The organism is Methylobacterium sp. DB0501, assembly GCF_011043735.1.
GTDB classification, from domain to species: Bacteria; Pseudomonadota; Alphaproteobacteria; order Rhizobiales; family Beijerinckiaceae; genus Methylobacterium; species Methylobacterium alsaeris.
Genome location: NZ_JAAKGV010000030.1, coordinates 1 through 54,965, shown reverse-complemented (window position 1 = coordinate 54,965; position 54,965 = coordinate 1). Strand labels below are relative to the sequence as shown.

Genomic DNA, 54,965 nt, shown 5'->3' with positions numbered 1-54,965 from the left:
CCGGCGCGCTCGGCTCGCCACCCTGCCCCGCAGAGTGGAGAGGGTTGCCGTGCGGATCACGCCCCCTTCAGCGCCCGACCGACCGCCTCGAGGCTCTGCAGTTTCTTGATCGGCCCGATCGCCGCGATCGTCGGCGCGCCGGCGATCAGCGCGCGGCCTGCGGCGCGCACGTCGTCCGGGGTGACGGCGTCGACCTTGGCGATCACCTCGGCGGCGGGGATCACCCGGCCCCAGGCGAGGAGCTGGCGCGCCGCGCGCTCGATGCGCCCGCCCGGCGTTTCCAGCGCCGAGAGCAGGGCCACCTTGAGCTGGGCCTTGGCCCGGGCCAGCTCGGCTGCGTCGACGGTCTCGGCGGCGTCGCGCAGGCAGGCGAGCGTGACCTCGACGAGGCCCGGCAGGTCGGCGCCCGCGGTGCCGGCACCGATGCCGAACAGGCCGCAATCGCTGAACGGCCAGTGGAAGGCATGAATCTCGTAGGCCAGGCCGCGGGTCTCGCGGACCTCGTGCCAGAGCCGCGAGGTCAGCCCGCCGCCGAGCACCTGCGCGAAGAGATGCGCGGCGTAGTAGGAGTCGTCGCGGAACGAGAGGCCCGGCAGGCCCAGCACCAGGTTGGCCTGTTCGAGCTTGCGCGGCATCCGGCGCTCGCCGCCGCGATACTGGCCGGGCACGGCCTCCGGCGTCTCGACCGCGGGCATCGCCCCGAAATGCCGCTCGGCCGCCGCCACGATGGCCTCGTGCTCGACCGCGCCGGCGGCGGCCAGCACCATCCGGCCGGGCGTGTATTCGCGGGCGAGGTAGGCCTCGATCGCCGCGCGGTCGAAGCTCTGGATCGTCTCCGGACGCCCGAGGATCGGCCGGCCGAGGGGCTGGTCGGGGAAGGCCGCCTCGGTGAAGGCGTCGTACACCACGTCGTCCGGCGTATCCTCGACGGCGGCGTATTCCTGGAGGATCACCCCCTTCTCGCGGGCGAGCTCGCCGGCCTCGAAGGTCGAACGGGTCAGGATGTCGCCGAGCACGTCGAGGGCGACCCCGGCATCCTCGCCGAGGACCCGGGCGGTGTAGCTCGTCTGCTCGACGCTGGTGGCGGCGTTGATCTCGCCGCCGACATTCTCGATGTCCTCGGCGATCTGGCGGGCGGTGCGGGACGCCGTGCCCTTGAACGCCATGTGCTCGATCAGGTGGCTGAGCCCGTGCTCCTCCGGCCGCTCGCTGCGCGAGCCGGCGCCGACCCAGACCCCGAGGGTCGCGGTGGCGACGCCCGGCATCGCCTCGGTGGCGACGGTGAGCCCGTTGGACAGCCGGGTGACCTTGAGGTCCGGCGAGGCGCCGAGCGTCGCGAAATGCTGGTTCATGCGGCGGTCCTCAGGATGCGGGCGCGCTCGCGGATCGCCCGCTCCACCGCCGCCTCGTCGTTCGGCAGCACCGTGAACCGCTCACGCCGCTCCAGCAGGTCCGACAGGTGCGGCGGCAGGGCCGGACGCACCCCGGTCGCGGCCTCGACCGCGTCAGGGAACTTCGCCGCGTGGGCGGTCGCCAGGGCCACGACCGGCGTCGCCGGATCGTCGGCGAGCACCTTGCGCGCGGCGCGCACCCCGATCGCGCTGTGCGGATCGATGATCTGCCCGGTCCCCGCATAGACGTCGCGGATCTCGGCCACGACCTCGTCCTCCGGCACGCAGGCCGCGTCGAACTCGGCCCGGATCCGCTCCAGGGTGCGCGCGTCGAGCGTGAACGCGCCCGATTGCTTCAGGCTCGCCATCAGCCGGTTCACCGCGCCGGCATCGCGGTCGAGCGCCTCGAACAGCAAGCGCTCGAAGTTCGACGAGACCTGGATATCCATCGACGGCGACGTGGTGGGGGCCACGCCGCGCACCTCGTATGAGCCCGTCGCGAGGGTCCGCGCGAGGATGTCGTTGGCGTTGGTGGCGATCATCAGCCGCCCGACCGGGAGACCCATGCGCTTGGCCGCCCAGCCGGCCAGGATGTCGCCGAAATTGCCCGTCGGCACCGAGAACGAGACCGGGCGGTGCGGGCTGCCCAGGGCGACCGCACTGGTGAAGTAATACACGGCCTGCGCCGCGACGCGGGCCCAGTTGATCGAATTGACGCCCGACAGCCGCACGTCCTCGGCAAAGCGCGGGTGCTGGAACAACGCCTTCACGATCGCTTGGCAATCGTCGAACGTGCCCTCGACCGCGAGCGCATGGATGTTGTGCGCGTCGACCGTGGTCATCTGACGGCGCTGCACCTCCGAGACCCGGCCGTGCGGGTAGAGGATGAACACGTCGACGTTGTCGAGGCCGCGGAAGGCCTCCACGGCGGCGCTGCCGGTATCGCCCGAGGTGGCGCCCACGATCGTGGCGCGGCTGCCCCTGGCCTTGAGGGCGTGGTCCATCAGCCGGCCGAGGAGCTGCATCGCCACGTCCTTGAAGGCAAGGGTCGGGCCGTGGTGCAGTTCGAGCAGGAAGAGGTTGTCGCCGAGCTGGGTGAGCGGGCAGACGGCCGGGTGGCGGAAGGTGGCGTAGGCCTCGTCGATCATGCGGTCGAGGTCGACCTGCGGGATCTCGCCGTCGACCAGGGGACCGAGCACGGCCTTGGCGGCCTGCGCGTAGGGCCGGCCGGCGAGGCCCGCGATGGTGGCGGGCGCGATCTGCGGCCAGGCCTGCGGAATGTAGAGGCCGCCGTCGCGGGCGAGGCCGGCGAGGAGGGCGTCGGTGAAGGTCAGCGGCGCGGCGCTGCCGCGGGTCGAGACGTGGAGCACGATGATCTGTCCTGAGGCTGACGCGAGGCCCTACACGAATCCGCGGGCCTCGTCAGCCGATCCCTGCGCAGGTCGGGTCAGGCGCTCGCGCCGGGGGCCTTGCGCAGGCGGCAGCCGGTGATCCGCCACGCGCCGTCCTCCCCGCGCTCCAGGGTGTAGAGGGCCTCCCAGTCGGCCCCGTCCTGGTCCTGGATCCGCACGCCCTGGGCGAAGCTGCCGTCGGGCATCGCCTCGTCGGTTCCGAACTCGAAGCGGCGGTTGCGGTAGACCGGGGCGTAGCCCTGGCGCACCATGCCGATGAAGGTGTCGGCGCTGGGAAAGATCGAGCGGATCGCCGGGGCGGCCTCCGCATAGGCTGCCGCCGCGTCGTCGTGGCGGAAGGCGTCCTGCTGACGCAGGATCACCGCCCGAGCCGCATCCCGGTCGCCATCGCCGGCCGCGCGGGCGCCCGAATCGAGGGGGACCTGGGCGAGCGCAAGCAGGGTCATCAGAGTGACGAGGGTGCGCACAGACCGGGCCCTCCTGGACTAAATTCCTCTACGGATGCCGCAGCGTAGCAGGCCCGCGGGCGTGTCACAATCAGAAGTCGTCCGGATCGTGGTCGGGGTGAGGGGCGGGTGCTTCCTCCCCCCTCCACGTCGTACGACGTCCGATCGATCGCTCCGCAATCGCTTCCGCGTTGCGAAAAATGCGCGTCGCTCGGACGCAGCGCGGGCGGGTGATCCGAAATCCGGAAGATCGCTTCCGGGTTCCGGATCGTTCCAGGCTCCGCCTTCGCAGCTCCGGGATGCCCCGGAGGGCGTGGAGTTCGTCGAGAGGCGAGGCCGGCTACACCCCGCTCGCCTTGCGTCCCAGCTCCACCACCCTGAGGTTGTTGGTCGTCCCGGGCCGGCCGAACGGGATGCCGGCCACCGCCACGACGAGGTCCGGCGCCTGCGCGAAGCCTTCCTGTGCAGCGACCTCCGCGGCGCGGTCGACCATCGCCTCGTAGGAGTCGATCTCCGGACCGAGCACCGAATGGGCGCCCCAGTACAGGCTGAGGCGGCGCGACACCGCGGCGTCCGACGTCGCGGCGAGGATCGGCACGTTGGGGCGCTTGCGGGCGATGCGGGCGGCGGTGGTGCCGCTCGACGTGAAGGCGACGATCGCCGCGGCCTCGATCGCGTCGGCGAGGGTCGCGGCGGCGGCCGCCACGGCGTGCGGCGGGCTGTCCTCGACCTCCGGCTCGCTCGCCCGGACGAGCGAGCGGTAGAGCCGGTGCTGCTCGGTGCGGCGGATGATCCGGTCCATCATCGAGACGGCCTCGATCGGATACCGGCCGGCCGCCGATTCGGCCGAGAGCATCACCGCGTCGGCGCCGTCATAGACGGCGGTGGCGACGTCCGAGGCCTCGGCCCGGGTGGGCGAGGGCGCCGCGACCATCGATTCGAGCATCTGCGTCGCCACGATCACCGGCTTCACCGCCCGGCGGCAGGCCCGCACCAGCTCCTTCTGGCGCCCGGGCACGTCCTCGGGCGGCAATTCGACGCCGAGATCGCCGCGGGCCACCATGATCCCGTCGGCGATCCGGATGATGTCCTCGATGTGGTCGAGCGCCGAGGGCTTCTCGATCTTGGCGACCAGCCCGGCCCGGCCGGCGATGAGACCGCGCGCCTCCATCACGTCGGACGGGGTCTGGACGAAGGACAGGGCCACCCAGTCGACCCCGAGCTCGAGCCCGAAGGCGAGGTCGCGCCGGTCCTTCTCGGTGAGCGGCGACAACGCCAGCACCGTGCCGGGCAGGTTGACGCCCTTGCGGTCGGAGATCGGCCCGCCGACCACCACGTCGGCGTCGATCGCCGCGTCGTCGACGCCGACGACCCGCACGCGGACCCGGCCGTCGTCGATCAGGAGGTCCTGGCCCGGCGCCACCGCGGCGAATATCTCCGGGTGAGGCAGGGGGATCGCGTCGGTGCCGCCCTCCCGGCCCTCGCGCACGAAGCGGATCCGGTCGCCGGTGGCGAGATCCGCCTTGCCGCCCCGCAGGGTGCCGATGCGGATCTTCGGCCCTTGCAGGTCCTGCAGGATGCCGATCGGCCGGCCGGTCTCCTTCTCCAGGGCGCGGATCGCGGCGTGCACCTTGGCGTGGTCGTCGTGGGTGCCGTGCGAGAAGTTCAGCCGGAAGGTGTCGACCCCGGCAAGGAACAGGGCCTTCAGCCGCTCCGGCGTGTTGCTGGCCGGGCCGACGGTGGCGACGATCTTGGCGTGGCGATGGCGGCGCATGGGGCCTCCTGTCTCTCGTCGGAGTTAAGGTTTGCCGCGGCGGTAGACGTTGGTGAAGCTCACGTTCATGCCGCCGCAGGCATTGTTGTCCTCGGCGAGGAGGAAGGGCGGCAGAAGCCGCAGGCGCAAGGAGCAATCGGTCCGCTCGCCGGCCGCGAAGGGCATCGTGCCCTTGTCGCCCATGGTAAAGGCGAGGGTCGGGCCGGTCGGCGCCGTCGTCCCCTCCACGCTGCCCATGTTGACCGCGCCGCGCCGGACCCGGTCGGGGTCGAGGGTGCCGTAGCTCGCATCGCCCTTCACCGAGAGGGCGCCCGCCTTGGCCGGCCGGATGACCAGGGTCGCCTCCGGCGCCGTCCAGGTGCCGGTCCAGTCGCTCAAGGACGGCGCCGGCGGGGCCGGTGCCCGGGCGACCGCGCCCTCCGGCAGCCAGCCGGAGCGGACCGCCCCTTTCTGCCCGACATAAGTGGCGCAGACGAAGCCGGGCGTCGTGCCCCCGAGGATCACGGTGTTGCCGGGCACCACGAAGGCCTTCTCGCGGCAAGCCGGATCGGGTCCGGGGCAGCCCTTGCGCGCGGAGGCTCCCTGCACGAACGGCACGCGGGCCTCGCCGGCCTTGACCGTGCCGAGGGCCGGGCCCGGGCCGGTGCCGAGTTCGCCGTAGCCGAAACAATCGCCCTCGGCGGCGAGGCCGGGCCCGAGCCCCGCCAGCCAGGCCAGCACGATCAGCCCCGCGCCGCGCCGATTCCTGCCGAGCATCGTCCGCATCCCCCGGTTTCTCGTCACCGCCGCGGAAGCTAGGGCATCTTGGACCAAAGGCTCATCCGTCCGGGCCGAAATCGCCGCGCCTGTCGCGGCGGCACGCTCTTGACGCCGGATATGCTGCAACGCACCCTGTCGATAGGAAACCTTCCAGTGACGAACCGACGAGGGGGGTATCGACGGTCATGCTGTTCCAGCCGCCCGTGTTCGAGACGATCTTCCGCATCCCGGTCGAGCATCAGCTGGTGATCCGGGGCTCGCGCAGCCGCGGCGCCCCGATGGACGGCGTGCGCTGGTACCACGACGAGTTCGACGCCGCCGGCACCCTGGTGGCGCGCTACGAGACCTACGACGAGACCGACGCCGCCTGCGGGGCGCGCTGCGGCTGGCGCCGCTACGATGCCGCCGGTCGCCTGGTCGCTCGCCACGAGGTACCGATGCGCTGGTCGGCCCTCGTCGCCCTCAATCATTCGCGCCGGGAGGCCGAGATCGTGCTCCAGCGCCTCGGCAGCCCGCCCGCCCCGCCGCCGCGGACCCGGCAGGGCCTGGCGGCGGCCTGACCGCGCCGTCCTCCGCTTGACCCTCGGTCCGATCGGCCGCACGATCCGCCCCATGACCTGTCTCGTTCACGTCGCGCTGCGGCGCCGAATTCCCCTCCCGGCCTGATTCGTCGGGCCGGGTTCGGCCGTCCACCTCCCGTGAAACGCCGGGCGCTCCTCTGCGCCCCCGAAGGTCTCCGGTCATGCTCGTCAGCAATGCGGTGCTGCATCTCGTCTGCGGCAAGATCTCCGCTGGAAAATCGACCCTCGCCGCCGGCCTTGCCGCTCAGCCGGGTACCATCCTCGTCCGGGAGGACCAGTGGCTCGCCGGGCTCTATCCGGGCGAGCAGAACACCCTCGACGAGTACGTCCGGAATACCCGGCGCCTGCGCGGGGTGATGGGACCGCACCTCGTCGCCCTTCTCAGGGCCGGGCTGTCGGTGGTGCTGGATTTCCCGGCCAACACGCCGCAGAGCCGGGCCTGGATGCGAAGCATCGTCCTGGAGGCGGAGGCGGAGCACCAGCTGCACTACCTCGAGGCCGACGACGCCCTGTGCAAGGCGCGGCTGCGGGCGCGCAACGCCGCCGGCACGCACGAATTCACGGTCAGCGACGAGGAGTTCGACCTGTTCACCCGCTATTTCGTGCCGCCGGGGCCGGAGGAGGGGTTCGTCGTCGTGCGGCATCCGCAGGCCGGCGCTTGAGAACGAGACGGTGAGAGACGGAGAATGCCCGAGCGGCCCTTCGCTTTGCTCGACCGACCTCGAACCATCCGCGTCGTTCCGGACGCCGTTGGGCGCCCCAGGGAACGGCGCGGCGGATGGACGGTCGCACGGGACGATCGGGGGGCCGGCGTGACGAAGGCTCGGCTCCCCGCATCACGCGACGATCAGCCGTAGCAGGTGCCCGTCCGGGTCGCACAGGAGCGCATCGGCGGCCCCTTCGGTCCGCGGTGCGAGGCCGCCCGACACGAGCCGCCCGGCATGGGCTGCGCACGCCGCCCGCATTGCCTCGTCGTCCGCCATCGCGATCACCAGCCGGGTCGCCGCGACGTCGTCGATAGCGAGGTCGGACACCGGCTGCGGAGGCGCACCGCGATAGCACAGCAGCTCGACGTGGGGCGGCCGTCCATCCGGGAAGGCGAGCCCGGTCACCTCGACGGTCGGGTCGGCGACGGCGTCGAGGCGGGCCTGTTCCGGCCCGGCATTGAGCGAGCGCGACGCCACGTGCAGCCCGAGCGATTCGTAGAAGGCCACGGACCGGGCGGTGTCGGCGACCGAGATCGCCGAATGGTCGAGGCCGAGGCAGACGTCGCCGGATCCCCGCCCGCGCCAGGCCTCGGGCACGGCCTCCGCCGGGAAGGCCAGGAATTCGAGCGGATGGCCCTCCGGATCGCGGAACTTGAACGCCGTCACGCCGCCCGACGACGCCGGGAGCCGCACCGGCCCGGCGGTCGAGATCGGGCGCCAGCCCGGATGCGCCGACAGGCGGGCATAGGCGGCCGCCATGTCGGCGACGATGATGGCGCAATGCTGGAACAGCGGGCTGAAGCCCGGCACGTCGCCCGGATAGGGCCGGCCGGCCGAGGTCCTCACGAGGTCGAGGCGCTGGTCGCCGAGGCGCAGGAGCACGTCTCCCGTCCTTGCGGGCCCGCCCGCGAACTCCGCTGCCGGATCCGCCGCGGCATCGGCGAAGCCGAGGGCGTCGCGGTAGAATCCCGACAAGGCCTTCGGATCGGCGGCATTCAGCGTGATCCGGGCGAGGCGCCGGGCGCCCGAGGCGGCGGCGCTCAAGGGGTCTGCACTCCGCGCCGATCGAGGAAGATCGCATAGAGCGTGTGCGAGCCGCCGATGAACAGCCGGTTCTTGGTCGGCCCGCCGAAGGTGATGTTCGAGACCCGGTGGGGCACCAGGATCTTGCCCATCAGCTTGCCCTCCGGGCTCAGGCAATGCACCCCGTCGGCGGCGCTCGACCAGACATTGCCGTCCTCGTCCACCCGCATCCCGTCGCAATAGCCCGGCTCGATCTTGTGGAAGATATCGCCGCCGGAGAGGGCTCCGTCGGGCGCCACATCGAAGACCCGGATGTACTGGCGCGGATTCGGCTTCGACTGGTCGCCGGTCTCCGCGACGTAGAGGCGGCGCTCGTCGGGCGAGAAGGCGAGGCCGTTCGGACCGTCGAAGTCGCCGGCCATCACCTGGATCTCGTTCGTCCGCGGATCGAAGCGGTAGAGCGCCGGCGGCTGCTCCGATGGCTGGCGCCCGCCCTCGTAGTCGTTGGCGATGCCGTAGACCGGATCGCTGAACCAGATCGTCCCGTCCGACTTCACCACCACGTCGTTCGGAGAATTCAGGCGCTTGCCGGCATGGCGCTCGACGAGCGTCGTGACCGTGCCGTCATACTCGGTGCGATAGAGGCAGCGGCCGCGATGCGAGCAGGCGATCAGCCGGCCCTCCCGGTCGCGGGTCTGGCCGTTGGCGTAGTTCGAGGGCTGGCGATAGACCGAGAAGCCGGCGCCCTCGATCCACCGCATGGTGCGGTTGCGCGGCAGGTCCTGGAACAGCAGGCAATCGGCGTCGCCCATCCAGACCGGCCCTTCGATCCAGCGGAAGCCGGAGCCGAGTTCCTCCAGAGGCGCGTTGCCCAGGATGTAGTGCTTGAAGCGCTCGTCGTGGATCTCGAACCCGTCCATGGCGTCACCGGAACCGGCAGGCCGCCCCGGTGGTCGGGGGCTTGTCGTACTGGACGATCATCAGGACGGCGGGCTCGTTCCCGACCGTGCCGGAGCGGTGGCCCTTCTTGCCGTCGACCTCGCGGACGTTCTGGTCCTCGCCGAACGAGATCTCGCCCGGTCCCATCTCGATGCGTGTCCCGTCCATCGATTCGACGAACCAGCGGCCCGAGAGCGGGATGATCCATTGCGGCTTCGGGTTCGGATGCCAGTCGCCGGTCCAGCCGACCGGCTGCACCGTCACGAACACGGTCGCGCCGTCATGGGTCTTCTGGCCCTGCCATTGCGGCGGGGCCGGCGGCGACATCGATTTCTGCTCGAACTCGGTGAAGGCGCAGCGGGTCTGGTGGCTGATCCCGTCCGCATCGGCCCAGAGGTGCCAGTAGGGGATGGTGGGTGTCTCGTCGCTCATCGGGCGGTCTCGCTGACGCTGTAGGGCTTCGACGAGGCGAAGGGGTGCGAGAAGAACGTCTCGACCGTCGCCGCCCCGGTGCCGAAGGTGACGAGCAGAAACCCGCCGGCGAGCGCGAGGTTCTTCCAGAAGTCCCAGAAAAGCTCGCGGCCCTTGCCGCCGGACCAGAAATCACCCGGCTTCCAGAACTGCTTCCACAGGAGCGCCGTCACCCCGCAATAGCCGGCGAGCACGAACGCGGCGAAGCGGTCGGCGATGCCGGTGAGGATGCCGAGCGACATCACGATCTCGACGAACAAGCCGGCGAGGATCAGCGCCGTCGCCGGCCCGGTCGCATGGACCGCCTGTTTCGCCTGCCCCACCGCGCCGCGGAAGTTCAGGATCTTGTCGAGGGCGCTGAACGGCAGGAAGAGCATCACCAGGAGGAGCCTGACCCCGAAGGCGACCGCGATGCTGAAGGTGGCCATCGATCCGGGAACCCCGCTGCCCTGGTTGCACTGCGAAAAGCTAAGTGGGGCGGGTCGACGTTCGCGCCAGCCCCGCCATATCCGCTTCGCACGGGCGACCGGCCCTGCATAATCCCGCGGCTTCCGCAGAGGAGGGGACCCCGCCGATGAGCGAGAACCGGCACTACGACGTCGTCATCGTCGGCTCGGGGCCCGGGGGCGGCACCATGGCGTGGCGGCTGGCCCAGACCGGCAGGCGCATCCTGCTGCTGGAACGCGGCGATTATCTGCCGCGCGAACGGGAGAACTGGGACAGCCAAGCGGTCTTCGTGGATGCCCGCTACCAGGCACCGGAGACCTGGTACGGCGCCGACGGCTCCAGCTTCCATCCCGGCCTGCACTACTTCGTCGGCGGCAACAGCAAGGTCTACGGCTCGGTCCTGCTCCGCCTGCGTGAGAAGGATTTCCACGAGATCCGCCATCCGGACGGGATCTCGCCGGAATGGCCGGTGAAGTACGACGTGTTCGAGCCCTATTACCAGGCGGCGGAAGAACTCTACTACGTCCACGGCCTGCGCGGCGAGGATCCGACCGAGCCGCCCTCGCGAAAACCCTACGCTTACCCGCCGATCACTCACGAGCCGCGAATCCAGGAGCTGTTCGACGGGCTCAAGCGCGAGGGCCACCACCCGTTCCACCTGCCGGTCGGCGTGCGGCTGGAGGAGCGGGACGGCAAGCCGCTGCCGCATTCGGCCTGCATCCGCTGCGACGCCTTCGACGGCTATCCCTGCATCACCAACGGCAAGGCCGATTCGCAGATCACCTGCGTCGACCCGGCGCTCGCGGCGCACCCCAACCTCACCCTGAAGACCAATTCTTATGTCGATCGGCTCCTCACCGATCCGGCCGGGCGGACGGTCACTGGCGTCGCGGTCAAGCGCGGCGACGCGACCGAGGTGTTCACCGGCGACATCGTGGTGGTGGCCTGCGGCGCGCTGTCCTCGGCGCTCCTGATGCTGCGCTCCGCCAACGATGCCCACCCGCAGGGGCTGGCCAACCGGTCAGGACAGGTCGGCCGCAACTACATGCGGCACAACAACTCGACGGTGCTGGCGATCTCCCGCACCCCGAACCCGACCAAGTTCCAGAAGACGCTGGGTCTCAACGACTTCTACTTCGGCGCCGACGACTGGGAGTTTCCCCTCGGCCATATCCAGATGGTCGGCAAGTCGGACGGGGTGCAGATCCACGGCGAGGGGCTGCCGGGGTTCCTGCAATGGTTCCCGGAAAAGCCGTTCGACTGGCTCGCCAGGCACTCGCTCGATTTCTGGCTCACCACCGAGGACCTGCCGATCCCGGAGAACCGGATTTTTTACGACGGCGGAAAAGTGCGGCTCGACCTGAAGCAGACCAACGAGGAGGCGCTGCACCGGTTGAAGGCCAAGCTGCGCGGCCTCTGCGCCAAGCTCGACATCCACCCGCACCTGTTCGACCGCTCGCTCTATCTCGGCAAGGACGTACCGATCGGCGGCACCGCCCACCAGGCCGGGACGCTCCGCTTCGGCTCCGACCCGGCGCGTTCGGTCCTCGACCTCGACTGCAAGGCGCACGAACTCGACAACCTCTACGTGACGGATGCGAGCTTCTTCCCGTCGATCGGTGCGGTGAACCCGACGCTGACGATCATCGCCAACTCGCTGCGGGTGGCGGATCACATCATCGGGCGGCTGGGAGCCTGACCCCTCGGCCGCTCCTGGTACGTTGCGCGGCGACGCCTCAGACGAGCCGCGCCGCCGCGATCACGACCTTGGCCGGGCTCCCCTCCTTGCCGGGGGGAACGAACCAGTCGGCCGGCCGGGTCGCGCTGCCGTCGTCGAAGCAGAATTGCAGCGGGGCGCCGCTCGCATCCACGCTGAGGAACAGCGTGCCGCGGCCGAGCCCGCCCGGCTTCGCGAGCGCAGGCGCCCCATGCGGCCGGACCGTATAGTTACGGCTGCCACCGGCGTGCCGGACGCTGCTCGCGTCGATCACCGGGACCGCGTAGACGGCCCGGTAGGCCTGCGACTGCGGATCGCGGCCGAGGCCGAACCGCTCCGGCCAGTGCGGAGCGGAATCCGATGGCGGCCCGTACCGCACCGCCGGCCCGGCGACGATGACGACGTGGCCGGTATCCCCGGTGGCGACGAGGCTCGGGTCGTGGCCGGCATCCGGATTCGCCGGGTCGGCATAGATGCCGAGCGACCAGGCCAGCAGGTCGCCCGCCTGCAGGTCGGGAATCGCGCCCACCCGGCAAAAGCCGTTCGCCGGGGCGGCGACCTTGGCGAAGGTAACGAGCGCCGCGCCGAGGGGCGCAGCCCCGGCGGGTGGAGACGATCCGGCAGACATCGTTGATGGTCCTGTTGTCCAGGTGACGGGCGGCACGGACAGTCTCGCGGTCGCCGCGCATTCCTCCGAGGTCAGGACAATTTAAGGTGGCGTGAATCGGTGCCTTCCTCGAGGAAGGCCGGCGCGGCCGCCACCGGTGAGGGCGCCGCCGCGCAGCCCGGCCGGCGCATCGCGGCGGCGCCGCTTCCCGGCTATGCAGGCGTGGTGCATGCCTTCAAGGAGCCTCCGATGCCCCTGGACCCCGCCCTGCGCGACCGCATCGTCGCGGCCGTCGCCGAGAATTTCGACGCGCAGATCGCCCATACCCAGGCGCTGATGCGCTTTCCCTCGACCCGTGGGCAGGAGCAGGCGATCCAGGATTTCGTCTTCCGGTGCTTCCGCGACCGCGGCTACGCCATGGACCGCTTTGCGATGGATCGGGCGCAGATCGAGGCGCATCCGGGCGGCGCCACGTTCGCGCTTGAGCATTCCGAGGCGCCGATCGTCGTCGGCATCCACCGGCCGCGGGAGGAGCGGGGACGGTCGCTGATCCTCCAGGCCCATGTCGACGTGGTGCCGCCGGGTCCCGCCGACCTCTGGACCCACCCGCCCTTCGAGCCGGTGGTGGAGGGCGACTGGCTCCACGGCCGCGGCGGGGCCGACATGAAGGCCGGTCACGCCGCCAACCTGTTCGCCCTCGACGCCCTTCGCCGCATCGGCCTCCAGCCCGCCGCGACCGTGACCCTCCAGTCGGTGGTCGAGGAGGAATCGACCGGCAACGGCGCCCTGATGACCCATCTGCGCGGCTACCGCGCCGATGCGGTGCTGATCCCCGAGCCCGAGGAGGAGATGCTGGTTCGCGCCAATACCGGCGTGCTGTGGTTCCGGGTCGAGGTCCGGGGCCGGCCGGTCCATGTGCGGGAGATGGGGACGGGCGCGAACGCCATCGACGCCGCCTACCGGGTGATCGGGGCGCTGCGGCAGCTGGAAGCGCGCTGGAACGCCGACAAGGCCGGGCGACCGCATTTCGAGGGCGAGGCGCACCCGATCAACCTCAATATCGGGCGGATCGAGGGCGGCGACTGGGCCTCCTCGGTCCCGGCCTGGTGCCGGATCGATTGCCGCATCGCGATCTATCCGGGCACCAGCGCGGCCGACGCGGCCCGCGAGATCGAGGCGGCGGTCCAGGCCTTCGCCCGCGACGACGCGTTCCTGTCGAACAGCCCGCCGCGCGTCACCTTCCACGGCTTCTTCGCCGAGGGCTACGTGCTCGAGGAAGGCTCGGAGGCCGAGGCCGTGCTCGGCCGGGCCCACGCGGCGGCGACCGGGACGGAACTCAAGAGCTTCATGACCGCCGGCTACCTCGATACCCGGGTCCACGCCCTGTACGACCGGGTGCCGGCGCTCTGCTATGGGCCGAAGAGCGAGAACATCCACGGCTTCGACGAGCGGGTCAGCCTCGCCTCGCTGAAGCGCATCACCACCGCGATGGCGTTGTTCGTCGCCGAGTGGTGCGGCACCGAGCGCCGCTGAAGGGGCGGGCCCCGGACGGGGCCCGCGGCCTCGTCAATCGAAGCTGCGCTTCGACCCAGACCCGCCGAGGCTGATCTTGCGGGTCTGCGGCGCGGCGGGGGCGGCCTGGACGGGCTTGGGCGGCGGCAGGTGGGCCTGGCCGTGGACCACGGCGCCGATCTCGCCGAGCGCCTTGACCAGGTCGTCCTTGTCGCAGGTGCGGGCGACGGCCAGGCCGAGCTTGTGGGTGTGGCTCTTGGCGTAGAGGTAGCCCGCGAGCTTGGCGCGGGTCTGCACCGGCAGGGCCTCGAGGAGGTCCGGCAGGTCCTCCGGCTCGGCCCGGTAGATCTCCCCGAGGGTCGCGAGGGGGACCGGGCAGTCGCGGTCGGCTTCCGCGCCGCTGGTGGGGTGGCCCTGGATCATGCTGCGTCCTCCGGCTGATGGCGAGCCGCCGACCCTAGAGCCGAAGGCGGGGTGAAGAAACCGCCGGCTCTCGCGATTCGGGGCGCTCGCGCTCCGGCGCCTCGATGCCCTATGCTCGCGTGGGACACCAGGGGGAGCGCGGGGCAACATGGCGGGAACCAGCGAAGCGACGACCGAGGCGGCACGGCCGCCGGGCGACCTGACGGTGCGGACCATCGCGATGCCGGCCGACACCAACGCCAACGGCGACATCTTCGGCGGCTGGGTGATGTCGCAGATGGACCAGGCCGGCGGCATCGCCGGGGTCGAGCGGGCGCAGGGCCGCGTCGTTACCGTGGCGGTCGAGGGCATGACCTTCCTGCGGCCGGTCCGGGTCGGCGACGTGCTGTGCGTCTACACCCAGGTCGTCACGACCGGCCGCACCTCGATGCGGATCCAGATCGAGGCCTGGGCCCGGCGCTTCCGCACCCAGACTCGCGAGAAGGTGACGGTCGGCGTGTTCACCTTCGTGGCGATCGACGACGACGGCCGCCCGCGCCCGATCCCGCCCGCCGCCCCGGGCCTGAGCCCGTGACCCCGCCTCCTCCTGAACCGGCCTCCTTCTCCTGCCAGGAATGCGGCGCCTGCTGCGCCTATTCGGCCGAGTGGCCGCGGTTCAGCATCGAGGAGGATGCCGACATCGCCCGGATCCCGGCCCGGTACGTCGACGATCCGGCCGGGCGGATGCGGTGCGAGGGCGAGCGCTGCTCCGCCCTTGAGGGCCGCGTCGGCGAGCGCGTGGCCTGCAAGGTCTACGCCGTGCGCCCGGAGGTCTGCCGCACCTGCGAGCCCGGCGATCCGGAATGCCTGATCGCCCGGCGCCATCACGGGTTGCCGGCATAGAGGCTGCAGGCCCTTGCATCGGCGCCTCCGGGGCGGCACATCCGTCGGATGATCGATCATCCGACCCGGGACGTCGGCTTCGGGGTCTACCTGCACTGGCCCTTCTGCGCCGCGAAGTGCCCCTATTGCGACTTCAACAGCCATGTCCGCCACGCCGCCATCGACCAGGCGCGGTGGCGGGCCGCCTTCGCGCGGGAGATCGCCCACGCCGCCGCCCTCGCGCCGGGCCGGACCGTGACGAGCATCTTCCTCGGCGGCGGCACGCCCTCGCTGATGGAGCCGGCGACGGTGGCGGCGCTCCTCGACGCGGTGGCGGGGGCCTGGGCCGTGGCGCCCGACATCGAGGTGACGCTGGAGGCCAACCCGACCAGCGTCGAGGCCGGCCGCTTCCGCGGCTACCGCGCGGCAGGGGTCAACCGGGTGTCGCTCGGGGTCCAGGCTCTCGACGACACCTCGCTGAAGAAGCTCGGCCGGCTGCACAGCACCGAGGAGGCGATGCGGGCGGTCGAGACCGCCGCCGCCCATTTCGAGCGCTTCTCCTTCGACCTGATCTATGCCCGCCCCGACCAGACGCCGGAGGCCTGGGCGGTGGAGCTGCGCGGGGCCATCGCCCGGGCGGCGGAGCACCTGTCGCTCTACCAGCTCACCATCGAGGAGGGCACGCCGTTCTACGGCCTCGCCGCCGCCGGCAAGCTCACCGTGCCGGACGACGACACGGCGCGGATCCTCTACGACGTGACCCAGGAGGTCTGCGCCTCGGCCGGCCTGCCGGCCTACGAGATCTCGAACCATGCCCGGCCGGGCGCCGAATCGCGCCACAACCTGCTTTACTGGCGCTACGGCGAGTATGCCGGCATCGGCCCCGGTGCCCATGGCCGCCTCGTCGTCCCCGAGGGCCGCACCGGCACCTCCACCGAGCGCAACCCGGAGGCCTGGCTCGCCCGGGCCGAGGGGGAGGGCCACGGCATCGTCGAGACGGAGCGTTTAAGCCCCGGCGACCAGGCCGACGAGTTCCTGATGATGGGCCTGCGCCTGCGCGAGGGCATCGACCCCGCCCGCTACGCCGCGCTGGCGGGCCGCCCCCTCGATCCGGACCGGGTCGCCGGACTGGTGGCGGCCGGGCTCGTCGCCCATCGTCCGAACGGCCGCATCGCCGCGACGCCGAGAGGCGCGCCGGTGCTCAACGCCGTCGTGGCCGAACTCGCGGCCTGAGCCTGCGCCGCACCGGGTGCCGTTGCGCCACGCCGAAAGTTGAGGGGAAACCCGGATCCTGAGGAGGGACCGGGGCCCGGGGAGCCTGACGGGGAGCCTTGGCTCCCCGGGCCCTTCACGCCTCGGGCCGGGCGGAAGGAGAGGGGCCTTGCGGGGATCAGGTCCCCGACGGCCCGAGCGCCCGCGGCGCCGGGCTGGCGACGCTCGTGCCGCCACCACGGATCTCGAACACCGCCAGGGTGCGGTCGCTGGTGCCCTCCGGCCGGAACCGGAAGGTGCCGTCGACCCCGGCGAAGCCCGACGGGTTGGTGAGCGTCGCATCGGCGAAGCGCTGCGACCCGTATTGCCGGTTGAGCGCCGCGGCGAGGGACACGGCATCGTAGGCGAGCGTCGCGACCCGGACCGGATCGGTCCCGAACCGGGCGCGGTAGCGCTGGCTGAACCCGGAAAAGCCGGCCGGATCGGCCGCGGCGAACCAGCCGCCCTGGAAGGCCGGCAGGACGAAGACCCGCGGGTCGTTCCAGAGGGCGGTGCCGACCGGCTTGACCCGAGCCGGGTTGAAGCCGGCGCGGGTCAGCGCGGCGCCGACGGCGGCGAGGCCCTCCGGCGTGTCGGGCAGGAACAGCGCGTCGGCCTGCGGCGCCGGGCCGGCGACGAGGGAGGCGATGCGCCCGACGGCCGGCCCCGGATTGCCGGCGGGGTAGCGCTCGATCGCCACCACCCGGGCGCCGCGGCGGGCCGCCGCCTCGCGGAACTGCGCCTCGACGACGCTGCCGTAAGTGGTGTCCGGGATCAGCGCCACGAAGGAGCGTCGCCCCGCCGCCGTGGTCTCGTCGACGATCCGGTCGACCTCGGGCTGGGGCAGGAAGCTGAGCAGGTAGACGCCCCGCGCCGCCACGCTGGCATCGGTCGAGAAGGCGATCACCGGCCTGCCGGCCGGCCGCGCCGTGGCCGCGGCCGATTGCACGGCGCCGGCGAAGAGCGGGCCGATGACCAGTTCCGCCCCCTCCGCCACGGCCGCCGCCGCCGCCTCGCGGGCGCCGTCCGGCGTGCTGCGGTCGTCCTTGACCAGGATCTTCAGGTCGGGGCTCTGGGATTCGGCGAGCGCCATCTCGGCGGCGTTGCGCAGGCCGGCACCGACCGCTGCGCCGGGCCCGGACAGCGGCAGGATCAGCGCGACCTTGACGGTGCCGGCCCCGATGCTCGTCCCGTCGCCGGCGGGCGCCGCCGACGCCTCGACCGGCGCGGGGCGGGTGGCGACGACCGGGCTGTCGATCCCGCCGCAGGCGCCAAGGGCCAGGATCGGCGCCAGGATCGGCGCCAGCAGGGCGACGGCGGTCGCCGCGCCGCGCCCGCGACGCCCCAGAGTGTCGAGGCCGATGCCCCCCATCGCCCGCTCCCCCGTTCCGACCGAGCTGCGAATCAGCCGCGGCAACCGACCAGCAACATGCATGCCCGGTGCATAAAGTCTGCCGACGAAAAGTAAACGACGGCCCGCGCCCACGTGGCGATGGCGCTGGGGCGGTGCGCCGTGGCACTGTCCCGGGACGATGACCCAGCGCAGCGACGATCCCCGCCGCCGTCCCCCGGACCGGTCCGCGACCGGCCGGGGCCCGGCGGTCTACACCGCCTTCGGCCTCGCCGCCGAGGCCGAGCCCCTGGCCCCGGGCCTGCACGTGGTGGCGACCCCGATCGGCAACCTGAAGGACGTGAGCTTCCGGGCGCTCTCGACGCTGGCCGCCGCCGACGCGGTGCTGGCCGAGGACACCCGGGTCACCCGCACGCTGCTCGCCCATTACGGCATCACCACGCCGCTCGTCGCCTATCACGAGCATTCGGGGGAGGGGGTGCGCGAGCGCATGATCGCCCGCATGCAAGGGGGCGAGGCCCTGGCGCTGGTTTCCGACGCCGGCACGCCGCTCGTCTCGGATCCGGGCTTCAAGCTGGTCCAGGCGGCGATCGAGGCGGGACTGGCGGTGACGCCGATTCCCGGCCCGTCCGCCGCCATCACGGCGCTCGTCGCCGCCGGGCTGCCGACCGACCGGTTCTTCTTCGAGGGATTCCTGCCGCAGAAGACCGGCGCGCGGCGCAACCGGCTCGCGGCCCTCGCCACCGTGCCGGGCACGCTCGTGCTGTTCGAGGCGCCGCACCGCCTGCCCGAGATGCTGGCCGACGCCGCCGAGGTGCTGGGCGGCACGCGGCCCGCCGCGGTGGCGCGCGAATTGACGAAGCTGTTCGAGACCGTGCGCCGCGGCGATCTCGCGGGCCTCGCCGCCGACTACGCCGCCTCCGGCCCGCCCAAGGGCGAGGTGGTGGTGGTGATCGGCACCGCGCCCGAGGATGCGCCGGGCCCGGAGGCCGACGCCGACCTCGATGCCCGTCTCGAGGCGGCGCTCGCCCGCCACTCGATCAAGGATGCCGCCTCCCTGGTCGCCGACGAGACCGGCGTGAAGCGCCGCGAGGTCTATGCCCGCGCCCTGGTGCTGGCCCGCCGCAGCGACGATGCCGACGACGCCTGAGGCCGCGCGCCGGCGCCGGCTGACCTTCGTGCGCGGACGCCGGGCCGAGTGGCTGGCGGCCCTCGCCCTCATGCTGAAGGGCTATCGGCCCCTGGCCTGGCGCGTCTCCCTCGGCGGCGGCGAGATCGACCTGATCGTGCGCCGCGGCGGCGTCGTGGCGTTCGTCGAGGTCAAGGCCAGGCCGACCCTGGAGGCGGCCCAGGTGGCGATCGACGCCCGCAAGCGCCGGCTGTTCTCACGCGCGGCGCGGGCCTGGATCGCCCGCGCGCCCTGGAGCGCGGGCCTCACCCTGCGGGCCGACGCGGTGTTCGTGGCGCCGGGACACTGGCCCCGGCACGTCGTCTCGGTCTTCGAGCTGGACGCGTAGCGTTTTTCGGCGATTGCGTTCATCTTGCGTGCAGCGCAACATGGCTAAGCTCGCCGGCATCACGTCGTCGCGGAGGAGGGGGAGTCACACGATGCGCAGCGGTTTCGGATGCGAGTCCTGCGGCTCCCCGGCGGTCCGTCTTCCGGCGGAGCTGAAGGACGACGCCCTGATCCAGTGCGACGGTTGCGGCTGCACGCTGATGGCCTGGGGTGCGTTCAAGCGCCGCGTCGAGGCGCAGGAGGCAGCCGAGCGCCCCGAGCCGGCCGAGCGGCGCTCGGTCGGGGCAAGGGTTCCGTCGATCTGCTGAAGGCGGCGTCGGCGCGCGGCCGACGCGACGCCGTCCCGACTCGCTTGGTGATTCCCAAGGGCGAGTGACACCATCCATGTCATTCAGGGCTCCGCTTTCGCGGCCCTGGAATGACGATGGCGAATTGTCGATGCGCGTGCGAACTCAGCCCGCTGCCGCCGCGATCGCGGCGATCAGGGTGCGCTTGAGGTCCTGCTGGCTGAACGGCTTCTGCACCACCGGGCGATCGCGGAACGGCTCGCGGATGCCGGCGCCGCCATAGCCGGTGGAGAAGACGAGGGGCAGGCCGCGGCGCACGATCGCCTCGGCCACGGGGTAGATCGGCTCGCCGGCGACGTTGACGTCGAGGATCGCGACCACGAAGCTCTCGGTCTCGGCCATCTCGAGCGCCTTGCTCAGGCGGGCCGCCGGACCCACGACCTCGCAGCCGAAATCGAGAAGCATGTCCTCCAACAGCATCGAGATCGCCGCTTCGTCCTCCACCACGAGGACGCGGGCACCGTTCAGGAGGTCTTCGCTTGTTTCCGTGCCCACGCCGGAGTTCTTTCCCTCAACGCCCCGCACCGAGGCCCCACCGAACCGTCCCTGTCGCCGCGGAAGCCGCGGGGCCGCCAGGAACTCCATCCACCATTCCATCCACCCGCAACCCAAGCGGGGCCGCGCCGGCAGACGAGGCCTGCGCCGGTGAGCCGTCGCCCGGAAAGGCAGACATGTCAAGCGCACGGACATGGGACGCGATGCAGCGGCGCCGCAATACTCCCCGCCCCTTGAATCGCCGACGCCTGATCGCGGGGGGCGGGGTGGCCGCGCTCGCGGCGGCCCTGTCGGGACGGGCGGCCGCCACCCCGGCGCAGGCCGACAGGCCGGTCGTCGTGGCCTCGAAGGTCGACGGGGAGGGGGCGCTCCTCGGCCACCTGATCGTGATGGTCCTGCGGCGACTCGGCGTGCCGGTGGCGGCCCGGCTCCAGCTCGGCCCGACCCGCATCGTGCGCACCGCGCTGACCGCGGGCGAGATCGACGTCTATCCCGAATATACCGGCAACGCCGCCTTCTTCTCCGGCACCGATTCGGATCCGGTCTGGCGCCGGGCCGACAGCGCCTATGCGGCGGCCAAGGACTTCGATGCGAGGCACGGCCTCACCTGGCTGAAGGCGGCGCCGGCCAACAACACCTGGCAGATCGCCGTGCAGGGCGGTCTCGCCCGGGCCGAGCGCCTCGCCACGATGGCGGATTTCGCCGGCGCGGTCCGCCGCGGACTGATCGAGCTTGCCGCCTCGGCGGAGTTCGTAGAAAGCCCCGCCGCCTTGCCGTCCTTCGAGCAGGCCTATGATTTCACGATGCCGCGGGAGCGGATCGTCATGCTGCCGGGCGGCGACACCGCCGTCACCCTGCGGGCGGCGGCGCAGGGAATCAGCGGGGTCAATGCCGGCATGGTCTACGGCACCGACGGGGCGATCGCCGCCCTCGACGTGGTGGTGATGAGCGATCCCGCCGGGGCGCAGATCGTGTACGAGCCGGCCCCTGTGATCCGCACCACCGTCCTCGTCCGCCACCCGGAGATCGGGCCGGTTCTCGACCGGCTGTTCGCCGGCCTGGACCTGCCGATCCTGCGGCGCCTGAACGCGCAGATCGCCGTGGACGGCGACACGCCGGAGACGGTCGCCCGGCGCTATCTCGGAACGCTCCCCTCATGACGCCCTCCGTCCCGGTCCGGCCCGCCGCCTGGCTTCCCACCGCTCTTGCCGCCCTCGCCGTCGCGAGCCTCGCCGGACTGCCGTTCCTCACCCTGGCGCCGAACCGCCTCGTCCCCGGGAGTCCCGTCGGCTGCGGGCTGTCCGGCGCCGCGGCCGGGATGCTCGCGGTCGCCGCCGCCTGGCTCCTCGCCGGGCCGGGGCGGCCCGGGCGCGCGGGGATCGCCCTTGCGGTATCGCTCGCCGCCTGGGGGGCGCTGCTCCTCGGGGCCGGGCGGGCGGCGGCCGACCTCGTCGCCGGGCAGCCGCCGGCCGCCCGTGCCGCCCTCGGCTCGGGGGCATGGCTCGCCGGCCTCGCCCTCGCGGGCCTCGTGGCGGAATCCGCCCGCGCGGCGCTGCCGCGCCGCGGCGGCTTCGTCGCCGTCCTGCTCCTCGTCGGGCTGAGCACCCTCGCCGGCCTGGCCGACTTCCTCGACGCCCTGTCGCTCGCCGTCGAGTACCGTGCGCGGGCGGCCTCGATCGGGACGGCCTTCGTGCAGCATCTCGGGCTGGCCGGGGCGTCGCTGGCGCTGGCCCTGGTCGTCGCGGGACCCCTGGCGCTCCTGCACCTGCGCGGCGGGCCGGCCTCGCGCCTCGCCGACGGGCTTCTCAACGGGATCCAGGTCGTACCGGCGCTCGCGCTCTTCGCCGCCCTGGTGGCGGGCCTCTCGGCGCTGCTCGCGCTGGTGCCGGCCCTGCGCAGCGTGGGCCTTGCCGCCATCGGCCCGACCCCGGCGGTGATCGGCACCGCCGCCTATCTCGGCCTGCCGCTGGTCCGCGGCCTCGCCGCCGGCCTCGCGGGGGTGGATCCAGACGTGCTCGCCGCCGCGCGCGCCATGGGGCTCACGCCCCGCCAGGTGCTGCTGCGGGTGCGCCTGCCCCTCGGGGCACCGGTGCTGATCGGAGCGCTCCGGGTCGCGGCGGTACAGAGCATCGGGCTCGCCACCCTCGGCGGCCTCGTCGGAGCGGGCGGGCTCGGGGCGGTGGTGTTCGAGGGCATGGCACAGTTCGCCCAGGACCTGATCCTGCTCGGGGCGCTGCCGGTGATCGGCCTGGCGCTCGCGGTCGATGCCGGGCTCGCCCTCCTCACGGGAGCGAGGATTGCAGGAGAGACGGCATGATCAGAGACGGCATGATCAGAGACGGCATGACCCGCGCCGGTCGCGGCGCCCTGGCGCCGCTCCTCCTCGGCCTCGCCCTCGCGGTGCTCAGCCTGCCGGAGGTCGCCGGGTTCGTCGTCCGCATCCTCGGCCTGCAGGCCGGCACGCCGGTACCGGCCGGGCGCCTCGCCTGGCTCGCCCGCCAGCACCTCGTCCTGGCACTGGCGGGGTTCGCCCTCGCCGGCGGGGCCGGGCTCGCGCTGGGCATCCTGGCGACCCGGGCGGCCGGCGCGTCCTTGCGCGCCACCCTCGACACCCTGGCCGCCGCCGCGCAAGCCGCGCCGCCGGTGGTGATCGTGGCGCTCGCCCTGCCGGTGCTCGGCTTCGGCGCACCGCCGATCCTGCTGGCGCTCGCCGCCTACGGGCTGATGCCGGTGATGCGCGGCACCGTCGGCGCGCTCGCCACCGTGCCCGACGACGTGCGCCGGGCCGCGACCGCGCTGGGCCTCACCCCGGCGCAGACGCTGCTGCGGGTGGAACTGCCCCTCGCCGCCGGGCCGATCCTGGAGGCGCTGAGGGTGGTGCTGGTGCTGGCGGTGGCGACCGCCGCGATCGGGGCGCTCGCCGGCGCCCAGACCCTCGGCACCCCGATCGTCGTCGGGCTGCAGAACCAGAACACCCTGGCGCTGGTCCAGGGTGCGGCCGCCGCCGCGGCGCTCGCCTTCCTGGCCGATGCCGCGTGGCTGGCGGCGGCGGCGGGAGTCGGAAGGCTGCTGCGCCGCTGACGGCCTACGCCGCCGCCAGCCCCCGCTTGCGCAGGAGCGGCGCGGTGCTCGGCAGGCGTCCGCGGAACGCCGTGTAGGCGCTGCGGGCGTCGCGCAAGTTCCCGGCGCCGTAGACGTAGGTGCGCAGGCGCTCGGCAGTGGCCGGATCGAAGATGTTGCCGGCCTCCCGGAAGGCGTCGAAGGCGTCGGCGTCCAGCACCTCGGACCAGAGATAGCTGTAATAGCCGGCCGCGTAGCCTTCCCCGGCGAAGATGTGCTGGAAGTGCGGCGTGCGGTGGCGCATCGCGATCTCGGCCGGCATGCCGATCCGCCGCAGCGACTCGGCCTCGAAGGCGAGGGGATCGATGCCGGATTCGGCCTCGCCCGACAGGTGTAGGTCGAGGTCGACGATGGCCGATGCCGTATATTCCACCGTGGCGAAGCCCTGGTTGAAGGTGCGGGCGGCGAGCAGCCGGCGCAGCAAGTCCTCGGGCATCGGTTCGCCGGTGCGGTAGTGGCGGGCATGGGCGCGCAGCACCTCGGGCTGCTCCAGCCAATGCTCGTAGAGCTGCGACGGCAGCTCGACGAAGTCGCCCGCCACCGCGGTGCCGGCGAGCACCGGGTAGGTCACGTTCGACAAGAGGCCGTGCAGGGCGTGGCCGAATTCGTGGAACAGCGTGCGGGCATCGTCGAAGGACAGGAGCGCCGGCTCGTCCTCGGCCCCCTTGGCGAAGTTCATCACGTTGACGATGATCGGCGTGATCTCGCCGGCGAGGCGCTCCTGCGAGCGGAAGCCGCTCATCCAGGCGCCCGAGCGCTTGCTCGGCCGCGCGAAGTAATCGCCGAGGAACAGCCCGACCAGATGCCCGTCGCGGTCGGCGACCTCCCAGGCCCGTACCTCCGGGTGATAGCGCGGCGCGTCCTGGAGTTCGGTGAAGGAGAGGCCGAACAGGCGGTGCGCGGTGTCGAAGGCGGCCTGGATCATGCCCTCGAGGGGCAGGTACGGCTTGATCTCGCCCTCGTCGAGGGCGTGCTCGCGCCGGCGCAGGCGCTCGGCGTAGTGGCGCCAGTCCCACGGCGCGAGGGGCGCGGTCTGGCCGTCCTCGCGGGCCAGCGCCTGGAGCCGGTCGCGCTCGGCCTCGGCCCGCCGGCGCGCCGGCGCCCAGACCTCCTCCAGCAGCCCGACCGCGGCCTCGGCGCTGCCCGCCATGGTGTCGTCGAGGCGATAGGCGGCGTAGCTCGGATAACCGAGGAGGCGGGCGCGCTCGGCGCGCAGACGCAGGGTCTCGGTGATGATCGCCCGGTTGTCGGTGTCGCCGCCATTCTCGCCGCGGCGGATCCAGGCGGCGTAGGCGCGCTCGCGCAAGGCGCGGTTGGTCGAGAAGACCAGGAACGGCTCGATCAGCGAGCGCGACAGGGTGACGACGTGGCGCCCGGCCAGCCCGCGCTCCTCGGCGGCGCGACCGGCCGCGGCGCGCAGGAAGGGCGGCAGGCCGGCGAGGTCTCCCTCGCCGTCGAGCTCGAGAGTGAACGCGCCCTCGTCGGCGAGCAGGTTCTGGCTGAACTGGGTGCCGAGCTCGGCGAGCCGCGCCGCGATGGCGGCCATGCGCTCCTTTGCCTCGGCGTCGAGCTCGGCCCCGGCCCGGCGGAAGCGCAGGCGGTAGCGCTCGCGCACCCGCTTCTGCTCGTCGGACAGGCCATCCTCGACGATGCCCGAGACCCGCGCCCACAGGTCGGGGTTGAGGTAGATCGCGCTGCCGTGGCGGGCGAGCCGGGGCGCCACCGCCCGCTCCACCGCCTGCAGCTCCGGATTGGTGTGGCTGCCGGTGAGGTTGAAGAAGGTCGAGGAGACCCGGCGCAAGGCCTGGCCCGCGCGCTCCAGCGCCTCGATCGTGTTGGCGAAGGTCGCCGGTTCTGGATTGCCGGCGATGGCCTCGATCTCGGCGAGGTGCTGGGCCAGGGCCCGCTCGAAGGCCGGCTCGTAATGCGCCGGCGCGATGCGCTCGAAGGGCGGCAGCCCGTGCGGCGTGGTCCAGGCCGGCTCGGAGAAGGGGTTGGGCTCGTGCTCCGCCGTGACGCCGCGCATGCTGGTCCTCTCGTTCAGGTGGCGGGTGACGATAGCCCCTGGGGCGGGCGGCGCAAGCGAAGGCCGGTCGCAGGCTACCGGTCACGCCTCGGAACGGTCACGCCTTGGAACGGTCACGCTTGGCTGCCCGTTGAGGAGCGGACCAGGGGAGGGCGCGCAATGCCGGGGACGATCGTGGGGCAGTGCCTCGCCGCGCTGTTGGGAGCCGGCCTCGCGGCGATCCCGGCCGCGGCGCAGACGCCCGCCGCTTCGCCACCCTTGAGCCGGGTCCCGGCCGATCAGGTCCCCCTGCCGCCCCCGCGACCGGAGGAGGCCAAGGAACCTGCCACGAAGGAGCCTGCGGCCAAGGACGCGACGAGCAAGGATGCGACGGACAAGGATCCGGCGTCGAAGGACGCCGCGAAGGAGACGCCCCCGGTGACGCCGGAGCCGGCCCCGCTGCCGCCCGAGCGGCCCGCCGACATCCCCTCCGGCCCGGCGCCGACGCCCGCGACAATCGTGCCGGACGACACCGCCTGCCTGCGCCGGCTCGAACGGCTCGGCGCCAAGGCGGAATCGGTGGCGCCGCTCGCGGACGGGATGTGCGGGGCGGCCAAGCCCCTGCGGGTGACCGAGCTGCCGGACGGGGTGACCCTGGCCCCCGCCGCCACCCTCACCTGCACCGCCGCCGAGGCCCTGGCGCGCTGGAGCACCGATGTGCGGGTGATCGCCGAGCGCAGCCTCGGCAAGGCGCCGCAGAAATTCCAGATCGGCGGTTCCTACGAGTGCCGCGGCCAGAACCACGATCCGAGCGCCAAGCTCAGCGAGCACGCCTATGCCAACGGGATCGACGTGATGGGTTTCACGTTCGAGGGCAGGGCGCCGGTCACCGTCGGCGCCACGCGGGAGGGCACGCCGGAGGCCGCGTTCGAGGCGACCGTCAGGGCTCGCGCCTGCGGTTTCTTCCGCACGGTTCTGGGACCCGGCTCGGATGCCGCCCACGCCAATCACCTCCATCTCGACGAGCGCGAGCGCCCCGCCGGCCACCGCCTGTGCCAATGAGCGTCTCCCGTCCGGGAACGGGATCGGGCCTCTCACGCTTGTAAGCCCTGCCGGCGCGGCGTTCGGGCCGGGCTTTGCTTTGTCGGAGACGGTCAGATGCGGGTTGCGGCGGCGAGGCTCGGGGCGGCTCTACTGGTGATGGGGCTCGCGGGCGCGGCCGGCGCCGCGGAGACGCCCCTGACGCCGGAGGCGATCAACCAGGCGCAGTTCGACGCCGGGGCGCCGGAGGCGGACAAGGACGACCGCAAGGGCGCGGACAAGAAGTCCTCCGAGACGAAATCATCCGAGAGAAAATCCTCCAAGGCCGCCGAGAAGCGGCCCGATCCGCTGACGATCCGGACACAGGTTCTGCTCGACCGGGCCGGCTTCTCGCCCGGCGCCATCGACGGGCGCGACGGCGACAACCTGCGCGGCGCGCTCGCCGGTTTCGCCAAGGCCAAGGGACAGCCCTTCTCCGGCCAGATCGATGCGCCGCTCTGGCAGGCCCTGTCCGGCACCAGCCAGGATCCGGCGGTGACCCAGTACACCCTGACCGAGAAGGACGTCGAAGGCCCCTATGCCGAGACGATCCCGGCGAAGATGGAGGACCAGGCCGACCTGAAGGCCTTGTCCTACACGTCCCCGGCCGAGATGCTGGCGGAGCGCTTCCATATGAGCAAGGGCCTGCTCGAGGCGCTGAACCCCGACAAGCCGCTGGCGAAGGCCGGCACGGTGATCACGGTGGCGGCGGTACCGCCTCTGGAGACCGGGCGAATCCCCGCCAAGGAACTGCCGGAGACCCCGAAGGTCAGCCGCATCGAGGTCGACAAGGACGCGCTCCAGGTCCGCGCCTACGGCGAGGACGGGACCCTGCTGCACCTCTACCCCGCCTCGATCGGCAGCGAGGAGAAGCCGGCACCGAGCGGCGTCCTCAAGGTCGAGGGCGTCGCCTTCGACCCGACCTACACCTACAACCCGAAATACGCATTCCAGGGCGTCGAGTCGAAGAGCAAGTTCACCATCAAGCCCGGCCCGAACAACCCGGTCGGCGTGGTCTGGATCGACCTGTCGGGCAACGACGGCTATGGCATCCACGGCACCCCGGAGCCGGAAAAGGTCGGCAAGACCGAATCGCATGGCTGCGTCCGGCTCACGAACTGGGATGCCCGCGATCTGGCCAAGCACGTCGCGAAGGGCGCGAAGGTCGATTTCGGGAAGTGAGCCGACTTCGTCGGATCGGGTCGGACGCCTAATCCTAAGAAGATCCTCCCCGTCATCCCGGGTTCCGCCGGGCAGGCCCGGGATGACGGGGAGGGTGGCAGGGCCGGCAGGACGCTCGCCGCCCCCTCAATTGCTCCGTAGCAACGCCTCGAGCACCTTCGCTCCCGGCCGGCCGGTCTGCGGCATGCCGAGCCGCCGCTCGATGTCCTTGATCGCCTCGCGGGTCTTGGAGCCGACCTTTCCGTCCGGCTCGCCGACGTCGTAGCCGCGGGCGGCCAGCGCGCTCTGCAGGCTGCGGCGCTCGGCCCGGGACAGGGGCGGGTCGTCGGTCGGCCAGGCGGTCTGGATGCCGGCCTTGCCGCGCAAGCGGTCCGACAGCACCGCGATGGCCAGCCCGTAGGAATCGGCGGCGTTGTAGGAGTAGATCGCGTCGAAGTTCTTCGTCACCAGGAAGGCCGGGCCGCCGGCGCCGGCCGGGGCCATGATGCCGACCGGCCCCTCGCCGGAGAGCGGCCGTCCGTCGATCCTCGTCACCCCGAGCGACGCCCAGTGCGCCACCGGCTTCTTGTTCTTGCGCCCGGCCGCCGACACGTTGAAGCCCGGCGGCAGCCGTACCTCGTAGCCCCAGGGCTGGCCGTTGTGCCACTTGGCGACGCGCAGGAAGTTGGCGGTGGAGCCGACCGCATCCGGCACCGAATCGACCACGTCGCGCCGCCCGTCGCCGTCGAGGTCGACCGCGAGGCGCTGGTAGGTGGTCGGCATGAACTGGGTCTGGCCGAAGGCGCCGGCCCAGGAGCCGGTCAGGCGATCGGGGGCGATGTCGCCCCGGTCGATGATCTTGAGGGTGGCGATCAATTCGCCGCGGAAGAAGTCGCGCCGGCGGGTGCCGCCGCAGGCCAGCGTCGCAAGCGACTGGACCAGCGGCATCTTGCCGAGGTTCTTGCCGAAGTTCGATTCGACGCCCCACACCGCCGCGATGGTGTAGCGGTCGACGCCGTAGCGCGCCTCGGCCTGGGCGAGCGCAGTCGCGTGCTGGCGCATGGCGGCGCGGCCGTCATCGACCCGCTCGTCGTCGACGAGGGCGGCCATGTAGTCCCAGATCGGCGTCTTGAACTCGGGCTGGGCCTGGGACAGCTCGATCACCTTGTCGTCGAAGCTGATTCCCGCCGTGGCGGCCTGGAACGCCGCCGGCGACACGCCGGCCGCCGCCGCATCCTGGCCGAGGCCGGCGAGGCAGGAGCGAAAATCCGCCAGCGCCGCCTCCGGCAGGCCGAGGCCGGCGAGGCAGAGCAGGGTGGCGGCCTTGAGGGTCGCGCGCCGCGTCATGAGCAGAAATCTCTCCCGTTTCGCCGCTTCAAGCATCCGAATAGGGCGGCATCAGGGTTAAGGAATTCCTGACGCGCCCGGCCGCGGCGTCACCGCAATGCCCCAGCGAAAAGGTGTTTTCCGTTTTCGCCGGGCAGATCGCGCTCGACGAACGGCTGCCCGTGGACAATGAAGATGATATAAATCTCGAGTTGTTGGATGTGAGGCGATTCGATGTTCGGGTCTGACGTGCTGGAGGTCGCGATCGGCCTCGTCCTGCTGTTCCTGTTCGTCAGCCTGCTGTGTACTGCGTTACGGGAAATGATCGAGACTCTGATGAAGTCACGAGCATCCGATCTTGAACGAGGAATTGCCGAGCTTCTTTCCGAGGATGAAGATAAAAAGACGCTATCTGGCGACGTCGGCAACCTCGTCGCTTTCTACAATCACTCCTTCATTTATCCTTTATATACCGGTGCATACGGAAAAAAGGACGGAAGGCTCGATAAGTTGACGTATCGGTCCAGGCTGCCGGCCTACATTCCGTCACGCAACTTCGCGAATGCCCTGATCGACCTGGCCCGGAAGGCTCCCCCGGCTCCTTCGGTTCAGGTGTTGGCTCCGGTAGTCCCGGTGCCGTTGCCGGTCCGGCCAGTTCCGGCAAAGGACCCGGCAGACCCGGTGGCGTCCCTTCGCGAGGCGGTGGCGGCCATGCATCCGGGGCGTCTGCAAACAGTGCTTCTCATCGCGATCGACGATGCTCAGGGCGATCTCGATCGCGTCCGTCTCAACATCGAGCAATGGTACAACGCCACCATGGATCGGGTATCCGGCTGGTACAAGCGGCGAACCCAGATGATCCTGGCGGTGCTGGGGTTTGTCGTGGCTGCGGCGTTCAACATCGACGCCATCCAGATCGCCCGGAAGCTCAACACCGACAAGTCCTACCGGCAAGCCGTCGTGAGCCAGGCCGGATTGCTGCTCCAGAAGCCCAACGGACAGACGACCGAGAACCAGGCGTCCGGCGGACAGGGGGGCGAGGGACCGACGACCGGGAACCGGCCGTCCGCCGGGCAGGGGGCGGTGGGACAGAAACCCGACGGCCAGACGCCCGCCGGACAGCCGGCCGGCCTGAGTGCGAAGGAAATGCAGGACAGGCTTGCGCAATTGCAGGACAGTCTCGACAAGGCCGGCTTCCTGATGGGCTGGTCGCCGCCGCCTCAGCTGGCGACATGCGGCGACACCGGCTGCGCGAAGCCGATCTTCTTCATGGTCCTCGGCTGGCTGGTGACCGCGCTCGCCGTCACGCTGGGTGCGCCGTTCTGGTTCGACCTGCTCAACAAGTTCATGGTCGTGCGCTCGACCGTCAAGCCGGCGGAGAAGAGCGCCCCGGAGGCCTCGAAGGACAGCCAGCCGGCCTGACGCCCGCCCCCGACGAAGCGGTCACTGCTTCGTCGGGGAAAAGGAGATCCGGTGCCGCGCCGGGAGCATCGCACGCAGGCGACGCGATCGATGCTCCGGGCCGCGGCGACGACGGGCTCGCGCCGTCGGCTCAGGCCCAGGGCCGCTCGGCGAGCTTCGCCTCGTAGGCGTCGATCGACGACGCCTTCTCGAGGGTCAGGCCGATATCGTCGAGGCCGTTGAGCAGGTTGTGCTTGCGGGTGGGATCGATGTCGAAGTGCAGGGTGCCGCCGTCGGGCCCCTTGATGAGCTGGTTCTCGAGGTCGATCGTCAGCGTCGCGTTGGCGCCGCGATTCGCATCGTCGAGGAGCTTCTCGAGGTCCTCAGGGCTCACCGTGATGAGCAGGATGCCGTTCTTGGCGCTGTTGTTGAAGAAGATGTCGGCGAAGCTGGTCGAGATGATGCAGCGGATGCCGAAATCGGCGAGCGCCCAGGGGGCGTGCTCGCGCGAGGAGCCGCAGCCGAAATTGTCGCCCGCCACCAGGATCTTGGCGTTGCGGTAGGCCGGCTGGTTGAGGACGAAGTCCGGGTTCTCCGAACCGTCGTCGCGGTAGCGCATCTCGGAGAACAGGCCCTTGCCGAGGCCGGTGCGCTTGATCGTCTTGAGGTATTGCTTGGGGATGATGCGGTCGGTGTCGACGTTGACGATCGGCAGCGGGGCCGCAACGCCCTCCAGCACGGTGAACTTTTCCATGGGTCGCTTCGTCCGAGATGCGCGCCGCGCGGGGGGGTGGTCCCGCGCGGCGTCAGTTCGGAGGTGTTCTAGCAATTCGCCGATGCGGCGGGAAGCGCGAGCCGCGCCGGCGAGACCGATCTCGCGTCGGCGCGAGCGGGTCGCGTCACCGCGACCCGGACAGTTCCAGCACGTCGTCGAAGGTGCGCAGTCCCGCCCGCGGCGAGTTCACCAGCACCGCCATGTTGCCCGGCGCGTGCTGGTTCTTCCACATCTTGGTGTGTGCCTCCGGGATCTTGTCCCAGGGGAAGAGCTCGCTCATGCAGGGATCGACCCGGCGGTCGATGACGAACTGGTTGGCGGCGGCGGCCTGCTTCAGGTGGGCGAAGTGCGAGCCCTGGATGCGCTTCTGCCGCATCCAGACGTAGCGGGCGTCGAAGGTGATGTTGAAGCCGGTCGTGCCGGCGCAGAACACCACCATGCCGCCGCGCTTCACCACCAGCGCCGAGACCGGGAAGGTCGCCTCGCCCGGGTGCTCGAACACGATGTCGACGTCGTTGCCCTTGCCGGTGATGTCCCAGATCGCCTTGCCGAACTTGCGGGCTTCCTTGGTCCACTCGTTGAACTCGGGCGAGTTCACCTTCGGCAGCTGGCCCCAGCAGTTGAAGTCCTTGCGGTTGATGACGCCCTTGGCGCCCAGGCTCATGACGTAGTCGCGCTTCGACTCGTCCGAGATCACCGCGATGGCGTTGGCGCCGGCCGCCGCGCAGAGCTGCACGCCGAACACGCCGAGGCCGCCCGAGGCGCCCCAGATCAGCACGTTCTGGCCCGGCTTGATCGTGTGCGGGGCGTGGCCGAACAGCATCCGGTAGGCGGTGGCGAGGGTGAGCGTGTAGCAGGCGCTCTCCTCCCAGGTCAGGTGCCGGGGCCGGTGCATCAGCTGGCGCGACTGCACCCGGCAGAACTGGCCGAAGGAGCCGTCCGGGGTCTCGTAGCCCCAGATGCGCTGGGACGGCGAGAACATCGGGTCGCCGCCGTTGCACTCCTCGTCGTCGCCGTCGTCCTGGTTACAGTGGACGATGACCTCGTCGCCGACCTTCCAGCGCTTCACCTTGGCGCCGACCGCCCAGACGATGCCGGAGGCATCCGACCCGGCGACGTGGAAATCGGCCTTGTGGACGTCGAACGGCGAGATCGGTTCCCCGAGGCCGGCCCAGACGCCGTTGTAGTTGACGCCCGCGGCCATCACGAGGACGAGCACCTCGTCGTCGCCGATCGACCAGGTCGGCAGGACCTCGATCTGCATGGAGGTTTCCGGCGGGCCGTGGCGCTCGCGCCGGATCGCCCAGGCATACATCTTCGCCGGAACGTGTCCGAGCGGTGGAATCTCGCCGATCTCGTAGAGATCCTTCACCTGGGGCCCACCCTTTGCCACCGGTTCCAGCGCGGCGCTCGCTGCCATTGCGGACCCTCCCTTGGTATGATGCACTGCACCGCGAATTCTAGCGCCGTTCCAAAGGGCCTCAATAGCCCTTTTGGCGACGTGGCCGACGTGTCGGTCTTACGTCATGGATGACGGTCAAGCCGGGTGCGGTTACCATTGCTGCCTGCGGCGGGCATCCGGGCCTGCGGGCACAGCCGGACAACGAGGGACGAGGGCGCAGATGGGCGAGCCGGACGTCAAGCGGGACAAGCCGTGGATCATCCGCACCTATGCGGGCCATTCCACCGCGGCGGAATCGAACGCGCTCTACCGCGGCAACCTCGCCAAGGGGCAGACCGGGCTGTCGGTCGCCTTCGACCTGCCGACCCAGACCGGCTACGACCCCGACCACGAGCTCGCCCGCGGCGAGGTCGGCAAGGTCGGCGTGTCGATCGCGCATCTCGGCGACATGCGGACCCTGTTCCAGGACATCCCGCTCTCCCAGATGAACACCTCGATGACCATCAACGCCACGGCCCCCTGGCTGCTGGCCTTGTATCTCGCGGTGGCCGAGGAGCAGGGGGCGCCGTTCTCGGCCCTCCAGGGCACGACCCAGAACGACATCATCAAGGAGTACCTGTCGCGGGGCACCTACGTGTTCCCGCCGGGCCCGTCCCTGCGGCTCACCAAGGACGTGATCCTGTTCACGACGAGCCAGGTTCCGAAGTGGAACCCGATGAACGTCTGCTCCTACCACCTGCAGGAGGCGGGGGCGACGCCGGTTCAGGAGCTCTCCTACGCGCTCGCCGTCGCCATCGCGGTGCTGGACACGGTGCGGGACGATCCCGATTTCGACGAGGCGAGCTTCGCCGACGTGGTCGGGCGGATCTCGTTCTTCGTCAACGCGGGCCTGCGCTTCGTCACCGAGATCTGCAAGATGCGGGCTTTCTGCGATCTCTGGGACGAGATCACCCGCGACCGCTACGGCATCACCGATGAGAGGAAGCGCATCTTCCGCTACGGCGTGCAGGTGAACTCGCTCGGCCTCACCGAGCAGCAGCCGGAGAACAACGTCCACCGCATCCTGATCGAGATGCTGGCCGTCACGCTGTCGAAGCGCGCCCGCGCCCGGGCGGTGCAGCTGCCGGCCTGGAACGAGGCGCTCGGCCTGCCGCGGCCCTGGGACCAGCAATGGTCGATGCGGATGCAGCAGATCCTCGCCTTCGAGACCGACCTCCTCGAATACGACGACATCTTCGACGGTTCGGTCGTGATGGACGCCAAGGTCGAGGCGCTCAAGGCCGAGACCCGGGCGGAGCTGGCGCGGATCGGGGCGCTCGGCGGCGCCGTCGCGGCGATCGAGACCGGGACGATGAAACGGGCGCTGGTCGAATCGAACGCGAAGCGCATCGCGGCGATCGAGCGCGGCGAGCAGGTCGTCGTCGGCGTCAACAAGTTCCAGAACGGCGAGCCCTCGCCGCTCACCGCCGGCGACGGCGCGATCTTCACCGTCTCCGAGACGGTCGAGATGGAGGCGCAGGGCCGGATCAAGGCCTGGCGCAGCCAGCGCGACGCTTCCGCCGTCGCGGCGGCGCTCGACGAGCTGGAGGCCTCGGCCCGCGAGGGCCGCAACGTGATGCCGGCCTCGATCGCCTGCGCCAAAGCCGGGGTCACCACCGGCGAGTGGGGCGAGCGCCTGCGCCAGGTCTTCGGCGAGTACCGCGCCCCCACCGGCGTCACCCCGGAGACCGTCACCTCGGGGGCGGCCGAGGAGGCGCGGCTCCTCGTCGCCGATCTCGGCGAGCGCCTGGGCGAGGCGCCCAAGCTCGTCGTCGGCAAGCCCGGCCTCGACGGGCATTCGAACGGCGCAGAGCAGATCGCGCTACGCGCCCGCGACGTCGGCTTCGACGTGACCTACGACGGCATCCGCCAGACCCCGGCCGAGATCGTCGCCAAGGCGCGGGAGCGCAACGCCCACATCATCGGCCTGTCGATCCTGTCCGGCTCGCACGTGCCGCTGGTGCGCGAGGTCCGGTCGCGCCTGCGCCAGGAAGGCCTCGACCACATCCCGGTCGTCGTCGGCGGCATCATCTCGCCGGAGGACGAGCTGGTGCTGAAGAACATGGGCGTGGCCGCGATCTACACCCCCAAGGACTATGCCCTCGACACGATCATGGTCGGCCTCGCCAAGGTGGTCGAGCGCGCGATCGCGAAGCGCGAGGCGGAGAACGCGGAGCCGCGGCGGGAAGAAGTGTTCTGAGGCCTGCCCCGGGAGAGTTGAAGCCGGCTCTCCCGACGTTGCTGAAACCCGCCTTGTCATCCCGGGTTCTCGCTTTCGGCGAGCCCGGGACGACCCCGGCGGGCCAGCGATCGTTGGGATGTCGGATCGTGGGCCGGTCCAAGCAGGCACCAGTCTCTCTCCATCGCTTGACTGTCCGGACGACGCGCGCACACTCCCCGAACCGCGCCGGTCCAACGAGCGCGCGACGACGGGAGGAACACCATGCTGACGCGCCGCGGTTTCGCGGGGTTCGCCTCGTGCGCGATCTGCAGCCTGACCGGCTTTCTCGCCACCGAGGCCGGCGCCCAGACGCCGCCCGCCGCCACGCCGGGGGTCAAGCGCAAGATCCTGGGCCAGACCGAGGGACCGGCGCCCGGCTACGTCACCATCACCGCCGAGGTCGAGATCGAGCCCGGCGTGCTGGTCGGCCGCCACACCCATCCGGGGATCGAATCGGGCTACATCGTCGAGGGCGAGATCGAGTTGCCGATCGAGGGCCAGCCGACCCGGGTGCTCAAGGCCGGCGACGGGTTCCAGGTGCCGCCGGGCGTGCCCCATGCCGGGTCGAAGAGCGGGACGAAGCCGGTGCGCCTCGTCAGTACCTACATCGTCGAGAAGGGCAAGCCGCTGGCCTCGCCGGCGTGACGCACCGTCTGGCTGCGGCGGGAGCGGTGGGGTAGGGGTGTCTTCCCCCATCGTCCACACCCTGCCGTATGCCGATCAGCCCCCTCGTCGCCGTCCCCATCGTTGCCGTTCCCTGCGCCGCCGCCCTGTCGGCCGGGCTGATCATGCTGTTGCGGCCGCTGCTCCAGCGCTACGCCCTGGCGCGGCCGAATGCCCGGTCGAGCCATCGCGTGCCGACGCCGCAGGGCGGCGGAATCGCCGTGGTAGTGGCCGCCCTCGCGGTCGGTCTCGGGCTGGCCGGGACGGCGGGGATCGAAGCTCTGAGCCTCGCGACCGGCACCCTGGCGCTGGCGGTCGTCGGCGCCGTCGACGACATCCGCCCGCTCCCGGTCGCCCTGCGCCTGCCGCTCCAGGCGGCGGCGGTGGTGCTGGTGCTCTCAGGGGCCGGCGGACAGCTCATCCCCGAACTCCCGCTCTGGCTCGAGCGCGGCCTCGCGGTGCTGGCCGGGTTGTGGTTCGTCAACCTCGTCAACTTCATGGACGGGCTCGACTGGATGACGGTGGCCGAGATGGTGCCGGTGCTCGGCGCCCTCCTGGTCTTCGGCCTCGCCGGCCGGCTGCCGGAGCCCGCGACCCTGGTGGCGGCGGCGCTCCTCGGCGGGCTCCTCGGCTTCGCGCCGTTCAACCGGCCGGTGGCCAAGCTTTTCCTGGGCGATGTCGGCTCGCTGCCGATCGGCCTCCTCGTCGCCTGGCTGCTCTATCGGCTCGCCGGAGAGGGGGGGCTCACCGCCGCGATCCTGCTGCCGCTCTACTCCCTTGCCGACGCGACCCTGACCCTCGGCCGCCGGGCGCTCGCCGGCGAGCCGGTCTGGCAGGCGCATCGCAGCCACTACTACCAGCGCGCCACGACCAACGGGCGCTCGGTGCCGTTCGTCGTCGGGGCGGTGTTCGGGCTGAACCTCGCCCTGGCGCTCCTCGCCGCCGCGACGCTGGCAGTCCCGGGCTGGGCGATGTCGCTCGCCGCCCTCGCCCTCGGCGCCGGGCTCGTCGCCGGGCTGCTCCGCCTCTTCTCCCTGCCCGCCGTCAGGACCACCGCCGCATGACCGCTCCCCTCGTCGCCCTCACCGGCTCGACCGGCTTCATCGGCCGCCACCTGCTGGCCGCCTTGAGCGCCCGGGGCTACCGGGTGCGGGTGCTGCTGCGCCGGCCGGTGGAGCTGCCGCCGGGCATCAGCGGCGCGGTGGTCGGCGATCTCGCCCGGCCGCAGAACATGGCGGCCGCCCTGTCCGGCGCCGACGCGGTAGTGCATTCGGCCGGGCTCGCCCACGCCATGTCGGGGGCGCCCGAGGACGATTACCGGAGCTTCAACACCGAGGCGACGCGCGGCCTCGCCCAGGCGGCGGCCCGCGCCCGAGTGCGCCGCTTCGTGTTCCTGTCCTCGATCCGGGCTCAAGTCGGTCCCTCCGCCGCCGGCCCGCTCACCGAGGCCGACGCCCCGGCTCCCACGGATGCCTACGGCCGCTCGAAGCTCGCCGCCGAGGAGGCGCTGGCCGGCATCGACATCGACTACGCCGCATTGCGGCCGGTGCTGGTCTACGGGCCGGGCCAGAAGGGCAACATGGCGGCGCTGATGCGGCTCGCGCGGGCGCCGTACCCGCTCCCCCTCGGGGGGCTCGCCGGGCAGCGCTCCCTGGTCTCGGTCGAATCTCTGAGCGATGCGGTCCATGCGGTGCTGCGGGCCCCCGGAGCGATGCGCCGCCCGCTGATCGTCAGCGAGGCCGAGCCGGTGAGCGTGCCCGAGATGATCGCCGCCCTGCGCGCCGGCCTCGGCCGCCGGCCCGGCTTGCTGCCGGTGCCCGAGTTCGTCCTCGACGCGGTCTTGAGCCTCACCGGACGGGGCGAGCTGCGCGAGCGCCTCGCCGGCTCCCTGGTCGCGCGGGCGGCGGGGCTGGAGGCGCTGGGCTGGACCGCGCCGGTCGAGACGCGCAGCGGCCTCGCGGCCCTGGCGCGGGCCGGCGGCTGAGCGCAGGCCCGGAGCCGTCGGCCCGGAGGATCAATCCTCCGCGTCGTCCTCCTCGTTCTGGCGGATGCCGTAGCGATTCTCGAGGTTCACGGTGGTCCGGGGCGCCCTTTCGCCGAAGTCGCGCGGGCCAGGATCGCGCGGCCCGTCGGGGCCGAGGGCGCGGGGCTGGCGCACCGGGCGGTCGCCCTGGTCACGGCCGATGCGGGGGATGAGCTGCACGATGTCGACGAAGTCGTCGGCCTGGCGGCGCAGCTCGTCGGCGACCATCGGCGGCTGGGTCTGCACGGTGGAGACCACGGTCACCCGCACGCCGCGGCGCTGCATCGCCGCCACCAGCGGCCGGAAATCGCCGTCGCCGGAGAACAGCACCATGTGGTCGATATAGGGGCTGAGCTCCATGGCATCGATCGTCAGCTCGATGTCCATGTTGCCCTTGATCTTGCGCCGTCCGGTCGAATCGGTGAATTCCTTGACCGGCTTGGTGACCACGCGATAGCCGTTGTAGTCGAGCCAGTCGATCAGCGGCCGGATCGAGGAATATTCCTGGTCCTCGACCAGGGCGGTGTAGTAGAAAGCGCGGACCAGATTCTCGCGTGCCTTGAAATCGGCCAGGAGCTTGCGGTAATCGATGTCGAAGCCGAGAGCCTTGGTGGTGGCGTAGATATTGGCGCCGTCAATGAATAAAGCGCTACGGGGGGGATTGGGCATTATTGATCCTTAAAGGTGCGGTACGGCCGCACGGAAAGAATGACTTGCGAGAAAAGCCGCGACGAGCAAAGCACTGCCCCCTGGGAAATCAGGCGGGGGCAATCAGAGCGGGTGCCGCACACCGGACAGCGGCCGCAATAGGATCAGCTAAGGACGCGCCGACGCACCTGTCAAGCGACGGTGCGGCGGCCGAGCGGGGATAAGCGCGATTCCGTCAGGATGTCATGCGATGTCCGACCGATTGCTTCCAGCAATCCGATCGGATCCCATGCCCGAAACGAAAAATCGGCTTCGCTCGAGCGTGCAGGTCGAAGTTCCGCCGTCGCGGGCTTGCAATGCGTTTTCGGAAGGAAATCTTTCCGGAAAACGTCTCAGGCGCCCGGGAGGGCGCGGCTGCCGGGCTTCACGGCGGGAATCGCGGCAAGTTCCGGCGGCAGCTGGTCGGCCGGGTAGTTCGGGATGTCGAGGGTGACGAGGGCGACGAGCGGCATCCCGAGATCGGCCTTGCCGCCGGAGCGGTCGATCAGGCAGGCCGCGCCCACCACCTCGCCGGGCTCGGCGGTCAGGGCAGCCAGGCACTCGCGCGAGGACAGGCCGGTGGTGACGATGTCCTCGACCATGACCGCGCGGGCGCCCTTCGGGATCTGGAAGCCGCGACGCAGGGCGAAGGGCTTGCCCGGATCGCGCTCGACGAAGATCGCCTTGGCGCCGAGAGCCCGGGCAGTCTCGTAGCCCGGCACGATGCCGCCGATGGCCGGCGAGACCACGTAATCGACCCGGCCGTACCGATCCTTGATCCGCTCGGCCAGCGCCCCGCAGACCCGGGCGGTGCGCACCGGATCGGTGAAGATCGCCATCTTCTGCAGGAAGACCGCGCTGTGCAGCCCGGAGGAGAGCACGAAATGGCCTTCCAGCAGGGCGCCGGCGGAGCGGAATTCGGCGAGGACGTCGTCGGAGGTCATGGCACCTTCAGTGGTCGTTCGAGAGCATTTTTCGACGAAATGGATGCCGCTTCGTCGCAGAAAATGCGGCGAGATCAAAGACCTGGAGCGGCGTCCGATGGCAGGGCGATCGAACGCCGCTCCAGGGGCGGCACTGAGCCGGGGCTTGTGGCAGCGCCCCGGCCATCGTGCAATCCCGCCTCAGCCGTTCACCCGATCCACTCGGCTCACCACGCGCTTGGCCCGCAGTTCCGACACGATGGCGTTGAGGTGCTTGAGGTCCCAGACCGCGAGGTCGATCGTCACGTCGGTGAAGTCCTGGGTCCGGCGCTTCATCGAGATGTTGTCGATGTTGCCGTCGTGGTCGGCGATCACCTGGGCGATCTGGGCGAAGCTGCCGGGCTCGTTGATCGATTGCAGGGCGAGCCGGGCCGGGAAGCGCTGGTTGGAGGCGCCGTCCACGTCCCAGCGCACGTCGAGCCAGCGGTCGGGCTCGTTGTCGAAGGCGGCGAGCGCCGGCGACTGGATCGGGTAGATCGTCACGCCCTCGCCGGGGGTGAGGATGCCGACGATCCGGTCGCCCGGGACCGCGCCGCCATCGGGCGCGAAGCGCACCAGGAGGTCGCGGTCGAGGCCGCGGATCGGGATCGCGCCCTCGTCGGGCGCGCCATCCTTGGCGGCCCCGTCCTTGGCCGCCGCCTTGCCCGGCCAGGTCAGGCGCACCGTCTGGTCCTTGTCGAGGGACAGGCGCCCGGCGCCGTTGACGTGCGGCCGGGGCTGGCCCGGCGCCGGCTGGCTCGCCGCGGCACGGCGCTCGTCCTTGTAGTCCGGGTAGACCGCCTTCACGACGTCGCCGGAGAACATCTCGCCCCGGCCCACCGCCGCGAACACGTCCTCGGTCGATTGGCGCGCGAGCCGCGGCAGGGCGCCGCGCAGCTTCTCGTCGGAAAAGTTCTTGCCCGCCCGCTCGAAGGCCCGATCCAGGATCTGGCGGCCCAGGCCCGCATATTGCCGGCGCACCGCCGAGCGGGTGGCGCGCCGGATCGCGGCCCGCGCCTTGCCGGTGACGACGAGGGATTCCCAGGCGGCCGGCGGGATCTGGCCGTCGGCCCGGGCGATCTCGACCTCGTCGCCGTTCTGCAACTCGGTGAGGAGCGGCGCGATGCGGCCGTTGATCTTGGCGCCGACGGCGGTGTTGCCGACGTCGGTATGGACCGCGTAGGCGAAGTCGATCGGCGTCGCGCCCCGGGGCAGGGCGATCAGCCGTCCCTTGGGGGTGAAGCAGAAGACCTGGTCCTGGAACAGTTCGAGCTTGGTGTGCTCCAGGAACTCCTCGGGGCTGTCGCCCTCGGCCAGGAGCTCGATGGTGCGGCGCAGCCACTGGTAGGCGCCGCTCTCGGTGGCGAGGTGCGGGGCGCCGTCCTTGTAGAGCGCGTGGGCGGCGATGCCGTACTCGCCGATCTCGTCCATCTCGGTGGTGCGGATCTGCAGCTCGACGCGCTGGCTCTTCGGCCCGATCACCGTGGTGTGGATCGAGCGGTAATCGTTCTGCTTCGGGGTCGAGATGTAGTCCTTGTAGCGCCCCGGCACCATCGGCCAGGTGGTGTGGACGACGCCCAGCGCCCGGTAGCAGGTATCGACCTCGTCGACGATGACCCGGAAGCCGAAGATGTCGGAGAGCTGCTCGAACGCGACCGACTTGCGCTCCATCTTGCTCCAGATCGAGTAGGGGCGCTTCTGCCGTCCCTTGACGGTGGCGGCGATGCCGGCATTCGCCAGCTTGGCGGCAAGGTCGCGCTCGATGCTCTCGACCAGCCGCTCGGACTTGGCCGAGAGGTCGGAGAGGCGCTTGGCGATCGTCGCGTAGACGTCCGGCTTCAGATTGACGAAGGACAGGTCCTCCAGCTCCTCGCGCAGCTCCTGCATGCCCATGCGGCTCGCCAGCGGCGCGTAGATGTCGAGGGTCTCCTGCGCGATGCGGGCGCGCTTCTCCGCCGGCATGTGCTGCAGGGTGCGCATGTTGTGCAGCCGGTCGGCGAGCTTGACCAGCAGCACCCGTACGTCCGCCGCGATGGCGAGCAGGAGCTTGCGGAAGTTCTCGCCCTGGGCGGCGCGCTTCGAGACGAGATCCAGGCGCTTGATCTTGGTCAGCCCGTCGACGAGCTTGCCGATCTCCGGCGTGAAGACCCGGTTGATCTCGTCGAGGGTGGCGGCGGTATCCTCGACGGTGTCGTGCAGCACCGCCGCCACGATGGTGGCGTCGTCGAGCCGCAGGTCGGTGAGGATGGCCGCCACCTCGAGCGGGTGGGCGAAGAAGGGATCCCCCGAGGCGCGCTTCTGCGTGCCGTGCGCCCGCATCGCGTAGACGTAGGCCCGGTTCAGCAGCCCCTCGTCGGCGCCGGGATTGTAGGCCTTGACCCGCTCGACGAGCTCGTACTGGCGCATCATCCGCCGTTGGTCTCCTTAGGCGCGTAAGACCCGCCGGCACGCGGCCGGCGGAGGCGTCGCGGCGTGCCGGAACGGGCCGGTTGCGCTGAACGCCGACGACGCTGGTGGAGGTCCGGGCTTAAATATCGAGCCGAACGGGCGGCCGCGCCAGCCCCTAAACGTCGCGGAAGCCCCGCTTCCGCGCGGGATCGGTCGAAAAGGTCACGAAAAAACCCGGCCTCTCGGCCGGGTTCGATGCGCGTCTGGCTCTCGGGGACGACTCAGTCGCCCTCTTCCTCGGTCTCGGTCGGGGGCGCGAGGTTCTCGAGGCCGCGCAGCAGGTCCTCCTCGCTCATCCGGTCGAACTGGATGTCGTCGCCGTCGCCCGAACCCTGCGGCGCCACCGCGGCGGCGGCGGGCGAGCTGGAGAGCAGCGGGACCGTCTCGGCCTCCGGCTCGTCGACCTCGACGTATTTCTGCAGCGAGTGGATCAGCTGCTCCTTCAGGTCGTCCGGCGTGATGGTCTCGTCGGCGATCTCGCGCAGGGCCACGACCGGGTTCTTGTCGCGGTCGCGGTCGATGGTGAGCGGGGCGCCGGAGGAGAGCAGGCGGGCCCGATGGCCGGCGAGCAGCACCAGCTCGAAGCGGTTCTCGACCTTGTCGATGCAGTCTTCAACGGTGACGCGAGCCATGCGCGACCCCTTCCTTGGTCATACGAAAATCTCGGAGTACCGGCCTCCCTACACGAGATGCCGTTTTGCAACAAGCGTCGGTGGCGGATGGGGTAGTGCGAAGCGTCGCCGGGCAGTCGGTTCAATGAATGGCGCGGGTTTCGCCCTCCCCCCTCTGCGGAGGGAGGGTGCCCGGCCGAGCCGGGCGGGCGAGGGGAACCGCGCTTCCGAAAATGACTGAACCGTTTTGGAGGGCGCCAAGCCTTGAAGCGTCGCGCCGCCCCTCCCGGCGGGACTTCGTCCCGCTGCGCTCGCCACCTTCCCCCGCAGAGGGGGGAGGGAGAAACCCGCGCCATGCCTTCTTGCCGAAGTCTTCTTGCCGAACGACCCGGCCTCCGCAGAGAACCACACGAGCGATCCTGTCCGGCCGGCAGGATTCCCCCGAGCGAGGCGATGCATTTTTACGGTCCAGCCACGCTTGACTAGCGCCGGCCGCTCTGCGACTGGCGCCGCCCAATCACTGCGTCCCGCAGCCGCATCGACTCAACCCAGGGCAGGAAGCACCCCGCACGTGTCGCGCGCCTTCATCTTTCCGGGCCAGGGCAGCCAGGCCGTCGGCATGGGCTCCGCCCTTGCCCAGGACCACACCGCCGCCCGCGCGGTCTTCGCCGAGGTCGACGAGGCGCTGGGCCAGAACCTCTCGCACCTGATGTTCGAGGGTCCGGCCGAGGAGCTGACCCTCACCACCAACGCCCAGCCGGCCCTGATGGCGTCGAGCCTCGCCGTGCTGCGGGTACTGGAGGCCGAAAACGGCCTCGACCTCGCCCGCGACGTCGCGTTCGTCGCCGGCCACTCGCTCGGCGAGTACAGCGCGCTCGCCGCCGCCGGCAGCCTGTCGCTCGCGGATGCGGCGCGCCTGCTGCGCCTGCGCGGAGAGGCGATGCAGAAGGCGGTGCCGGTGGGCTCGGGCGCCATGGCGGCGCTTCTCGGCCTCGACGTCGAGGCGGCGGCCGAGGTGGCGGCGGAGGCCCGGCAGGGCGATGTCTGCGATGTCGCCAACGACAACGGTGCCGGCCAGGTCGTGGTCTCGGGCCACCGGGCGGCGGTGGAGCGGGCGGTCGCCCTGGCGCAGGGCCGCGGCGCCAAGCGCGCGGTGATGCTCAACGTCTCCGCTCCCTTCCATTGTGGCCTGATGGCGCCCGCCGCCGAGGCGATGCGCGCGGCGCTGGCGGCCGTCGATCTTCGCCCCGCCGCCGTCCCGGTGATGGCGAACGTGCTCGCCGCCCCGATCAGCGACCCGGCGGCGATCCGTGCCGCGCTCGTCGAGCAGGTCACCGGCACCGTGCGCTGGCGCGAATGCGTGGCCGCCATGGCGGCGTCCGGCGTCGACGCCTTCTACGAGATCGGCACCGGCAAGGTGCTGTCGGGCCTCGTCAAGCGCATCGCGGCGGGAACCTCCGCCACGCCGGTCGGCACCTCGGCCGACATCGCGGCCCTCACGCTCTGAGAAAGACCCCAGCATGTTCGACCTCAGCGGCCGCAAGGCCCTCGTCACCGGCGCCACAGGCGGCCTCGGCGGCGCCATCGCCCGGGCCCTGCACGGCCAGGGCGCCCACGTGGCGGTCTCCGGGACGCGGCGCGAGGCCCTGGAGGCGCTTGCCGCCGAGCTCGGCGAGCGGGTCCACATCCTCGAGGCCAACCTGTCCGACACCGCGGCGGTCGAGGCCCTGGTGCCGGCCGCGGAAGCGGCGCTCGGCGGGCTCGACGTGCTGGTCAACAATGCCGGCATCACCCGCGACAACCTCTTCCTGCGCATGAAGGACGAGGAGTGGGACAGCGTGATCGCCGTGAACCTGACGGCGGCGTTCCGGCTGTCGCGGGCGGCGGTGAAGGGCATGATGAAGCGCCGCTACGGCCGCATCGTCAATGTCGGCTCCGTGGTGGGCTCGACCGGCAATGCCGGGCAGGGCAACTACGCCGCCGCCAAGGCCGGCCTCGTCGGCCTCACCAAGGCGCTCGCCGCCGAGGTGGCGAGCCGCAAGATCACCGTGAACTGCATCGCGCCGGGCTTCATCACCTCGCCGATGACCGACGCGCTGAACGACAAGCAGCGCGAGGGCATCCTGGCGACCGTGCCGATGGGGCGCCTCGGCGAGGGCGCCGAGATCGCCGCCGCCGCGGTGTACCTGGCCTCCGACGAGGCGGCCTACGTCACCGGGCACACCCTGCACGTCAACGGCGGGATGGCGATGTTCTAGGCCGCCCAATGGCGGCCGCGGCGATGTTCTGGGCCGTCTCTGGGGATTGCCGGACACATTCCCCAGGCGGGTGGCACGGTTTCTTAACCGGAGGTGAAGCGGCCCTCGCCAGGGCTAAATCCCTGTGTTAAGCACCCGCCGGCCGTGCAAGGGGATTGACGGACCGGCCGTCCGCGGCTTTTCCACGACATGCGCGACCGGTGCTCCCGGCCGCATCACGACCTTCCCCGGGGCTCCGCCCGCACGCGGCGGCTCCGAACAGTTCCACGAGCAGTAACTTAAGGACCTACACGATGAGCGATATCGCGGACCGGGTGAAGAAGATCGTCGTCGATCACCTGGGCGTCGAGCCCGAGAAGGTGACCCCGAACGCGAACTTCATCGACGATCTGGGCGCCGACAGCCTCGACACCGTCGAGCTGGTGATGGCGTTCGAGGAGGAGTTCAACGTCGAGATCCCGGACGACGCCGCCGAGACGATCCAGACGGTCGGCGACGCGATCAAGTTCCTCGAGAAGAACGCCGGCTGATCGCCGTCGTCTTCCGCTGAAAAGGTAGTACGCTTCCGTCATGGGATCGGGTCGGGATAACGCGATGCGTCGAGTCGTCGTCACGGGCCTCGGGATGGTGTCGCCGCTGGGCAGCAGCGTCGACGTCACGTGGAGCCGCCTCATCGAGGGGCAAAGCGGTGCCGCTCGCGTCGAGGCCTTCGACGTGTCGGATCTGGCGTGCAAGATCGCCTGCTCGATCCCCCTCGGCGACGGCAGCGACGGCACCTTCAATCCCGACCGGTGGATGGAAGCCAAGGAGCAGCGCAAGGTCGACCCCTTCATCGTCTACGCGATGGCGGCGGCCGGCCAGGCGCTCGACGATGCCGACTGGCACCCGACCTCGCACGAGGACCAGTGCGCCACCGGCGTCCTCATCGGCTCCGGCATCGGCGGCATCGGCGGCATCTACGATGCCTCGGTGACGCTGTTCGAGAAGGGGCCGCGGCGGATCTCGCCGTTCTTCATCCCGGGCCGGATCATCAACCTGGCCTCCGGCCAGGTCTCGATCGCCCACGGCCTCAAGGGCCCGAACCACGCCGTAGTGACGGCCTGCTCCACCGGCGCCCACGCCATCGGCGACGCCGCGCGCCTGGTCGCGCTCGGCGACGCCGACGTGATGCTGGCCGGCGGCGCCGAATCGCCGATCAACCGGCTCTCGCTTGCGGGCTTCGCCGCCTGCCGGGCGCTCTCGACCGGCTTCAACGACGAGCCGCAGCGCGCCTCCCGCCCCTACGACCGCGACCGCGACGGGTTCGTGATGGGCGAGGGCGCCGGCGTGGTGGTGCTCGAGGAGTACGAGCACGCCAAGGCCCGCGGCGCCAAGATCTACGCCGAGGTGATCGGCTACGGCCTCTCGGGCGATGCCTACCACATCACCTCGCCCTCGCCGGACGGCGACGGCGCCTATCGCTGCATGAGCGCGGCGGTGAAGCGTGCCGGAATCGCCCCGTCCGAGATCGACTACATCAACGCCCACGGCACCTCGACGCCGCTCGGCGACGAGCTGGAGCTGAAGGCCGTCGAGCGCCTGCTCGGCAACGCCACCGACGTGGCGATGTCCTCGACGAAGTCCGCCACCGGGCACCTGCTCGGCGCCGCCGGCGCGATCGAGGCGATCTTCTCGGTGCTCGCCATCCGCGACGGCGTCGTGCCGCCGACCCTCAACCTCGACAATCCCTCGGTCGAGACCGCGATCGATCTCGTGCCGCACACGGCGCAGAAGCGGACCGTCGACATCGCCCTGTCGAACTCCTTCGGCTTCGGCGGCACCAACGCCTCGCTGATCCTGCGGCGGGTGTGACGGATCCGGTGCCGGGTCCGACGACCCGGCGTCGATTATCATCGCCGAGACCTCCAAAGCCCCTCTCGCCCGCGCGGAGGGGCTTTCTCGTCTGTGGCCGCCGGCCCGCACCGGCTCCATTTCGCCATAAAACTTGCTAGGGTCTCGGTCGCTCTCCGCCCCATCGGGCCGGCACGCGCGTCCACGGCCGGCTTCCCGGACGCGCCACGACAGGACCGCCATGTTTCGCAGATCGAAGACGCAGGACCCGGCGCCGAGCGCGCCGGAGCCGGTCAGCCAGCCGAACCGGCTCGCCCCGCGCAGCCCGAGCGAAGCCATCAAGCCGACGGCCGCGCCGCCCCCGCCCGAGAAGCCGGTGCGCGAGCGCGGCGGCCTGCTCTCCGCGGTGAGCGGCTTCCTGACCCTGTTCGTCATCCTGGGGCTCGGCGCCATCCTGGGCCTCGTCGTCCTGGAGCGTCAGACCAACGAGGCGGGGCCGCTCGCCGCCGACAAGGTCGTGGTGGTGCCCCGCTCCAGCGTCGGCGAGATGGCCGAATTGCTCAAGCGCGAAGGCGTGATCGCCCATCCGATGCTGTTCGAGCTGACCGCCCGGTTCGGCCGGAAAGCGGCGCTCAAGGCCGGCGAGTACAACTTCAAGGCCCATGCCAGCATCGACGACGTCGTCGACGTGCTGATCCAGGGCCGGCCGGTTCAGCACGCCATCACCTTCCCGGAGGGCCTGACGAGCGAGCAGATCGTCGCCCGCCTCAACGACAACGATGTGCTGACCGGCGACATCAACGAGACCCCGCCCGAGGGCTCGCTGCTCCCCGACACCTACAAGTTCGAGCGTGGCGATTCGCGCCAGAAGATCCTCAACCTGATGCGCACCAAGCAGCGCGAGGTCCTGAGCCAGATCTGGGCCCGCCGCTCGCCCGACGTGCCGGTGCGCACGCCGCAGGAGATGGTCACCCTCGCCTCCATCGTCGAGAAGGAGACCGGCCGGGCCGACGAGCGGCCGCGGGTCGCCGGGGTGTTCGTCAACCGCCTGCAGAAGCGGATGCGGCTGCAATCCGATCCCACCATCGTCTACGGCCTCGTCGGCGGCCGCGGCACCCTCGGGCGCGGCATCCTGCGCTCCGAGATCGACCGGGTGACGCCGTACAACACCTACGCGATCGAGGGCCTGCCGCCGGGCCCGATCGCCAATCCGGGCCGGGCCGCGCTCGAGGCGGTGGCGAATCCCTCGCGGACGAAGGAGCTGTTCTTCGTCGCCGACGGCACCGGCGGCCACGTCTTCGCCGAGACCCTGGAGGCGCATAACCGCAACGTCGCCCGCTGGCGCCAGGTCGAGAAGGCGAAGGCCGCCGCCGATCCGGGCTCGACGGTCGGCGTCGACAAGGTCGAGCCGCCGCAGGCCGATCCGGCGGCCCTGCCGCCGCGCACCGGCCTGCCCGGCGCCTCCGTCGCGGGCGCCCCCATGGCCTATGACGGCAGCGACGCGAGCAGCGCCCGCTCGCGCGCCTTCGACGCCTCGGAGGGGACGGCTCGCGATCCCCTGCGCAACAAGACGTTCGATCTGAACTCGCCCAAGACCGTGCCGGTCCTGTCCCAGCCCAAGGCCGGGCCCGTCCCGCGCTAAACATCCGAGCGCCCCGATGTCCATCGCCAGCATGACCGGCTTCGCCCGCGAGGCCGGGAGCACCGGGCCCGCGCACTGGGCCTGGGAACTGAAGAGCGTCAACGGCCGCGGACTCGAAATCCGGGTCCGGGTCCCGGCCGGCCTCGATTCCGTCGGCGAGGAGGCCCGCGCCCTGGTGCAGAAGCGCCTCGGCCGCGGCACCTGCCACCTCACCCTGACCCTGTCGCGGACGGAAGCCGCACCGCGGGTCAGAATCAACGAGGCGCTGCTCGCCGCCCTCGCCGAGTCCGTGACCCGGGTGCCGATGCCGCTCGGCATCACGCTGCCTTCCGTCGACGGGCTCCTGTCCGTGCGGGGCGTGGTCGAGGTCGAGGAGGAAACCGGCGACGACGAGGCCCTGCGCTGCGACCTCGCGGTGGCGGCCGGCCGGCTGGTCGAGGCCTTGGCGGAAGGGCGCCGTGCCGAGGGGCGGGCGCTGGCCGACATCGTCGGCGGCCAGCTCTCCGTCATGGCCGACCTCGTCGAGGCGGCGGAGGCCTGCCCGGCCCGTCGCCCCGAGGCGGTGAAGGCCCGCCTCGCAGCGCAGGTCGCCGCGCTCCTGGAGAGCGCCAGCCTCGATCCGGCCCGCCTGCACCAGGAAGCGGTGCTGCTCGCCGCCCGCGCCGACGTGCGCGAGGAGATCGACCGCCTGCGCGCCCATATCGGTGCCGCCCGCGACCTGCTCGCCACCGGCGGTGCCGTCGGGCGCCGGCTCGACTTCCTGGCCCAGGAACTCGGCCGCGAGGCCAACACGCTCTGCGCCAAGGCCAACGACGTCTCGCTGTCCCGCATCGGCCTCGACCTCAAGGCGGTGGTCGAGCAGTTCCGCGAGCAGGTGCAGAACGTCGAGTAGGGGTACCGGGGCGATTGTCCCCGCTTCGTCGTCGCCTCCCCGGTTGCGCGTCGGCCGGACGGACGGCATTGGGGGTGGACTCGAATCGGATGGCCGGCCCGCGCCGGCCGCACCGCGTCGCCCGGGCCTTTCCGGGCGAGGCCGGCCAGAGGGTGAAGCAACGCGATGGGATCGACCGTGGGCTCCGAACTCCTGACCACACCGGTGGCGCGCCGGGGCCTGGTGCTGATTCTCTCCTCGCCCTCGGGGGCGGGCAAGACCACCCTGACCCGGGCCCTCGCGCAGCGCCCCGAATGGGGCCTTGAACTCTCGGTCTCCGTCACCACGAGGGTGCGCCGCCCGTCCGAGATCGATGGCCAGCATTACCGCTTCATCGACCGGGACGCCTTCGAGCACTTGCGCGAGCGCGACGACCTGCTCGAATGGGCCGAGGTGCACGGCAACTATTACGGCACGCCCCGCAGCCCGGTGGAGCGGGCGCTGGCCGCCGGCCGCGACATGATCTTCGACATCGACTACCAGGGCACCCGCCAGGTGCGCGCCAAGCTGCGCGACGACGTCGTGACCATCTTCATCCTGCCGCCCAGCATGGCCGAGCTGCGCCGCCGCCTCGAGCGCCGGGCCGAGGATTCCGCCGAGACGATCGAGCGCCGGCTGCTCAACGCCCGCACCGAGATCGAGCGCTGGTCGGAATACGATTACGTGCTGGTCAACGACGATCTCGACCGCTCGTTCAAGACCCTGGAGGCGATCCTCGCCGCCGAGCACCTGCGCCGCGAGCGTCAGGTCGGCCTCGCCGGCTTCGTCGACGGCCTGCTGGCCGAGACCGCCGATTCCCGGGATAATCATTCCTAGAGCTGGCGGGGAAAGCCTGACGCACCGGAACGAATCGTCCGCGATCGATGTTTCCGGGACGTCACTTCCGCGACGTCGCCCCCCGCGCCGTGCCGGTCGGCCAGAGGGAAACGGCGATGCATGAACCGGCCAGCCGAGATTTGACCTGCGACGTGGCGATCATCGGGGCCGGCACGGCGGGCATCGCCGCGCATGGAGCGGCTACAAGGGCGGGCGTCCGCGTCGTGCTGATCGAGCGCGGCCCCGGCGGCACCACCTGCGCCCGGGTCGGCTGCATGCCCTCCAAGCTCCTGATCGAGGCGGCACGGGCCGCCCACGACGCCCGCGAGACGCGGGCCTTCGGTCTCGCCGCCGGCGAGGTCCGGGTCGACGGGCATGCGGTGATGCGGCGGGTGCGAACCTTGCGCGACGATTTCGTCGCCTCGGTCTGCGCAGGCCTCGACGACATCCCGGCGGAGCTGCGGGTTTCCGGCACTGCGCGCTTCGCCGACCCGACCACGCTCCTCGTCGACGACCACACCCGGATCACCGCCGGGGCCGTGGTGATCGCCACCGGGTCGAGCCCGAGCCTGCCGGCGCCCCTGCGGCCGGTGGCCGACAGCGTGCTGACCACCGACACGCTGTTCGAGATCGAGACGCTGCCCGACTCCCTCGCGGTCCTGGGGGCCGGCCCCGTCGGGCTCGAACTCGCCCAGGCGATGACCCGCCTCGGCGTGCGGGTGACCCTCCTCGATCCCGCCGGCGCGGTCGGAGGCATCCGCGACCCGAAGGTCGCCGCATGCGCCGCGTCGCTGCTCGGGAACGAGATCGATCTTCGCCTCGGCGCCACGGTCGAGTCCGCCGAGAGGGTGGGCGACGAGGTGCGCCTGACCTGGCGACTCGAATCGGGCGAGCAGGGCAGCGGCACCTTCTCCCGCGTTCTCGCCGCCGCCGGGCGCCCGCCGAACCTCTCCGGTCTCGATCTCGCCGCCGCTGGAATCGAGAGCGACGAGGACGGCCTGCCGGACTTCAACCCGCGCACGCTCCAGTGCGGCACCGCCCCGGTCTTCATCGCCGGGGACGCCAATCACGAGCGCCCGGTGTTGCACGAGGCCCAGCGCCAGGGCTGGGTCGCCGGTGGCAACGCCGCGCGCTTCCCGCAGGTCGAGGCACCGCCGCCCTGGCCGGCCTTCGGCCTCGTCTTCACCGACCCGCAGATCGCCGCGATCGGCGAGGCCTTCGATGCGGAGTCGGCCCGCGACTGGGTCGTCGGCGAGGCCTCGTTCGCCGATCAGGGCCGCGCCCGGGCGATGGATCGGGCTGCCGGGCTGATCCGGGTCTACGCTGCGCCCGACGGCCGCCTGACCGGCGCCGCGATGATCGGGCCCGGAATCGAGCATCTGGCTCACCTGATGGTGATCGCGGTGCAGGAGGGCTGGACGGCCGCGACCTTCCTCGACCGCCCCTTCTATCACCCGACCCTCGAGGAAGGTCTCTCGAGCGCCGTCAAGGCCGTGGCCGAGCAGACCGGAGGTACGCGGTGACGTTGCGCGATCCGAGGGGCCGGGGACCACGCGTTGCGGTTCCGTTCAGGGTAGGAAGTCGTTAAGGTGCGCCTCATGTCGCCGGACGGTTGGCCGGACGCACGGCCGTCCCGGGCCACCGCTCCCCTGGAACTACAGTGACCCTTCCCGACCCGAACACGGCTCCGACGATCGATCTGGACGCACTCGCGCCGCGCGATCTCGACGCGCTGCGCCAGGGCGTGATCCAGATCGACGGCGCCGGCATCATCCATCGCTACAACCGAGCCGAGAGCGCGTTCTCGGGCCGTGCGCCGGAGCGGGTCATCGGCCGCAACTTCTTCACCGAGGTCGCGCCCTGCACCCATCTGCCGCATTTCTACGGCCGCTTCCGTGAGGGCGTGCGGCGGGGCCGGTTCGACCGCCCGTTCTCGTTCGTCTACGGGTTCGACCCGCGGCCGATGCAGGTGCGCATCACCCTGCGCCACGCTGCGATGCCCGACCGCTACTGGCTCATCACCGAGCCGGTCGAAGCCCTGGAGCCGGGTCATCGGCGCGAGGCGGTGCAGGCGGCGGTGAGCCAGCGGGTCCGGGCCGAGCCGGTCGACCCGCGGCTGTGCGAGCAGGAGCCGATCCACATCCCCGGGGCGATCCAGCCCCATGCCGTGCTGGTCGCCGCCGAGGTCGACACCCTCACGGTGACGGCCTGCAGCGGCAACGTACTCGACGCCCTCGACCGGGATCCCCTCGGCCTCGACCTTGCCACTCTGCTCGGCACCGACCTCGCCGACCGAATTCGCGACAGCCTGCAGGGCGAAGCGGTCGATCCCGGCCGCACCGTCCGCGCCCGCGTCGTGCTGCCCTCCACCCTCGGCCTGCCGGTCGAGGCGGTGGCCCACCGCAACGGTGACCGCATCATCGTCGAACTCGAGCTGGCGCCGGCCCACCCGGAGGATTTCCGCACCGCGAGCCAGCTCGACACCGAGCTGGCGATCGGCCGCCTGCGCGGTGCCGCCACGCTGGAGGAAGCCGCCGCGGTCGCGGCGCGGGAGACCCGGGCGCTGACCGGCTTCGACTGTATCCTGGTCTACCGGTTCGACCCCGACTGGAACGGCGCCGCGATCGCCGAGGACAAGGACCCGACCTGGACCCGCAGCCTGCTCGGCCTGCGCTTCCCGGCCTCCGACATCCCGGCCCAGGCCCGCGCGCTCTACACCCGCTCGAAGAGCCGCTTCGTCATCGATCGCGACTACGTGCCGGTGCCCCTGGTGGCGACGCCGGCCACCGCCAATGCTCCCGTCGACCTCACTTTCGCCCAAGCGCGCAGCCTGTCGCCGATCCACCTCGAGTACCAGCGCAATCTCGGGGTGAACGGCTCGATGTCGGTCTCGATCCTGGTCGAGGGCCGGCTCTGGGGGCTGATGATCGGCCATCACCGCAAGCCGCACTACGTCGCGCCGGAGACGCGCGCCGCCGCCACCGTGCTCGCCGACGCCTTCGCGATGCGGGTCTACGAGCTTGAGAGCCGGCGCCTGTGGCAGGAGCAGCAGGCCCACCTCGCGCTCGAAAGCGAGCTGGTGCGCGAGCTCGCCCGCTCCGACGATTTCGTCAGCGCGCTGACCGAGAACAGCCACACCCTGCTCGACCTGTTCGGGGCCGGCGGCGCCGCCACGGTATCGAACGATTCCGTACGCAGCCTCGGGAAGAGTCCGCCGGCAGCCGCGATCCTGACGATCGCCGCCTGGCTGCGCGCGACGCTGCCGCCGGGGAGCAGCAGCTACGTCACGGCGGAATTTGCCGCCGCACACCCGGCGAGCGCGCCCTACGCCGAATGCGCCAGCGGCCTCATGGCGGTCTTCGTCGATCCGGAGCGGCACCACCTTCTGCTGTGGTTCCGGCCGGAAGTCCCGAGCACGGTCACCTGGGGCGGCGACCCACGCAAGCCCGTCCTCGCCGGCAGCGGACCGGTGGCAGTGCTGCCCCGGCGCTCGTTCGAGCGCTGGGTCGAGGAACGCCGCGGCGTCTCGGAGCCGTTCGCCCCGTGGCAGGTCGACATCGCCGAGGCCCTGGCCCTTGCGGTGGAGGGCGTCGTGCTGCGCCAGCGCCGCAAGATCGCCGAGCTGACCGGGCTGCTGGCCGACAAGGAACGCCTACTCGCCCAGAAGGATCTGCTCACCCGCGAGATCGACCACCGGGTCAAGAACTCGCTCCAGATCGTCTCGGCCTTCCTGCAAATGCAGCGCCGCCAAGTCACCGATCCGGCCTCGCAGGCGGCTTTCGCCGAGACCGCGGCCCGGGTGATGAGCGTGGCGCGGGTCCATGACAGCCTCTACCAGGCCGAGAGCGTCGAGGAGGTCGATCTCGGCCAGACGATCGAGAACCTCTGCGCCGACCTCGCCGGCATGGCAGGTGAGGGGCACGCCGTCGATCTCGATGCCGAGCAGGGCCTGATGGTCCCTTACCGAAAGGCGGTCGCGCTCTCGCTGATCGCGACCGAGCTCATCACCAACGCTTTCAAATACGCTTTCGCGGAGAGCGGCGGCCGCGTCGCCGTGAGCGTCACCGGCGAGACAGAGGGACGGGTTCGGCTCTCGGTCTGCGACGACGGCCAGGGGCTGCCCGCCGGATGGTCCGACGCCCCGGCCCGCGGCACCGGCCTCGGGATGAAGCTGATCCGGGCGATGCTCGACCAGATCAACGCCCGCCTCGAGGTCGAGAATCGCCCCGGCGCCTGCTTCACGGTCACGGCGTGAGCGAGATCCCGTTGAACGACATCGTTGTGACCGACATCCTGGAACGCCTGCGGGCGGAGACGCGGGAGGCGCACGAAGCGATCGAGCGCGATCTCGCCTGGGAATCCCGTGTCACCACGCGCGACGGCTACCGCGCGCTGCTCGCTCGATTCTGGGGCCTCCACGTGGTGCTGGAGCCCGCCCTCGCCGACGTCCTGGACGACCCGACCTTCTTCGATCCGCGCCGGCGCCTCGGCCATCTCGCCGCCGACCTGCGCCTCCTCGGCCTCGACGACGCGGCGATCGAGGCGCTGCCGCGAGCCTCCATGATTCTGCCGTCCAACCGCGATCAGGCGTTCGGCGCGCTCTACGTCCTCGAAGGCTCGACTCTCGGCGGACAGGTGATCGCCAAGCAGATCGGGCGGCAGCTCGGCCTCTCGCCGGATCATGGCTGCCGCTATTACGCCGCCCACGGCCGCGAGACCGGTCCGATGTGGAAGCGGTTCCGCCAGCGCCTCACCGAGGAGGCGCGAGCCGGCGACCCTGACGTCATCGTCGCCTCGGCGACCCGGACCTTCGACGTGATGCGCCTCTGGCTCTGTGCCGCCCCCCTGCCGCTATCGCCCGTGCCATTCCCGGACGGGGAGGGGAGGGGGCCTGTCGCAAAAGGTTCGCAGCGGGGTTGACGGGCCGGAGCGCCGGCCATATACCCCGCTCATCGGCGCCGGCCGCGACAGCGGACCGGGCGCTGAGCCATCTTCGAGACAGTCCGGGCCGGCGAGCCTGACCTTGGTCAGGTGCTGGTCCCGTCGTCGCCGATGATACCCCGGTTTTCAGCCGGGTCGCTCTTTGACAAGTTCATACGAGAAAGAGAAGCGTGGACGGCGTCGTCCCTGCGGATCCTGCCTCTGGGTGGGATCGTGAGTAGGATGATGCTGGTCTGACGTTTCGGTGCTCACACGATTGGTGGAAACGCCGATCGGTCGTGAGCCTCCGTTTATGTTGTGATCAGCTTTGATCAGCTCTTCAACTTGAGAGTTTGATCCTGGCTCAGAGCGAACGCTGGCGGCAGGCTTAACACATGCAAGTCGAGCGGGCATCCTCGTGGTGTCAGCGGCAGACGGGTGAGTAACGCGTGGGAACGTGCCCTTCGGTTCGGAATAACTCAGGGAAACTTGAGCTAATACCGGATACGTGCGAGAGCAGAAAGGTTTATCTGCCGAAGGATCGGCCCGCGTCTGATTAGCTCGTTGGTGAGGTTATGGCTCACCAAGGCGACGATCAGTAGCTGGTCTGAGAG

Annotated in this window: 51 protein-coding genes and 1 rRNA gene; 31 read left to right on the top strand and 21 right to left on the bottom strand. The window is 71.2% G+C overall.

Annotation, left to right across the window (positions count from 1 at the left end; all coding sequences use genetic code 11):
* Positions 1-56 precede the first annotated feature (56 nt).
* The 5 genes from G4G93_RS31400 to G4G93_RS31380 all read right to left on the bottom strand — a co-directional run bounded on the left by G4G93_RS31400 (position 57) and on the right by G4G93_RS31380 (position 5,779).
* The gene (locus tag G4G93_RS31400) at positions 57-1,352 is read right to left on the bottom strand and encodes a pitrilysin family protein (RefSeq protein ID WP_165090952.1); all 1,296 of its coding nucleotides are present in this window, start codon (positions 1,350-1,352) and stop codon (positions 57-59) included.
* Positions 1,349-2,761, bottom strand: coding sequence for a threonine synthase (gene thrC / locus G4G93_RS31395; protein ID WP_165090950.1), 1,413 nt, complete (start codon positions 2,759-2,761; stop codon positions 1,349-1,351). The genes G4G93_RS31400 and thrC overlap by 4 nt, the downstream gene beginning before the upstream one ends.
* 77 nt (positions 2,762-2,838) lie before the next feature.
* Positions 2,839-3,249 (bottom strand): DUF4864 domain-containing protein, encoded by a 411-nt coding sequence (locus G4G93_RS31390; protein ID WP_165090979.1) that lies wholly within the window; start codon positions 3,247-3,249, stop codon positions 2,839-2,841.
* A 340-nt stretch (positions 3,250-3,589) separates the two neighbouring features.
* Complete coding sequence (gene pyk / locus G4G93_RS31385; RefSeq protein ID WP_165090948.1) at positions 3,590-5,023, bottom strand: pyruvate kinase; 1,434 nt, start codon at positions 5,021-5,023, stop codon at positions 3,590-3,592.
* Between the two features lie 24 nt (positions 5,024-5,047).
* On the bottom strand, positions 5,048-5,779 hold the full coding sequence (locus tag G4G93_RS31380; RefSeq protein WP_165090946.1) for a hypothetical protein: 732 nt from the start codon (positions 5,777-5,779) through the stop codon (positions 5,048-5,050).
* Between the two features lie 188 nt (positions 5,780-5,967).
* On the opposite strand from G4G93_RS31380, the gene G4G93_RS31375 reads away from it, so the two are divergent.
* Both G4G93_RS31375 and G4G93_RS31370 read left to right on the top strand, forming a co-directional pair.
* The gene (locus G4G93_RS31375; protein ID WP_165090944.1) at positions 5,968-6,342 is read left to right on the top strand and encodes a hypothetical protein; all 375 of its coding nucleotides are present in this window, start codon (positions 5,968-5,970) and stop codon (positions 6,340-6,342) included.
* 182 nt (positions 6,343-6,524) lie between these two features.
* The gene (locus tag G4G93_RS31370; RefSeq protein WP_165090942.1) at positions 6,525-7,025 is read left to right on the top strand and encodes an ATP-binding protein; all 501 of its coding nucleotides are present in this window, start codon (positions 6,525-6,527) and stop codon (positions 7,023-7,025) included.
* A gap of 174 nt (positions 7,026-7,199) precedes the next feature.
* On the opposite strand, the gene G4G93_RS31365 is transcribed toward G4G93_RS31370, so the two are convergent.
* Genes G4G93_RS31365 through G4G93_RS31350 form a run of 4 tightly spaced genes read right to left on the bottom strand, consistent with a single transcriptional unit; the run spans position 7,200 to position 9,931 of the window.
* Positions 7,200-8,114: a VOC family protein gene (locus G4G93_RS31365; RefSeq protein ID WP_165090940.1), complete on the bottom strand. Its 915-nt coding sequence runs from the start codon at positions 8,112-8,114 to the stop codon at positions 7,200-7,202.
* Complete coding sequence (locus G4G93_RS31360) at positions 8,111-9,013, bottom strand: SMP-30/gluconolactonase/LRE family protein (protein WP_165090938.1); 903 nt, start codon at positions 9,011-9,013, stop codon at positions 8,111-8,113. The genes G4G93_RS31365 and G4G93_RS31360 overlap by 4 nt, the downstream gene beginning before the upstream one ends.
* Before the next feature lie 4 nt (positions 9,014-9,017).
* Positions 9,018-9,464, bottom strand: a complete 447-nt coding sequence (locus tag G4G93_RS31355; protein ID WP_165090936.1) for a cupin domain-containing protein — start codon at positions 9,462-9,464, stop codon at positions 9,018-9,020.
* Positions 9,461-9,931: a DoxX family protein gene (locus G4G93_RS31350; RefSeq protein ID WP_165090933.1), complete on the bottom strand. Its 471-nt coding sequence runs from the start codon at positions 9,929-9,931 to the stop codon at positions 9,461-9,463. The genes G4G93_RS31355 and G4G93_RS31350 overlap by 4 nt, the downstream gene beginning before the upstream one ends.
* Positions 9,932-10,077: 146 nt before the next feature.
* Between G4G93_RS31350 and G4G93_RS31345 the strand changes: the two genes are divergently transcribed.
* A complete protein-coding gene (locus G4G93_RS31345) occupies positions 10,078-11,649 on the top strand; it encodes a GMC oxidoreductase (RefSeq protein WP_165090931.1) in 1,572 nt (523 codons plus the stop codon).
* A gap of 37 nt (positions 11,650-11,686) precedes the next feature.
* On the opposite strand, the gene G4G93_RS31340 is transcribed toward G4G93_RS31345, so the two are convergent.
* Positions 11,687-12,295, bottom strand: coding sequence for a hypothetical protein (locus G4G93_RS31340; RefSeq protein ID WP_165090928.1), 609 nt, complete (start codon positions 12,293-12,295; stop codon positions 11,687-11,689).
* Between the two features lie 228 nt (positions 12,296-12,523).
* Here G4G93_RS31340 and G4G93_RS31335 point away from each other — a divergent pair, with 228 nt between their 5' ends.
* Positions 12,524-13,807 carry an ArgE/DapE family deacylase gene (locus G4G93_RS31335; protein ID WP_165090977.1) on the top strand — a complete coding sequence of 428 codons (1,284 nt, stop codon included), beginning with the start codon at positions 12,524-12,526 and terminating at the stop codon, positions 13,805-13,807.
* A 33-nt stretch (positions 13,808-13,840) separates the two neighbouring features.
* Here G4G93_RS31335 and G4G93_RS31330 read toward each other — a convergent pair whose 3' ends face one another.
* Complete coding sequence (locus tag G4G93_RS31330; protein ID WP_165090926.1) at positions 13,841-14,209, bottom strand: hypothetical protein; 369 nt, start codon at positions 14,207-14,209, stop codon at positions 13,841-13,843.
* Between the two features lie 148 nt (positions 14,210-14,357).
* Here G4G93_RS31330 and yciA point away from each other — a divergent pair, with 148 nt between their 5' ends.
* Genes yciA through hemW form a run of 3 tightly spaced genes read left to right on the top strand, consistent with a single transcriptional unit; the run spans position 14,358 to position 16,303 of the window.
* Complete coding sequence (gene yciA, locus G4G93_RS31325; RefSeq protein WP_165090923.1) at positions 14,358-14,783, top strand: acyl-CoA thioester hydrolase YciA; 426 nt, start codon at positions 14,358-14,360, stop codon at positions 14,781-14,783.
* Complete coding sequence (locus G4G93_RS31320; RefSeq protein ID WP_165090921.1) at positions 14,780-15,091, top strand: YkgJ family cysteine cluster protein; 312 nt, start codon at positions 14,780-14,782, stop codon at positions 15,089-15,091. Before yciA ends, G4G93_RS31320 begins: the two co-directional genes overlap by 4 nt.
* 48 nt (positions 15,092-15,139) lie before the next feature.
* Positions 15,140-16,303, top strand: coding sequence for a radical SAM family heme chaperone HemW (hemW, locus tag G4G93_RS31315; RefSeq protein WP_165090919.1), 1,164 nt, complete (start codon positions 15,140-15,142; stop codon positions 16,301-16,303).
* A 157-nt stretch (positions 16,304-16,460) separates the two neighbouring features.
* Here the strand turns inward: hemW and G4G93_RS31310 are convergent, their stop codons facing one another.
* Entirely contained in the window at positions 16,461-17,693 is a 1,233-nt protein-coding gene (locus tag G4G93_RS31310) for a penicillin-binding protein activator (RefSeq protein ID WP_165090916.1), read from the bottom strand.
* 160 nt (positions 17,694-17,853) lie between these two features.
* Between G4G93_RS31310 and rsmI the strand changes: the two genes are divergently transcribed.
* The 3 genes from rsmI to G4G93_RS31295 all read left to right on the top strand — a co-directional run bounded on the left by rsmI (position 17,854) and on the right by G4G93_RS31295 (position 19,496).
* Positions 17,854-18,822, top strand: coding sequence for a 16S rRNA (cytidine(1402)-2'-O)-methyltransferase (rsmI, locus tag G4G93_RS31305; RefSeq protein ID WP_165090913.1), 969 nt, complete (start codon positions 17,854-17,856; stop codon positions 18,820-18,822).
* Positions 18,806-19,189, top strand: a complete 384-nt coding sequence (locus tag G4G93_RS31300) for a YraN family protein (RefSeq protein WP_246737144.1) — start codon at positions 18,806-18,808, stop codon at positions 19,187-19,189. The genes rsmI and G4G93_RS31300 overlap by 17 nt, the downstream gene beginning before the upstream one ends.
* A 91-nt stretch (positions 19,190-19,280) precedes the next feature.
* On the top strand, positions 19,281-19,496 hold the full coding sequence (locus G4G93_RS31295) for a hypothetical protein (protein WP_165090841.1): 216 nt from the start codon (positions 19,281-19,283) through the stop codon (positions 19,494-19,496).
* A 144-nt stretch (positions 19,497-19,640) separates the two neighbouring features.
* On the opposite strand, the gene G4G93_RS31290 is transcribed toward G4G93_RS31295, so the two are convergent.
* Entirely contained in the window at positions 19,641-19,955 is a 315-nt protein-coding gene (locus G4G93_RS31290; protein ID WP_395413666.1) for a response regulator, read from the bottom strand.
* A gap of 341 nt (positions 19,956-20,296) precedes the next feature.
* Here G4G93_RS31290 and G4G93_RS31285 point away from each other — a divergent pair, with 341 nt between their 5' ends.
* Genes G4G93_RS31285 through G4G93_RS31275 form a run of 3 tightly spaced genes read left to right on the top strand, consistent with a single transcriptional unit; the run spans position 20,297 to position 23,111 of the window.
* Entirely contained in the window at positions 20,297-21,190 is an 894-nt protein-coding gene (locus G4G93_RS31285) for a glycine betaine ABC transporter substrate-binding protein (RefSeq protein WP_312892304.1), read from the top strand.
* Complete coding sequence (locus tag G4G93_RS31280; RefSeq protein WP_165090905.1) at positions 21,187-22,347, top strand: ABC transporter permease; 1,161 nt, start codon at positions 21,187-21,189, stop codon at positions 22,345-22,347. Before G4G93_RS31285 ends, G4G93_RS31280 begins: the two co-directional genes overlap by 4 nt.
* Positions 22,344-23,111 (top strand): ABC transporter permease, encoded by a 768-nt coding sequence (locus G4G93_RS31275; protein WP_395411051.1) that lies wholly within the window; start codon positions 22,344-22,346, stop codon positions 23,109-23,111. Before G4G93_RS31280 ends, G4G93_RS31275 begins: the two co-directional genes overlap by 4 nt.
* A 4-nt stretch (positions 23,112-23,115) precedes the next feature.
* Here the strand turns inward: G4G93_RS31275 and G4G93_RS31270 are convergent, their stop codons facing one another.
* On the bottom strand, positions 23,116-25,176 hold the full coding sequence (locus tag G4G93_RS31270; protein WP_165090903.1) for a M3 family metallopeptidase: 2,061 nt from the start codon (positions 25,174-25,176) through the stop codon (positions 23,116-23,118).
* 159 nt (positions 25,177-25,335) lie between these two features.
* Here G4G93_RS31270 and G4G93_RS31265 point away from each other — a divergent pair, with 159 nt between their 5' ends.
* Positions 25,336-26,217 carry an extensin family protein gene (locus tag G4G93_RS31265; protein ID WP_165090900.1) on the top strand — a complete coding sequence of 294 codons (882 nt, stop codon included), beginning with the start codon at positions 25,336-25,338 and terminating at the stop codon, positions 26,215-26,217.
* A 96-nt stretch (positions 26,218-26,313) separates the two neighbouring features.
* Positions 26,314-27,417, top strand: coding sequence for a L,D-transpeptidase (locus G4G93_RS31260; protein ID WP_165090897.1), 1,104 nt, complete (start codon positions 26,314-26,316; stop codon positions 27,415-27,417).
* 126 nt (positions 27,418-27,543) lie between these two features.
* On the opposite strand, the gene G4G93_RS31255 is transcribed toward G4G93_RS31260, so the two are convergent.
* The gene (locus tag G4G93_RS31255; RefSeq protein ID WP_165090894.1) at positions 27,544-28,743 is read right to left on the bottom strand and encodes a lytic murein transglycosylase; all 1,200 of its coding nucleotides are present in this window, start codon (positions 28,741-28,743) and stop codon (positions 27,544-27,546) included.
* A gap of 213 nt (positions 28,744-28,956) precedes the next feature.
* Here G4G93_RS31255 and G4G93_RS31250 point away from each other — a divergent pair, with 213 nt between their 5' ends.
* The gene (locus G4G93_RS31250) at positions 28,957-30,144 is read left to right on the top strand and encodes a hypothetical protein (protein ID WP_165090891.1); all 1,188 of its coding nucleotides are present in this window, start codon (positions 28,957-28,959) and stop codon (positions 30,142-30,144) included.
* 130 nt (positions 30,145-30,274) lie between these two features.
* Here the strand turns inward: G4G93_RS31250 and leuD are convergent, their stop codons facing one another.
* Both leuD and ccrA read right to left on the bottom strand, forming a co-directional pair.
* Complete coding sequence (gene leuD, locus G4G93_RS31245; protein WP_165090888.1) at positions 30,275-30,877, bottom strand: 3-isopropylmalate dehydratase small subunit; 603 nt, start codon at positions 30,875-30,877, stop codon at positions 30,275-30,277.
* A gap of 145 nt (positions 30,878-31,022) precedes the next feature.
* Positions 31,023-32,318: a crotonyl-CoA carboxylase/reductase gene (ccrA, locus tag G4G93_RS31240; RefSeq protein WP_165090885.1), complete on the bottom strand. Its 1,296-nt coding sequence runs from the start codon at positions 32,316-32,318 to the stop codon at positions 31,023-31,025.
* Between the two features lie 202 nt (positions 32,319-32,520).
* Between ccrA and G4G93_RS31235 the strand changes: the two genes are divergently transcribed.
* From G4G93_RS31235 to G4G93_RS31220, 4 genes are all read left to right on the top strand, one after another.
* On the top strand, positions 32,521-34,539 hold the full coding sequence (locus G4G93_RS31235) for a protein meaA (RefSeq protein ID WP_165090882.1): 2,019 nt from the start codon (positions 32,521-32,523) through the stop codon (positions 34,537-34,539).
* Between the two features lie 243 nt (positions 34,540-34,782).
* A complete protein-coding gene (locus G4G93_RS31230) occupies positions 34,783-35,205 on the top strand; it encodes a cupin domain-containing protein (protein WP_165090879.1) in 423 nt (140 codons plus the stop codon).
* A 68-nt stretch (positions 35,206-35,273) separates the two neighbouring features.
* Positions 35,274-36,287, top strand: coding sequence for a glycosyltransferase family 4 protein (locus G4G93_RS31225; RefSeq protein WP_165090877.1), 1,014 nt, complete (start codon positions 35,274-35,276; stop codon positions 36,285-36,287).
* Complete coding sequence (locus G4G93_RS31220; RefSeq protein WP_165090874.1) at positions 36,284-37,207, top strand: NAD-dependent epimerase/dehydratase family protein; 924 nt, start codon at positions 36,284-36,286, stop codon at positions 37,205-37,207. Before G4G93_RS31225 ends, G4G93_RS31220 begins: the two co-directional genes overlap by 4 nt.
* 30 nt (positions 37,208-37,237) lie before the next feature.
* Here G4G93_RS31220 and G4G93_RS31215 read toward each other — a convergent pair whose 3' ends face one another.
* The 4 genes from G4G93_RS31215 to rpoZ all read right to left on the bottom strand — a co-directional run bounded on the left by G4G93_RS31215 (position 37,238) and on the right by rpoZ (position 41,975).
* Positions 37,238-37,915, bottom strand: coding sequence for an NYN domain-containing protein (locus tag G4G93_RS31215; RefSeq protein ID WP_165090872.1), 678 nt, complete (start codon positions 37,913-37,915; stop codon positions 37,238-37,240).
* 371 nt (positions 37,916-38,286) lie between these two features.
* Positions 38,287-38,877 (bottom strand): orotate phosphoribosyltransferase, encoded by a 591-nt coding sequence (pyrE, locus tag G4G93_RS31210; protein ID WP_165090869.1) that lies wholly within the window; start codon positions 38,875-38,877, stop codon positions 38,287-38,289.
* A gap of 180 nt (positions 38,878-39,057) precedes the next feature.
* Positions 39,058-41,304, bottom strand: a complete 2,247-nt coding sequence (locus tag G4G93_RS31205) for a bifunctional (p)ppGpp synthetase/guanosine-3',5'-bis(diphosphate) 3'-pyrophosphohydrolase (protein ID WP_165090866.1) — start codon at positions 41,302-41,304, stop codon at positions 39,058-39,060.
* Between the two features lie 260 nt (positions 41,305-41,564).
* Entirely contained in the window at positions 41,565-41,975 is a 411-nt protein-coding gene (rpoZ, locus tag G4G93_RS31200) for a DNA-directed RNA polymerase subunit omega (RefSeq protein ID WP_048436834.1), read from the bottom strand.
* 550 nt (positions 41,976-42,525) lie between these two features.
* Here rpoZ and fabD point away from each other — a divergent pair.
* The 11 genes from fabD to G4G93_RS31145 all read left to right on the top strand — a co-directional run.
* A complete protein-coding gene (fabD, locus tag G4G93_RS31195; protein ID WP_165090863.1) occupies positions 42,526-43,461 on the top strand; it encodes an ACP S-malonyltransferase in 936 nt (311 codons plus the stop codon).
* 13 nt (positions 43,462-43,474) lie between these two features.
* Positions 43,475-44,212: a 3-oxoacyl-[acyl-carrier-protein] reductase gene (gene fabG, locus G4G93_RS31190; RefSeq protein WP_165090860.1), complete on the top strand. Its 738-nt coding sequence runs from the start codon at positions 43,475-43,477 to the stop codon at positions 44,210-44,212.
* A 293-nt stretch (positions 44,213-44,505) separates the two neighbouring features.
* Positions 44,506-44,742, top strand: coding sequence for an acyl carrier protein (locus G4G93_RS31185; RefSeq protein ID WP_048430877.1), 237 nt, complete (start codon positions 44,506-44,508; stop codon positions 44,740-44,742).
* Between the two features lie 64 nt (positions 44,743-44,806).
* Complete coding sequence (fabF, locus tag G4G93_RS31180) at positions 44,807-46,063, top strand: beta-ketoacyl-ACP synthase II (RefSeq protein WP_165090857.1); 1,257 nt, start codon at positions 44,807-44,809, stop codon at positions 46,061-46,063.
* 220 nt (positions 46,064-46,283) lie between these two features.
* Entirely contained in the window at positions 46,284-47,684 is a 1,401-nt protein-coding gene (gene mltG / locus G4G93_RS31175) for an endolytic transglycosylase MltG (protein WP_165090854.1), read from the top strand.
* Between the two features lie 16 nt (positions 47,685-47,700).
* Positions 47,701-48,576 carry a YicC/YloC family endoribonuclease gene (locus tag G4G93_RS31170; protein WP_165090851.1) on the top strand — a complete coding sequence of 292 codons (876 nt, stop codon included), beginning with the start codon at positions 47,701-47,703 and terminating at the stop codon, positions 48,574-48,576.
* Positions 48,577-48,741: 165 nt separating this feature from the next.
* Entirely contained in the window at positions 48,742-49,431 is a 690-nt protein-coding gene (gene gmk / locus G4G93_RS31165) for a guanylate kinase (protein WP_165090849.1), read from the top strand.
* 116 nt (positions 49,432-49,547) lie between these two features.
* Positions 49,548-50,954, top strand: a complete 1,407-nt coding sequence (locus tag G4G93_RS31160; RefSeq protein ID WP_165090846.1) for a dihydrolipoyl dehydrogenase — start codon at positions 49,548-49,550, stop codon at positions 50,952-50,954.
* Between the two features lie 137 nt (positions 50,955-51,091).
* Positions 51,092-53,686 (top strand): histidine kinase dimerization/phosphoacceptor domain -containing protein, encoded by a 2,595-nt coding sequence (locus G4G93_RS31155; protein ID WP_165090844.1) that lies wholly within the window; start codon positions 51,092-51,094, stop codon positions 53,684-53,686.
* Between the two features lie 11 nt (positions 53,687-53,697).
* Positions 53,698-54,351, top strand: a complete 654-nt coding sequence (locus G4G93_RS31150) for a biliverdin-producing heme oxygenase (protein WP_206290126.1) — start codon at positions 53,698-53,700, stop codon at positions 54,349-54,351.
* A gap of 341 nt (positions 54,352-54,692) precedes the next feature.
* Positions 54,693-54,965 (top strand): 16S ribosomal RNA (locus G4G93_RS31145); the annotation flags it as partial.

What these genes read in the sequence shown, in the direction of transcription:
- fabG (WP_165090860.1), top strand. Translation starts at nt 43,475, where the DNA reads ATGTTCGACCTCAGCGGCCGCAAGGCCCTCGTCACCGGCGCCACAGGC.
- G4G93_RS31355 (WP_165090936.1), bottom strand. Translation starts at nt 9,464, where the DNA reads ATGAGCGACGAGACACCCACCATCCCCTACTGGCACCTCTGGGCCGAT.
- mltG (WP_165090854.1), top strand. Translation starts at nt 46,284, where the DNA reads ATGTTTCGCAGATCGAAGACGCAGGACCCGGCGCCGAGCGCGCCGGAG.
- G4G93_RS31230 (WP_165090879.1), top strand. Translation starts at nt 34,783, where the DNA reads ATGCTGACGCGCCGCGGTTTCGCGGGGTTCGCCTCGTGCGCGATCTGC.
- G4G93_RS31290 (WP_395413666.1), bottom strand. Translation starts at nt 19,955, where the DNA reads ATGCTGTTGGAGGACATGCTTCTCGATTTCGGCTGCGAGGTCGTGGGT.
- G4G93_RS31265 (WP_165090900.1), top strand. Translation starts at nt 25,336, where the DNA reads ATGCCGGGGACGATCGTGGGGCAGTGCCTCGCCGCGCTGTTGGGAGCC.
- yciA (WP_165090923.1), top strand. Translation starts at nt 14,358, where the DNA reads ATGGCGGGAACCAGCGAAGCGACGACCGAGGCGGCACGGCCGCCGGGC.
- G4G93_RS31345 (WP_165090931.1), top strand. Translation starts at nt 10,078, where the DNA reads ATGAGCGAGAACCGGCACTACGACGTCGTCATCGTCGGCTCGGGGCCC.
- ccrA (WP_165090885.1), bottom strand. Translation starts at nt 32,318, where the DNA reads ATGGCAGCGAGCGCCGCGCTGGAACCGGTGGCAAAGGGTGGGCCCCAG.
- G4G93_RS31235 (WP_165090882.1), top strand. Translation starts at nt 32,521, where the DNA reads ATGGGCGAGCCGGACGTCAAGCGGGACAAGCCGTGGATCATCCGCACC.
- rpoZ (WP_048436834.1), bottom strand. Translation starts at nt 41,975, where the DNA reads ATGGCTCGCGTCACCGTTGAAGACTGCATCGACAAGGTCGAGAACCGC.
- pyrE (WP_165090869.1), bottom strand. Translation starts at nt 38,877, where the DNA reads ATGACCTCCGACGACGTCCTCGCCGAATTCCGCTCCGCCGGCGCCCTG.
- G4G93_RS31250 (WP_165090891.1), top strand. Translation starts at nt 28,957, where the DNA reads ATGTTCGGGTCTGACGTGCTGGAGGTCGCGATCGGCCTCGTCCTGCTG.
- G4G93_RS31310 (WP_165090916.1), bottom strand. Translation starts at nt 17,693, where the DNA reads ATGGGGGGCATCGGCCTCGACACTCTGGGGCGTCGCGGGCGCGGCGCG.
- G4G93_RS31170 (WP_165090851.1), top strand. Translation starts at nt 47,701, where the DNA reads ATGTCCATCGCCAGCATGACCGGCTTCGCCCGCGAGGCCGGGAGCACC.
- G4G93_RS31390 (WP_165090979.1), bottom strand. Translation starts at nt 3,249, where the DNA reads ATGACCCTGCTTGCGCTCGCCCAGGTCCCCCTCGATTCGGGCGCCCGC.
- G4G93_RS31225 (WP_165090877.1), top strand. Translation starts at nt 35,274, where the DNA reads ATGCCGATCAGCCCCCTCGTCGCCGTCCCCATCGTTGCCGTTCCCTGC.
- G4G93_RS31270 (WP_165090903.1), bottom strand. Translation starts at nt 25,176, where the DNA reads ATGCGCGGCGTCACGGCGGAGCACGAGCCCAACCCCTTCTCCGAGCCG.
- hemW (WP_165090919.1), top strand. Translation starts at nt 15,140, where the DNA reads ATGATCGATCATCCGACCCGGGACGTCGGCTTCGGGGTCTACCTGCAC.
- pyk (WP_165090948.1), bottom strand. Translation starts at nt 5,023, where the DNA reads ATGCGCCGCCATCGCCACGCCAAGATCGTCGCCACCGTCGGCCCGGCC.
- gmk (WP_165090849.1), top strand. Translation starts at nt 48,742, where the DNA reads ATGGGATCGACCGTGGGCTCCGAACTCCTGACCACACCGGTGGCGCGC.
- G4G93_RS31185 (WP_048430877.1), top strand. Translation starts at nt 44,506, where the DNA reads ATGAGCGATATCGCGGACCGGGTGAAGAAGATCGTCGTCGATCACCTG.
- G4G93_RS31255 (WP_165090894.1), bottom strand. Translation starts at nt 28,743, where the DNA reads ATGACGCGGCGCGCGACCCTCAAGGCCGCCACCCTGCTCTGCCTCGCC.
- G4G93_RS31400 (WP_165090952.1), bottom strand. Translation starts at nt 1,352, where the DNA reads ATGAACCAGCATTTCGCGACGCTCGGCGCCTCGCCGGACCTCAAGGTC.
- G4G93_RS31260 (WP_165090897.1), top strand. Translation starts at nt 26,314, where the DNA reads ATGCGGGTTGCGGCGGCGAGGCTCGGGGCGGCTCTACTGGTGATGGGG.
- G4G93_RS31205 (WP_165090866.1), bottom strand. Translation starts at nt 41,304, where the DNA reads ATGATGCGCCAGTACGAGCTCGTCGAGCGGGTCAAGGCCTACAATCCC.
- G4G93_RS31375 (WP_165090944.1), top strand. Translation starts at nt 5,968, where the DNA reads ATGCTGTTCCAGCCGCCCGTGTTCGAGACGATCTTCCGCATCCCGGTC.
- G4G93_RS31295 (WP_165090841.1), top strand. Translation starts at nt 19,281, where the DNA reads ATGCGCAGCGGTTTCGGATGCGAGTCCTGCGGCTCCCCGGCGGTCCGT.
- G4G93_RS31215 (WP_165090872.1), bottom strand. Translation starts at nt 37,915, where the DNA reads ATGCCCAATCCCCCCCGTAGCGCTTTATTCATTGACGGCGCCAATATC.
- G4G93_RS31380 (WP_165090946.1), bottom strand. Translation starts at nt 5,779, where the DNA reads ATGCTCGGCAGGAATCGGCGCGGCGCGGGGCTGATCGTGCTGGCCTGG.
- rsmI (WP_165090913.1), top strand. Translation starts at nt 17,854, where the DNA reads ATGACCCAGCGCAGCGACGATCCCCGCCGCCGTCCCCCGGACCGGTCC.
- G4G93_RS31360 (WP_165090938.1), bottom strand. Translation starts at nt 9,013, where the DNA reads ATGGACGGGTTCGAGATCCACGACGAGCGCTTCAAGCACTACATCCTG.
- G4G93_RS31370 (WP_165090942.1), top strand. Translation starts at nt 6,525, where the DNA reads ATGCTCGTCAGCAATGCGGTGCTGCATCTCGTCTGCGGCAAGATCTCC.
- G4G93_RS31275 (WP_395411051.1), top strand. Translation starts at nt 22,344, where the DNA reads ATGATCAGAGACGGCATGATCAGAGACGGCATGACCCGCGCCGGTCGC.
- G4G93_RS31220 (WP_165090874.1), top strand. Translation starts at nt 36,284, where the DNA reads ATGACCGCTCCCCTCGTCGCCCTCACCGGCTCGACCGGCTTCATCGGC.
- G4G93_RS31160 (WP_165090846.1), top strand. Translation starts at nt 49,548, where the DNA reads ATGCATGAACCGGCCAGCCGAGATTTGACCTGCGACGTGGCGATCATC.
- G4G93_RS31280 (WP_165090905.1), top strand. Translation starts at nt 21,187, where the DNA reads ATGACGCCCTCCGTCCCGGTCCGGCCCGCCGCCTGGCTTCCCACCGCT.
- G4G93_RS31330 (WP_165090926.1), bottom strand. Translation starts at nt 14,209, where the DNA reads ATGATCCAGGGCCACCCCACCAGCGGCGCGGAAGCCGACCGCGACTGC.
- leuD (WP_165090888.1), bottom strand. Translation starts at nt 30,877, where the DNA reads ATGGAAAAGTTCACCGTGCTGGAGGGCGTTGCGGCCCCGCTGCCGATC.
- G4G93_RS31340 (WP_165090928.1), bottom strand. Translation starts at nt 12,295, where the DNA reads ATGTCTGCCGGATCGTCTCCACCCGCCGGGGCTGCGCCCCTCGGCGCG.
- G4G93_RS31300 (WP_246737144.1), top strand. Translation starts at nt 18,806, where the DNA reads ATGCCGACGACGCCTGAGGCCGCGCGCCGGCGCCGGCTGACCTTCGTG.
- G4G93_RS31335 (WP_165090977.1), top strand. Translation starts at nt 12,524, where the DNA reads ATGCCCCTGGACCCCGCCCTGCGCGACCGCATCGTCGCGGCCGTCGCC.
- G4G93_RS31350 (WP_165090933.1), bottom strand. Translation starts at nt 9,931, where the DNA reads ATGGCCACCTTCAGCATCGCGGTCGCCTTCGGGGTCAGGCTCCTCCTG.
- fabF (WP_165090857.1), top strand. Translation starts at nt 44,807, where the DNA reads ATGCGTCGAGTCGTCGTCACGGGCCTCGGGATGGTGTCGCCGCTGGGC.